Annotated in this window: 45 protein-coding genes and 1 pseudogene (1 of these 46 running past the window's edge); 18 read left to right on the forward strand and 28 right to left on the reverse strand. The window is 59.1% G+C overall.

Annotated features, from left to right (window positions below):
* Window positions 1-767 carry the 3' portion of an ABC transporter substrate-binding protein gene (locus tag MFP24_RS05955; RefSeq protein WP_249229658.1) on the forward strand. It extends 424 nt beyond the left edge of the window, so 767 of the gene's 1191 nt are visible here — the last part of the coding sequence; its start codon lies beyond the left edge, outside the window; the stop codon is at window positions 765-767.
* Window positions 764-1513 carry an ABC transporter permease gene (locus tag MFP24_RS05960; RefSeq protein ID WP_249229659.1) on the forward strand — a complete coding sequence of 250 codons (750 nt, stop codon included), beginning with the start codon at window positions 764-766 and terminating at the stop codon, window positions 1511-1513. The genes MFP24_RS05955 and MFP24_RS05960 overlap by 4 nt, the downstream gene beginning before the upstream one ends.
* Before the next feature lie 55 nt (window positions 1514-1568).
* On the opposite strand, the gene MFP24_RS05965 is transcribed toward MFP24_RS05960, so the two are convergent.
* Both MFP24_RS05965 and betC read right to left on the reverse strand, forming a co-directional pair.
* Window positions 1569-2519 carry a choline ABC transporter substrate-binding protein gene (locus tag MFP24_RS05965; RefSeq protein ID WP_249229660.1) on the reverse strand — a complete coding sequence of 317 codons (951 nt, stop codon included), beginning with the start codon at window positions 2517-2519 and terminating at the stop codon, window positions 1569-1571.
* A gap of 14 nt (window positions 2520-2533) precedes the next feature.
* Entirely contained in the window at window positions 2534-4069 is a 1536-nt protein-coding gene (gene betC, locus MFP24_RS05970; RefSeq protein ID WP_249229661.1) for a choline-sulfatase, read from the reverse strand.
* Between the two features lie 108 nt (window positions 4070-4177).
* Here betC and MFP24_RS05975 point away from each other — a divergent pair, with 108 nt between their 5' ends.
* The 4 genes from MFP24_RS05975 (at window position 4178) to MFP24_RS05990 (ending at window position 8375) form a co-directional block, all read left to right on the forward strand.
* Entirely contained in the window at window positions 4178-5122 is a 945-nt protein-coding gene (locus MFP24_RS05975) for a choline sulfate utilization transcriptional regulator (RefSeq protein ID WP_249229662.1), read from the forward strand.
* 141 nt (window positions 5123-5263) lie between these two features.
* Window positions 5264-6154, forward strand: a complete 891-nt coding sequence (locus MFP24_RS05980; protein ID WP_249229663.1) for a quaternary amine ABC transporter ATP-binding protein — start codon at window positions 5264-5266, stop codon at window positions 6152-6154.
* Entirely contained in the window at window positions 6147-6983 is an 837-nt protein-coding gene (locus MFP24_RS05985; RefSeq protein WP_249229664.1) for an ABC transporter permease, read from the forward strand. The genes MFP24_RS05980 and MFP24_RS05985 overlap by 8 nt, the downstream gene beginning before the upstream one ends.
* A 132-nt stretch (window positions 6984-7115) precedes the next feature.
* A complete protein-coding gene (locus MFP24_RS05990) occupies window positions 7116-8375 on the forward strand; it encodes an OmpP1/FadL family transporter (protein ID WP_249229665.1) in 1260 nt (419 codons plus the stop codon).
* Window positions 8376-8398: 23 nt separating this feature from the next.
* Here MFP24_RS05990 and MFP24_RS05995 read toward each other — a convergent pair whose 3' ends face one another.
* Both MFP24_RS05995 and MFP24_RS06000 read right to left on the reverse strand, forming a co-directional pair.
* The gene (locus MFP24_RS05995) at window positions 8399-9640 is read right to left on the reverse strand and encodes an anaerobic sulfatase maturase (protein ID WP_249229666.1); all 1242 of its coding nucleotides are present in this window, start codon (window positions 9638-9640) and stop codon (window positions 8399-8401) included.
* A gap of 42 nt (window positions 9641-9682) precedes the next feature.
* Window positions 9683-10444 (reverse strand): SDR family oxidoreductase, encoded by a 762-nt coding sequence (locus MFP24_RS06000; protein WP_249229667.1) that lies wholly within the window; start codon window positions 10442-10444, stop codon window positions 9683-9685.
* A gap of 117 nt (window positions 10445-10561) precedes the next feature.
* Here MFP24_RS06000 and MFP24_RS06005 point away from each other — a divergent pair, with 117 nt between their 5' ends.
* The gene (locus tag MFP24_RS06005; protein WP_318011322.1) at window positions 10562-11143 is read left to right on the forward strand and encodes a TetR/AcrR family transcriptional regulator; all 582 of its coding nucleotides are present in this window, start codon (window positions 10562-10564) and stop codon (window positions 11141-11143) included.
* Between the two features lie 10 nt (window positions 11144-11153).
* Here MFP24_RS06005 and MFP24_RS06010 read toward each other — a convergent pair whose 3' ends face one another.
* From MFP24_RS06010 to MFP24_RS06020, 3 genes are all read right to left on the reverse strand, one after another.
* Window positions 11154-11846 (reverse strand): DsbA family oxidoreductase, encoded by a 693-nt coding sequence (locus MFP24_RS06010; protein WP_249229668.1) that lies wholly within the window; start codon window positions 11844-11846, stop codon window positions 11154-11156.
* Between the two features lie 2 nt (window positions 11847-11848).
* Window positions 11849-12958, reverse strand: coding sequence for an alkene reductase (locus MFP24_RS06015; protein WP_249229669.1), 1110 nt, complete (start codon window positions 12956-12958; stop codon window positions 11849-11851).
* A gap of 139 nt (window positions 12959-13097) precedes the next feature.
* On the reverse strand, window positions 13098-14015 hold the full coding sequence (locus MFP24_RS06020) for an SDR family oxidoreductase (RefSeq protein ID WP_249229670.1): 918 nt from the start codon (window positions 14013-14015) through the stop codon (window positions 13098-13100).
* A 79-nt stretch (window positions 14016-14094) separates the two neighbouring features.
* Between MFP24_RS06020 and MFP24_RS06025 the strand changes: the two genes are divergently transcribed.
* Window positions 14095-14562, forward strand: coding sequence for a winged helix-turn-helix transcriptional regulator (locus tag MFP24_RS06025; RefSeq protein WP_318011323.1), 468 nt, complete (start codon window positions 14095-14097; stop codon window positions 14560-14562).
* Window positions 14563-14598: 36 nt separating this feature from the next.
* On the opposite strand, the gene MFP24_RS06030 is transcribed toward MFP24_RS06025, so the two are convergent.
* From MFP24_RS06030 to MFP24_RS06045, 4 genes are all read right to left on the reverse strand, one after another.
* The gene (locus MFP24_RS06030) at window positions 14599-16323 is read right to left on the reverse strand and encodes a dipeptide ABC transporter ATP-binding protein (protein ID WP_249229671.1); all 1725 of its coding nucleotides are present in this window, start codon (window positions 16321-16323) and stop codon (window positions 14599-14601) included.
* A gap of 20 nt (window positions 16324-16343) precedes the next feature.
* Entirely contained in the window at window positions 16344-17261 is a 918-nt protein-coding gene (locus tag MFP24_RS06035) for an ABC transporter permease (RefSeq protein ID WP_249229672.1), read from the reverse strand.
* Window position 17262: 1 nt separating this feature from the next.
* Window positions 17263-18246 (reverse strand): ABC transporter permease, encoded by a 984-nt coding sequence (locus tag MFP24_RS06040; protein ID WP_249229673.1) that lies wholly within the window; start codon window positions 18244-18246, stop codon window positions 17263-17265.
* 64 nt (window positions 18247-18310) lie between these two features.
* Window positions 18311-19939, reverse strand: coding sequence for an ABC transporter substrate-binding protein (locus tag MFP24_RS06045; RefSeq protein ID WP_249229674.1), 1629 nt, complete (start codon window positions 19937-19939; stop codon window positions 18311-18313).
* Between the two features lie 200 nt (window positions 19940-20139).
* Between MFP24_RS06045 and MFP24_RS06050 the strand changes: the two genes are divergently transcribed.
* The 3 genes from MFP24_RS06050 to MFP24_RS06060 are packed head-to-tail and all read left to right on the forward strand — an operon-like array spanning window position 20140 to window position 23763.
* The gene (locus MFP24_RS06050; RefSeq protein ID WP_249229675.1) at window positions 20140-21039 is read left to right on the forward strand and encodes a MurR/RpiR family transcriptional regulator; all 900 of its coding nucleotides are present in this window, start codon (window positions 20140-20142) and stop codon (window positions 21037-21039) included.
* On the forward strand, window positions 21023-22306 hold the full coding sequence (locus MFP24_RS06055; protein ID WP_249229676.1) for an NAD(P)/FAD-dependent oxidoreductase: 1284 nt from the start codon (window positions 21023-21025) through the stop codon (window positions 22304-22306). Before MFP24_RS06050 ends, MFP24_RS06055 begins: the two co-directional genes overlap by 17 nt.
* Window positions 22307-22332: 26 nt before the next feature.
* Window positions 22333-23763 (forward strand): aldehyde dehydrogenase family protein, encoded by a 1431-nt coding sequence (locus MFP24_RS06060; RefSeq protein WP_249229677.1) that lies wholly within the window; start codon window positions 22333-22335, stop codon window positions 23761-23763.
* 100 nt (window positions 23764-23863) lie between these two features.
* Here the strand turns inward: MFP24_RS06060 and MFP24_RS06065 are convergent, their stop codons facing one another.
* The 10 genes from MFP24_RS06065 to nac form a co-directional block, all read right to left on the reverse strand.
* Entirely contained in the window at window positions 23864-24706 is an 843-nt protein-coding gene (locus tag MFP24_RS06065) for an ABC transporter substrate-binding protein (RefSeq protein ID WP_407061976.1), read from the reverse strand.
* Between the two features lie 36 nt (window positions 24707-24742).
* On the reverse strand, window positions 24743-25480 hold the full coding sequence (locus MFP24_RS06070) for an amino acid ABC transporter ATP-binding protein (RefSeq protein ID WP_283163645.1): 738 nt from the start codon (window positions 25478-25480) through the stop codon (window positions 24743-24745).
* A gap of 18 nt (window positions 25481-25498) precedes the next feature.
* Window positions 25499-26242 carry an amino acid ABC transporter permease gene (locus MFP24_RS06075; protein WP_249229678.1) on the reverse strand — a complete coding sequence of 248 codons (744 nt, stop codon included), beginning with the start codon at window positions 26240-26242 and terminating at the stop codon, window positions 25499-25501.
* 4 nt (window positions 26243-26246) lie between these two features.
* On the reverse strand, window positions 26247-26948 hold the full coding sequence (locus tag MFP24_RS06080) for an amino acid ABC transporter permease (protein ID WP_249229679.1): 702 nt from the start codon (window positions 26946-26948) through the stop codon (window positions 26247-26249).
* A gap of 33 nt (window positions 26949-26981) precedes the next feature.
* The gene (locus tag MFP24_RS06085; RefSeq protein ID WP_249229680.1) at window positions 26982-27734 is read right to left on the reverse strand and encodes an SDR family oxidoreductase; all 753 of its coding nucleotides are present in this window, start codon (window positions 27732-27734) and stop codon (window positions 26982-26984) included.
* A gap of 141 nt (window positions 27735-27875) precedes the next feature.
* Window positions 27876-28640: a LamB/YcsF family protein gene (locus tag MFP24_RS06090; protein WP_249229681.1), complete on the reverse strand. Its 765-nt coding sequence runs from the start codon at window positions 28638-28640 to the stop codon at window positions 27876-27878.
* Window positions 28641-28651: 11 nt separating this feature from the next.
* Window positions 28652-29050 carry an acetyl-CoA carboxylase biotin carboxyl carrier protein gene (locus MFP24_RS06095; RefSeq protein WP_249229682.1) on the reverse strand — a complete coding sequence of 133 codons (399 nt, stop codon included), beginning with the start codon at window positions 29048-29050 and terminating at the stop codon, window positions 28652-28654.
* A 24-nt stretch (window positions 29051-29074) separates the two neighbouring features.
* Window positions 29075-30043, reverse strand: a complete 969-nt coding sequence (locus MFP24_RS06100) for a 5-oxoprolinase subunit C family protein (protein WP_249229683.1) — start codon at window positions 30041-30043, stop codon at window positions 29075-29077.
* Window positions 30040-30711 carry a 5-oxoprolinase subunit PxpB gene (gene pxpB / locus MFP24_RS06105; RefSeq protein ID WP_249229684.1) on the reverse strand — a complete coding sequence of 224 codons (672 nt, stop codon included), beginning with the start codon at window positions 30709-30711 and terminating at the stop codon, window positions 30040-30042. Before pxpB ends, MFP24_RS06100 begins: the two co-directional genes overlap by 4 nt.
* Window positions 30712-30842: 131 nt before the next feature.
* Window positions 30843-31763: a nitrogen assimilation transcriptional regulator NAC gene (gene nac / locus MFP24_RS06110; RefSeq protein WP_136167409.1), complete on the reverse strand. Its 921-nt coding sequence runs from the start codon at window positions 31761-31763 to the stop codon at window positions 30843-30845.
* Window positions 31764-32068: 305 nt separating this feature from the next.
* On the opposite strand from nac, the gene MFP24_RS06115 reads away from it, so the two are divergent.
* Together MFP24_RS06115 and MFP24_RS06120 are read left to right on the forward strand one after the other, a co-directional pair.
* Window positions 32069-33277, forward strand: a complete 1209-nt coding sequence (locus MFP24_RS06115; RefSeq protein WP_249229685.1) for an aspartate transaminase — start codon at window positions 32069-32071, stop codon at window positions 33275-33277.
* Window positions 33278-33306: 29 nt separating this feature from the next.
* A complete protein-coding gene (locus MFP24_RS06120) occupies window positions 33307-34833 on the forward strand; it encodes an MFS transporter (protein WP_249229686.1) in 1527 nt (508 codons plus the stop codon).
* Between the two features lie 20 nt (window positions 34834-34853).
* Here the strand turns inward: MFP24_RS06120 and MFP24_RS06125 are convergent, their stop codons facing one another.
* Complete coding sequence (locus MFP24_RS06125; RefSeq protein ID WP_249229687.1) at window positions 34854-36179, reverse strand: MmgE/PrpD family protein; 1326 nt, start codon at window positions 36177-36179, stop codon at window positions 34854-34856.
* A gap of 486 nt (window positions 36180-36665) precedes the next feature.
* Here MFP24_RS06125 and MFP24_RS06130 point away from each other — a divergent pair, with 486 nt between their 5' ends.
* Genes MFP24_RS06130 through MFP24_RS06140 form a run of 3 tightly spaced genes read left to right on the forward strand, consistent with a single transcriptional unit; the run spans window position 36666 to window position 39645 of the window.
* A complete protein-coding gene (locus MFP24_RS06130; protein WP_249229688.1) occupies window positions 36666-37670 on the forward strand; it encodes a tripartite tricarboxylate transporter substrate binding protein in 1005 nt (334 codons plus the stop codon).
* A gap of 20 nt (window positions 37671-37690) precedes the next feature.
* Complete coding sequence (locus MFP24_RS06135; RefSeq protein ID WP_249229689.1) at window positions 37691-38128, forward strand: tripartite tricarboxylate transporter TctB family protein; 438 nt, start codon at window positions 37691-37693, stop codon at window positions 38126-38128.
* A gap of 11 nt (window positions 38129-38139) precedes the next feature.
* Window positions 38140-39645 (forward strand): tripartite tricarboxylate transporter permease, encoded by a 1506-nt coding sequence (locus MFP24_RS06140; protein WP_249229690.1) that lies wholly within the window; start codon window positions 38140-38142, stop codon window positions 39643-39645.
* A 15-nt stretch (window positions 39646-39660) separates the two neighbouring features.
* Here the strand turns inward: MFP24_RS06140 and MFP24_RS06145 are convergent, their stop codons facing one another.
* From MFP24_RS06145 to MFP24_RS06160, 4 genes are all read right to left on the reverse strand, one after another.
* Window positions 39661-41451 (reverse strand): purple acid phosphatase family protein, encoded by a 1791-nt coding sequence (locus MFP24_RS06145; protein WP_249229691.1) that lies wholly within the window; start codon window positions 41449-41451, stop codon window positions 39661-39663.
* A gap of 287 nt (window positions 41452-41738) precedes the next feature.
* Window positions 41739-43931: a ferric-rhodotorulic acid/ferric-coprogen receptor FhuE gene (gene fhuE, locus MFP24_RS06150; protein ID WP_249229692.1), complete on the reverse strand. Its 2193-nt coding sequence runs from the start codon at window positions 43929-43931 to the stop codon at window positions 41739-41741.
* Between the two features lie 230 nt (window positions 43932-44161).
* On the reverse strand, window positions 44162-44716 hold the full coding sequence (locus MFP24_RS06155) for a YbaK/EbsC family protein (RefSeq protein ID WP_249229693.1): 555 nt from the start codon (window positions 44714-44716) through the stop codon (window positions 44162-44164).
* Between the two features lie 11 nt (window positions 44717-44727).
* Window positions 44728-46026 (reverse strand): O-acetylhomoserine aminocarboxypropyltransferase/cysteine synthase family protein, encoded by a 1299-nt coding sequence (locus MFP24_RS06160; RefSeq protein ID WP_249229694.1) that lies wholly within the window; start codon window positions 46024-46026, stop codon window positions 44728-44730.
* Between the two features lie 554 nt (window positions 46027-46580).
* Here MFP24_RS06160 and MFP24_RS06165 point away from each other — a divergent pair.
* Window positions 46581-47630, forward strand: a complete 1050-nt coding sequence (locus tag MFP24_RS06165; protein ID WP_249229705.1) for an ABC transporter substrate-binding protein — start codon at window positions 46581-46583, stop codon at window positions 47628-47630.
* Window positions 47631-47829: 199 nt separating this feature from the next.
* Entirely contained in the window at window positions 47830-48057 is a 228-nt protein-coding gene (locus tag MFP24_RS06170) for a SymE family type I addiction module toxin (RefSeq protein WP_249229706.1), read from the forward strand.
* A gap of 50 nt (window positions 48058-48107) precedes the next feature.
* On the opposite strand, the gene MFP24_RS06175 is transcribed toward MFP24_RS06170, so the two are convergent.
* Together MFP24_RS06175 and MFP24_RS24375 are read right to left on the reverse strand one after the other, a co-directional pair.
* On the reverse strand, window positions 48108-48494 hold the full coding sequence (locus MFP24_RS06175) for a hypothetical protein (RefSeq protein ID WP_249229695.1): 387 nt from the start codon (window positions 48492-48494) through the stop codon (window positions 48108-48110).
* Window positions 48491-49483: pseudogene (locus MFP24_RS24375) on the reverse strand (RHS repeat-associated core domain-containing protein); the annotation flags it as partial. The pseudogene MFP24_RS24375 and the gene MFP24_RS06175, both read right to left, overlap by 4 nt.
* Window positions 49484-49609: the final 126 nt, after the last annotated feature.

Here is a 49609-nt window from a genome sequence, read left to right on the forward strand (position 1 = left end):
GGAAAACCGTGGCGGTGCCGTTCTGGTACTCGATCCATAACGTGGTGCTGCAGCAGATGCTGCGTCAGGCGGGGCTACAGGCGACGACCGGCAAACCCGGCGACCGTCAGGTACAGCTGATCGTTATGCCGCCTTCCGATATGGTGCCCGCGCTGGCCGCCGGGCAAATTCAGGGTTTTATCGTCGCCGAGCCGTTTAACGCGCTGGCGGAGGCGCGCAAGGTGGGGCGGGTGCTGCGTTTTACCGGCGACGTGTGGCAGAGCCACGCCTGCTGCGTGGTGTTTATGCACGAAAGCGATCTGGCGCAGCGCCCGGCATGGAGCCAGAATGTGGTCAATGCCGTCGTTGACGCGCAAAAGTGGATTCGGCATAACCGCGCGGAAACCGCGGCGCTGCTTTCGCGCAGCGACGATCGCCGCTATACGCCGCACGAGCGCGAGGTATTGCAGCAGGTGCTGGATCCCGCGGCGGACAATCTCGCGCGCTGGCGGGCGGACGGCGCGATTTCCCACCCGGAGTGGCGTCAGCAGCGGATTGATTTTCAGCCTTACCCCTACGAGGATTATTTCCTTAAGCTTATCGAACAGCTGAAAATCACGGTGATGGAAGGCAACGCCGACTTTCTGGCCGAGCTGGATCCGCAGGCGGCCACCGCGCAGCTGGTGGACGATCGCTTTGTGCGCAACAGTATTGCGCGGGCAGGCGGGCAGAGCGCGTTTGGCCTGACGGACGGCGTGTTTGCGCGTAAGGAAGTCATCGCGCCATGAAGCTTTTTTTCCTGCGCCTCGCCTGGGGCGTGCCTGGCCTGTTTATCGCGTTGATTGTCTGGTGGCTGGCGACCCGTTCTCTGGACGGCATCGCCGCCCTGTTTGCGCCCGCGGCCGCCTTCGCCAGCCTGTGGGAGATGCTGTGGCACGGCAATCTGCTGGCGCACAGCGCGGTCAGCCTGCAACGCGTCGCCATCGGGCTGCTGCTGGCTCTGCTTATCGGCATTCCCATCGGCCTGCTGATCGGCTGTTTCGCCGCGTTGGAACGGCTGTCGATGCCGGTGATGCAGTTGCTGAGGATGATCTCGCCGCTCTCCTGGATGCCGGTGGCGGTGATGGCGCTGGGGATCGGCGATCGTCCGGTGTGGTTTTTGCTGACCTTTGCGGCGGTGTGGCCGATGATCATCAATACCGCCAGCGGGGTAAAGCACCTGCATGCCGGCTGGCTGATGCTGGCGCGCTCCCTGAGCGCCACGCCGCTGGAAACCCTGTGGCACATTATTCTGCCGGGGATTTTAAGCCATCTGCTCACCGGCATCCGGCTGGCGATCGGCATTCTGTGGATTGTGCTGGTGCCCTGCGAAATGCTTGGCGTCTCGTCGGGGCTGGGATACGCCATTCTTGACGCCCGCGACCGTCTGGCTTACTCGGAGCTGATGGCGGTGATCGTCACCATCGGCGTGATTGGGTTTGCCATGGATGGTCTGGCGCGGCTGCTTATCCAGCGCTATGCGATAAAACCCTGAGCGCCGCGGCAAATCCCCCGCTCGGCGCTAAACGGGGGATTTCTCGCCTGTCCGATTAGCGGGACAGGGAGTTCCGCACGGCTTCCAGCCCCGGTTTGCCGTCCAGCGTGGTGACGTTGCTCAGCCACTGCTCCAGCTGTTGCGGGTTGGCGCTGATTTCGGCGCGCGCGGCGTCACGCGGCGTTTGCTTATCGTCCAGCAGGCGTTTGATCACCTTGTTTTCCAGGTCGACGTTGAATTGCAGATTGCTGAACAGCCGGGCGACGTTGGGGCAAGCCTGCGCATAGCCTTTGCGAACCACGGTATTGACCGTCGCGCTGCCGTAATTCGGGCCGAACCACTCATCGCCGCCGCCAAGGTAGACCAGGGAATGACGGGTGTTCATGGCGTGTGGCTCCCAGCCGAGGAACACGATCCACTCTTTTTTGTTCACCGCCCGCTCAACCTGCGCCAGCATGCCGCTTTCGCTGGATTCCACCAGCGACCAGTCGTCAAGGCCGAGCTCTTTCTGGTCGATCATGCGTTTGATATTCTGGTTGGCCGGCGCGCCCGGCGCGATGCCGTAAATTTTATGCTGGAAGCGATCGCCGTATTTCGCCAGATCGGCAAAGTCTTTTACCCCGGCCTGGGCGACGTAATCCGGCACCGCCAGGGTGAATTTGGCGCTGGCCAGGTTGGCGGTCAAAACTTCAACCGAACCGTCGCGGGTAAATTTTTCAATGACCGGCTGCTGGGCGGGCATCCAGTTGCCCAGAAAAACGTCCAGCTGGGAGGATTTCAGTCCCTGAAAGCCCAGCGCGACCGACAGGTTTTGCACCTGCTGCCGATAGCCCAGCCCTTCCAGCAACACGCCGGCCAGCGCATTGGTGGCGTTGATGTCGGTCCAGCCCGGATCGGACATTCTCACTAACCGGCAGCTGGCGTCGTCGACGGCGGCCTGGGCCGAAAAAGCGCTGCCGAGCAGTAAGGGGATAAGCAGTGTGACGGCGGAATGGCGAAAGCGCATGATAAATTCCCGTGTTATTGGTTAGGGGAGGAAGAGTGAGGTCGTGGAAAACGCGCCACCGCCTCTTGTTCATCCAGCGTCTGGTTGTTGCGAATATAGCGGCGGCTGGCGTCCTGCACCGGCTGATAGTCCCACGCCGGCGCCGTGCCGTGCGTCAGCGCCCGGTTGAGGAACAGGCGGTTTTGCTGACTTTGCAATACGCGCTGGTGCAGCGCCGGCAGATCCCAGCGCGACGCCACCTCGTCCCGCAGCGCCGACAGCACCGGCAGGCAAGCGGCGTCCGCGGCCAGATTGTTCAGTTCATGCGGATCTTCGCGCAGGTTAAACAACAGTTCGGGATCGCTGAGCGAATGCACGTATTTCCAGTCGCCGCGCCGGATCATCACGATGGGCGCCAGCGCGCCTTCCGCCAGATACTCGGCGTAAACGCCGTCGTGTCCGGCTTCCCGGCGCAGATGGGGCAGCAGACTGTGCCCGGCCAGCGTCGCCGGCAGCGACGACGGCTCGCCGCCCGCCAGCTCCACCAGCGTGGGCAGCAGGTCGGCCAGCGAGACGCTGGCGTCGACGCGATGCGCGGCAAAGCGGTCCGGCGCATGGACGATAAACGGGATGCGCGCCGCGCCCTCAAAGAAGCCCATTTTATACCACAGCCCGCGTTCGCCGAGCATTTCGCCATGATCGGAGATCACCAGCACGATGGTATCCTCGGCCAATCCGGTCTCTTCCAGGGTAGCGAGAACGGCGCCGAACTGATCGTCGACATAAGAGACCGCGCCATAGTAAGCATGGCGCGCGCGGCGAACCTGTTCATCGCTCAGCAGGTCGTCGGTCAGTTGGTATATCTTGCGCAGCCGCCGGGAGTGCGGATCCGACGGAACCTGCGCGGCGTTCACCTGCGGTAAATCAATATCCTGCGGCGAATAACGGTCGAGATAAGGTTGCGGTATGGCGAAAGGATCGTGCGGGTGGGTCAGGGACATCAGCAGCATGAACGGCTGCTGATTGCCCTGGCGGGCGATATCAAACAGCTTCTGCCGGGTCAGAAATACCGCTTCGTCGTCGAAATCCAGCTGATTGGTGCGAATACAGGTACCGGCGTCGATCACCGAGCTCATATTGTGATACCAGTCGAGCCGCACCTCAGGATTTCGCCAGTCTGGCGTCCAGCCAAAATCGGCGGGGTAGATATCGGTGGTCAGACGTTCATTAAAACCGTGTAGCTGATCGGGGCCGCAAAAATGCATTTTACCCGCCAGAATGGTGTGATAACCCTGCACGCGCAGATAATGACAAAAGGTGGGCTGCTCCGCGCTGAATTCGGCGGCGTTATCAAAAACGTTATTGGCGGAATTCAACAGTCCGGTCATTAATGTCGCACGGGACGGCGCGCATAACGGGCTATTGCAATAGGCCGACTCAAACACCACGCCCTGCCGGGATAATTTATCAATATTGGGCGTCTTGGTTATTTTATTACCGTAGGCGGAGAGCGCGCCCGCGGTTAATTGATCCGCCATTAAAATAACGATATTCGGTTTTCTGCTAAGCATATATCTTAAATCACCTTAAGAATGCCACTTCATTAATATAATTTTTTATCTCATAATCTCCACAGGCTGTGAACGGGTTAAAAACTTATACCTTGATAAGAGGGGATTATGTCAGCAATTAATCGATTACCGTCGCTCCCGGCGTTAATATTTTTCGAGGCGGCGGCCCGTCATCTTAATTTCACCGCGGCGGCCGAAGAACTGGGAACCTCGCAGCCGGCGGTCAGCCAGCGTATTAATCAACTGGAACGCGAACTTGGCGTGGCGTTGTTCGAGCGGCGCCATCGCGGCGTATTATTAACGCCGGAAGGCGATCGGCTTTACCATATTGTTTACAGCAGCCTGACGGATATCAGCCAACAGATTGAAAAAATAAAGAAAAAGAAAACCAGAGACACCCTGCGCATCGATACCGACATGGGCTTCGCCAGCTACTGGCTGCTGCCCCGGCTGGATAAGCTACAGCGCCTGATGCCGGACGTGGACGTGCAGATTTCCACGTCCCCCAATGACTTCAGCCTGCGCGACAGCCACGCCAATCTCTCCATTACCTTCGGCAACGGCCACTGGCCGGGATGCCACAGCGAAAAGCTGTTTCCCGAGCTGGTGGTCCCGGTTTGCACCCCTGAATTTATCCGCCGGCATGGTCCGCTGGATACGCCGCAGTCCTTGCTCAAGGTGCCGTTGCTCAATCTGCCGGAGACCAACCCGAGCCGCTGGCTGACCTGGTATGACTGGTTCGGCGCGCAGCGGATTATCCTTGATAATTCAGTGGCTTCGTTAACCTTTAACGCCTATTCCCTGCTGATCGAGGCCACGCTGAAAGGCAAGGGCGTGGCATTGGGCTGGATGCCGCTGGTGGGGCAGCTGCTGGATGACGGCGAACTGGTCATCCCCTGCGGGCCGGAGGTGAAAACCGAGCGCGGCTATTACCTGATCCAGTCGCAGCGCGAAAGCGAATCCCCGCTGTACCACCGGGTCAAAGAGTGGCTGATTAACGAATCATTTTCCTTCAAAAGCCGGCATGAGAGTTATTTTCAGTCGCAGGGATGAGTTAAATTATTTTGTTATAACTCAGACGATAAAGTTTTATTGGCGCGGTATTATTTCTTATACAGTGGGCTCCGTTACGCGGATTACTCACTTCTGTATGTATATGCTCGACGTATGGCGAGTATAAGTGTCAGGTGGTCAATGACTGAAAAATTGATTCGAATCGAAGGGCTATATAAAGTTTTTGGCTCCGGCGCGCATAAAGCGATTCCTTATTTACAGGCGGGAACGGGCGCCGCAGAATTATTATCCGCGCACGGTTGGTCGGTGGCGTTAAATAATGTTTCGCTGCATATCCGGCAGGGGGAAATATTCGTTATCGTCGGATTGTCAGGATCGGGTAAATCAACTTTATTGCGTACGCTCAATCGGTTAATTGAACCGACGGCGGGCGAGATATTTTTTAAAAATAGCGCGCTTTCCGCTTTATCGGCGACGGAATTAATCGATCTTCGCCGTCGTTCCATGAGTATGGTCTTTCAGTCATTCGCCTTATTGCCGCGGCGCAACGTACTGGATAACGTGGCGTTCGGCCTGGAACTGTCGGGGGTCAAGGCCGCCGCCAGATATCAGGCGGCCCTGACGGCGCTGGAGCAGGTGGGGCTGGCGCAGGTCGCCCGCCATATGCCGCACCAGCTCTCCGGCGGCATGCAGCAGCGCGTCGGGCTGGCGCGGGCGCTGCTGGTTAATCCGACCCTATTGCTGATGGATGAAGCCTTTTCCGCGCTGGACCCGATTAACCGCCGGGAAATGCAGGGCCTGCTGCTGCGGCTACAGGCGGAGCAGCAGCGCACCATCGTTTTCGTCACCCACGATATCGAAGAAGCGCTGCGCATCGGCAACCGGATTGCGATTATGGAACACGGACGTCTGGTGCAGACAGGCACCGCCGAACAGCTGGTGAATGCCCCGGCCAACGCCTATGTGCAACGCTTCTTTTCCGGGATTGATACCTCCCGCTATGTGCTGGCTGAAAGCTACGCCGATATTTACCCCGCAACATCCGCGCCGGGAGGATCTACTCATGGCTGAACCGCTAAATTTCAGCAGCCAGATTGACGACGCGGTGCGCTATCTGCTGAGCCAGCACGGCGAGATATTCGAATTTATCGCCGCGCTGCTCGACGGCGTCTCCGGCGGACTGGAACAGGGGCTGCTGCTGCTTTCCCCCTGGGGGCTGGTGCTGCTGGCGGTGGCGCTGAGTTGGTGGCGGCTGGGCTGGGGGTTCGCGCTGTTCAGCGCGGCCGCGACGCTGTATATCGTCTACAGCGGCTATGCGCAGCACGCGGCGATAACCCTGGGCCTGACCCTGTCGGCGACGTTTTTTAGCCTGTTGCTTGGTATTCCGCTGGGCATTCTGATTGCCCGACATCGACGCATCGGTATGGCGGTGCGGCCGCTGCTGGATTTTATGCAGACCATGCCGGCGTTTGTTTACCTGATCCCGGCGACCATTCTGTTCGGCCTCGGCAGGCCGCCGGGCATTTTCGCCACGGTACTGTTTTCGATGCCGCCGGTGGTGCGCTTAACCGACCTGGGGATCCGCCAGGTGGATAAAATGCTGATAGAGGCCGGGCTGGCGTTCGGCTGTACCCCGCGTCAGCTGCTGCTGAAAGTGCAGTTGCCTAATGCCTTGCCGTCGATTATGGCGGGGGTGAACCAGACCATCATGATGGCGATGTCGATGGTGATTATCGCCTCGATGGTCGGCGCCGGCGGGCTGGGCAACGATATTCTGACCAGCATTCAGCAACTGGACGTCGGGCAGGGGTTGCAGAGCGGTTTTGTGGTGGTGCTGATGGCGATTCTGCTGGATCGCCTGTCCGCCAGCCTGTGCCGTCAGCCGCCGACCAGGGAGTAAGCGCCGCGCGGATCGGTTATTTCCTTCCGATATAAAAATAGCATTCAATATTATTATTAAACGATATGCATTTGGTTTAATAGTTGACGCCAAGGCGGCCGGATCCGGCGCTATTTTCAGGGAGAAACTATAGTGAGATCCAAAATACGACTGGCTGCGCTGGCGGTGCTGGGCGGCGGCGTCAGCACCGAGGCCGGCGCCACCAACGGCTATTTTATGCACGGCTACGGCATCAAGGCTCAGGGGCAGGCGGGGGTCAGCATCGCTCAGCCGCAGGATGCCCTGGCGGCGGCCAATAACCCGGCCGGCACGGTATGGATCGGCGATCGTCTGGATATCGGCGCGACCCTGTTCGCCCCGGATCGCAGCGCCGAGATCGAAGGGAATGCGGCGGGCGCCAACGGCCGCTACGACGGCAGCGAGAGAAAGTATTTTCTGCTGCCGGAAATCGGCTATAGCAAGCAGCTGAACGATCGCCTGGGCGTCGGCGTCGCCGTGTACGGCAACGGCGGCATGAATACCGACTATAAAGAGAATCCCTACGCCGCCTTTGGCGGCAACGGCAGCGCGGGCGTCAATCTGAGCCAGCTGTTTATTACCCCCGCGCTGGCCTATAAGTTTACCGAACGGCAGTCTTTCGGCGTCGGCCTGAATTTCGTCTATCAGCGCTTCTCCGCCAAGGGATTGAACGCGTTTTCCGGTTTTTCCAGCGATGGCGGCAATTTCAACGATCGCGGCAACGACACCTCCACCGGCTGGGGCCTGCGTCTGGGCTGGCAGGGCCGGTTGACCGACGACCTGACGCTGGGATTGACCTGGTCTTCGAAGATCAAGGCCGGGGAGTTCGACCGCTATGCCGGGCTGTTTGCCGACGGCGGCAGTTTCGATATTCCGGAAAACTACGGCGTCGGGCTGGCGTACAAGGTGACGCCGGCGCTGACGGTGTCCGCCGACGTGCAGGAGATCAAATACGGCAGCGTGCGTTCCATCGCCAATGCGTTCGACGTGCAGTCGGTATTCGCGGGCGATAATTTCGGCTCGAAGAACGGCCCCGGTTTCGGCTGGCGGGATGTGACGGTGTATAAGCTGGCCGTCAGCTATGCGCTGAGTCCGCAACTGACGCTGCGCGGCGGTTTCAGCCACGCCGACCAGCCGGTGCAAAAGAGCCAGACCTTCCTCAATGTTCTTGCCCCGGGGGTGATTCGCAACCACCTGAGCGTCGGCCTGACGTGGGCGCCTTCGCCTGACGGCGAGTTGAGCCTGGCCTATACCCACGGCTTCAAGGAGACCGTCAACGGCAATGGCTCCATTCCGGCGGCCTTTGGCGGCGGTGAAGCCAACGTGAAGATGAGCCAGGATATTCTCGGCATCGCCTACGCCTGGAAGTTCTAGCGGCGGCGGTAAAGCTTAAGCCATCACCCCGCCTGGCTGGCTACCTGGTTCGCGGCGATAAATGCGGCGACATTCATCACGTTTGCCGGGGAACGGCGCTGCGCGATTTGTTCGGCCATGTAGGTCATATAGGGCGCGACGTGTTGGAAAAAGGCCTTGTAGCCGCTGCACAGATAATTTTGCCGCTGGTTGCCGAGAGGGATGATTCGGTGCTTCGGACATCCTCCCTGACATACGAAACGATAGTCGCAGTGCTGGCACTCCGGCGATGACGGCGTTTTCCGGCGGCTGAAATTTTTTTGCTGTTTACCGTAGGCCAGCGTCGATAACGGCGTGGTCATAATGTTGCCCAGACGATGTTCCGGGGTGACGAAATGATCGCAGCTATAAATATCGCCGTTTTGTTCAATGATTAATGCTCTGCCGCAGGTGGGCTGCATTACGCAGAGGCTGGGCGTTTCACCGGCCCATGCCGCCAGTGTGTTATCGAACAGCTGTACGAACACCCGGCCGACATCTTGACGCACCCATTGGTCAAACACGCTAATCATAAACTTGCCGTAGGCGTCCCCGCTCACCGACCAGGGCGTGACGGTTTCACCCTGGACGTTTTGCCGGCATATCAGTTCGCCGAATTGCTGCCCGGCGCCGGCCGCCGCCGCGGGTTCGACGATGGGAATAAACTGCACGTGCGGGCATGCCAGTTCGCGGGTCAGAAAGTGGTATACCTCGCGGGGATATTTGGCGGTCTCGCTGTTTACCACGGCGAGCAAATTGAACTCGACCTCATATTTCCTTAAACGCTCGATACCGTCAATCACGTGCCGGAAAACGGACCGGCCGCTGTTGCTCTTGCGGAAGCGGTCGTGCAATGACCGGGGACCATCCACGGATATCCCCACCAGAAAGCGATTTTCGGCGAGAAAAGCCGCCCATGCGTCATTAAGCAGCACGCCGTTGGTTTGCAGACTGTTATGGATACGTTTGCCCTTGCCATACTGGCTCTGCAAAGCCAGCACCCGGCGGTAAAAGTCCAATCCCGCCAGGGTGGGCTCGCCGCCCTGCCAGGCGAACATAACCTCTTCGGTCGGCCAGTTCTCAATATATTGTTTGATATATTGACGCAACACCGCGTCATCCATATGCCGTTTGGGGGACGGGCTTTGCAGGACATCCTTTCCTTTGGGCAGATAAAAGCAGTACTCGCAGGACAGATTGCACTGAAAGCTGGTCGGTTTGGCCATCAGGTGAAAAGGTTTCTTCATGTTAGCGCCGTTCTGGGGAAAGCGGGCATCTTCCGCCCGCTATCAGCTATCGCTCGGCGCTTTTACCGCGGAGAGCAGGTTCAGAACCTCATCGTAGCTGCCGTTGGCTTCGGCGTCACGCAGGAATCTGGCTGACTCCACAATGACTTCCCGCGGCTCGGGGTCGCGATACAGCAGATCCAGGGTTTCGGTGAGGAAATCGTCCAGCGGCATGGAGCGTTCGCTGTTCTGCTGACCGAACAGCGTGGTGCGCACGCCCGGCGGCGCTATTTCTATTACGCTGACCGCGGTGTCGGCAAGCTGAACGCGCAGGCTCTCGCTGAATGAGTGAACCGCCGCCTTGGTGGCGTTGTAGGTGGGGACGGCCGGTAGCGGGACGAACGCCAGTGCCGAGCTGACGTTGAGGATCGCGGCGTCGTCTTTGCTCACTAACTGCGGCAAAAAGGCATACACCATGCGGATGGTGCCGAGCAGGTTGATGGCGACGGTCTCTTCGGCGATTTGCAGATCGCCGGGATTGCGCAGGTCTTCCCCCAGCATGATACCGGCATTATTGACTAATACGTTCAGCTCAGGATAGCGGGCCGCCACCGTTTCGCCGGCGCGGGTAATCGATGCCGGGTCGGTCACATCAAGTTCGAGCGCTTCAATGCCCGGATGAGCGGCGGCGATCTGGTCGAGCAGCGCCTTACGCCGCCCGGCGACGATCACTTTGTTGCCGGCCTGGTGAAAGCGCAATGCCAGACCAAGCCCGATGCCCGAGGTGCCGCCGGTGATCAGAATCGTATTGCCTGTAGTTTTCATCAAATATTTCCTATAATTGGCTACAATAACCTAAACGGACGATTGTCCGTTTGTCGAAAATCAGCATAGCGGACAGCTGTCCGCTTGACAAGATATCCTTTGCGGAGAGGAAAACCAGTGGCCCAGCAGATGGAGACACCGTTACGTTCAGACGCGCTTCAGAATCGCCAACGCATTCTGGAGGTGGCTGTTGCCGAATTGACGCGTTCGGCGGAGGTGTCGTTAAGCGCCATCGCCCGAAAGGCGGGGGTCGGGCAGGGGACGTTCTACCGTAATTTCCCCAACCGGGAAGCGCTGGTGATGGAGGTCTACCGTTATGAAATGGAGCAGGTCGCCGACTTCGCCGACCGCCTGCTTGAGACCAGCCCGCCGGACCAGGCCCTGCGGGCATGGATGGATCGTCTGGCCCGCTATGCCATGACCAAGGCCGGTCTGGCCGACGCCATCCGCCAGGTGGCGCACGCCCGCGACTGCCCGGGAAAAGCGGGTTATGCGCCGGTGGCCGCGGCGGCCCAGCGTCTGCTCGACGCCAACCAGGAGGCCGGCACCATTCGCCCGGGGATCACCGTGGACGACTTCTTTCTGGCCATCGCCGGTATCTGGCAGATCGATGCCGGCGAGGACTGGCAAAGCCGTCTCACCCGGCTGATGGACCTGGTGATGGACGGACTGCGCGCCGGCGCGCCGGCCGGCGGCTAGTTTCCGCCTTTCAACGGCACCCGTCGGGACCGCAGACCGCGCCCGTCGATCCTTGCTCGCTATGGGACAGCTGCACCTGCCATGCCTGTTCCAGCGCGGCAAGAAACGTCGGGGCCGGCTGCGCGCCGGAGATCGCCTGCCGTCCGTCGATCAGGAAGAACGGCACGCCGCCGCCGCCGCGGGCCTGCACGGCGCGCTGGTCTTCATCAACGGCCGCCGCATAGGCGGTTCCATCAAGCACTGCCGCGCAGGCCTCCCGATCGAGGCCGATATCGGCCATAAGTTGCAGCTGGGTCTGGCGCTCGAATAGCGCGGCGTTCTCGGTGAAACCGGCCCGATAGAGCCGCTCGACGGCCTGCTCCTGCAAACCCTTTTCCGCGGCGAACTTTACCAGGCGATGAATATCGCGCGTATCGCCGACAAACGACGCGGCGAGGTGGTACTCCAGATTTTCGCCGGCCGCTTCATTTTCTACGTGCGCCAACGTGGCGGCCACCCGCTCTGCGGAGCCAAGCCGCTGGACAAGTACCTCCTGCGCGCGTTGCGGCGCGAGGCCGGGCATCAGTCGAAACGCGCGCTGTACCACCTTTACGCGATCGCGCTGGGGAAAGTCGGCCAGCGCGCGCTCGAAGCGGCGTTTGCCGATCCAGCACCAGGGACAGATGATGTCCGACCAGATTTCAACGGTGATAGTCTGGGTCATGGTTATTCCTCGGTTTCCGCCAGCGTCGGATAGTCAATATAGCCGTTTTCGTCTTTTTCCGCGGCGTAAAACGTCGCATAGTCGGGCGCATTGAGCGCGGCACGGAGGCGGAATCTTTCCGTCAGATCCGGGTTGGTCAGGAAAGGCACGCCGTAGGCCACCAGTTCGGCCTCTCCCGCGGCCAGCGCGTTCTCGCCGGACTCGGCATCGTAGCCGCCGTTGACGATCAGCGTGCCGCCAAAGGCTTTACGCAGGTGCGGCGCGATCCGTTCGGCGGAAGCCGGCGCCGCCATTGGGCCGGCGATCGCTTCGCTGACGTGCAGATAGGCGATGCCCAGGGCGTCCAACCGGCCGGCGAGATAGCCGAAGGTCGCCGCCGGGTTGCTATCCGACATGGAGTGCAGCGGCAGGCTCGGCGTAATCTTGTAGCCCACGCGCTGCGCGCCGAATACCTCGACGGCGGCGGCGACGACTTCCAGCGGGAAGCGGGCGCGGTTCTCAATGCTGCCGCCATAGCGGTCGGTGCGGATATTCGAACCGTCGCGCAGGAACTGGTCGAGCAGATAGCCGGTCGCGCCATGAATCTCCACGCCGTCGAAACCGGCGTTTTTGGCGTTGAGCGCCGCCTGACGGTACTGTTCCACAATGGCGGGGATCTCATCCGTTTCCAGCGCCCGCGGCGCCACCATCGGCGTCTTGCCGTTGGGCGTGAAGACTTCGCCCTCGGCCAGCAGCGCGGACGGCGCGACGGGAAGCTCGCCGCCGTGAAAATCGGGGTGGGAAACGCGGCCCACATGCCATAGCTGAGCGAAGATCAGGCCGCCCGCGTCGTGCACCGCGTCGGTAACGCGCCGCCAGCCGGCGACCTGTTCGGGGGAGTGAATGCCCGGCGTGCGGATATAGCCGACGCCCTGCGGACTTATCTGCGTGGCCTCGGAGACGATCAGCCCGGCGGTGGCGCGCTGGGCGTAGTAGGTCGCCGCCAGCGGGTTGGGAACATTATTCTGTACGGCGCGGCTGCGCGTCATCGGCGCCATGACCAGCCGGTTCTTAAGGGTCAGATCGCCGAGACGATAAGGTGAAAACAGCGTGCTGAAATGGGATTGCGACATAGGTAAAGCTCCCTTGAAACGTTAAGAAAGAACGCAAACATCAGTGGAACGGCAGCCCTGGTTGCGGCCGCCGCCTCGGTAAAAATCGCCATAAAGCCGGCCGGGCGCCGGACAGACAAACCTTCCGCCCCCGGCGAATTCAGGGATTAAGCGCGTCTCTGGCCGCCAGCAGGGCGGCGCGGTTGTCGACCAGAAAGTCGTGCAGACTGCGCGGCGGCTCTCCGGTCAGACGTTGCACGGCATCGCCGACCACATCGACGCCGCCCTGGCGCGTATTGATATCGATCGCCGCCAGCAGTTCGACCAGTCCCGCGGGCAATTTGGCCGCCGTCAGCCCATTACGTAAATCCGTGTCGCTGACGGGAATAAGCTCAACGCGGGTATCGAATACGCGGTTGACGACGTCGACGATCTCCGCCGGCGTCAGCGCCTGCGGCCCGGTGACCGCAAGGCGGCTGCTTTCTTCCGTCGCGGAAACCAGCGCCGCGGCGGCGGTTTTCGCCAGATCGTCGCGCCAGACGTGAGCGGTTCGCCCGTCGCCGGCGGCCGAGTACCACTGCCCGGCGGCCAGCACCGGCGGCAGCCACAGAAATACGCTGTCGGCATACCAGCTGGGGCGCAGGATGGTGAACGGAATGCCGCTTTTCTCGATGGCCTGCTCGGTGCCGTAATGGTCGGGTGCAAAAGGAATAGGCGAGCCGGGCTCGGGATTCAGCATCGAGGTGTAGACGATGTGCCGCACCCCGGCTTTGTGCGCGGCATCCACCGCGGCCAGATGCTGGCGCAGGCGGCGGGACGGATCGTCCGGCGTATCCGGCGCCGAGACGATAAGCAGGCGATCGACGCCGGCGAAGGCCGACTCCAGCGTGGCCGGATCGTCGAAGTCCGCCTTACGCACCTCGGCGCCGCGTGCCGCCAGGTCGGCGAGGCCGTCGGGGGTGCGGGTCGCGGCGACGACGTTCGCCGCGCCGCCGTCCAGCAGGTATTCAACCACGCGGCGGCCCAGGTGGCCGCTTGCGCCGGTGACCAGCAGGGGGAGTGGCGTCAATGAGGGCATTGGCTTTTCCTTTTCGAGGTGTATTATTGTTTCCAGGTCTACTTTAGAGACCTGTTATAAGACTGTAAAGGAGGCAGGTTTGACAGACCAGGTAACAAAAAAGGAACCTAGTGCGGCGCAGCGCCCGAAGATAGCCGAGGCTTTTCAGGCGCTGGAGTCATGGGGCGAGCATAAAGTGGAGTGCCCGGTGCGCGACGTGCTGGACCGCATCGGCGACAAGTGGAGCACGCTGCTGATCGTGGCGCTGGCCGCGGGGCCGCGGCGTTTCAACAATCTGCGGCGGCTGGTGCCCGATATTTCCAAGCGCATGCTGACCCAGACATTGCGCGATCTGGAACGGGACGGATTGATAACCCGCCACGTTTTCGCCACCAAACCGCCCAGCGTCGAGTACCGTTTATCCGAGTTGGGGCGGTCGTTGCTCGATCCGCTGGATGTATTGATCGCCTGGGCGGACGAACGCCATGAGGACATTCGCCTGGCGCGCCGGCGGTTCGACGCGCTTGCGTCGCAGCCCGGCGGCGAAGTCTCCGCCGCGGTGGAGTGAATTGTCTGCCCGGACCGGCTCCCTCCAAAAACCGCCTTACAGACGGGGTATCAGTCGTAACAGCTTCTGCGTATAGGGATGCTGCGGATGGTTAAACAGCGTATCCGTCGCCGCGACTTCGCAGAGCTCTCCATGATGCATAACGGCGATGCGATCGCACATCTGCCTCACCACCGGAAGGTCGTGGCTGATAAATAACATGGTCAGCCCGAGTAATTCCTGCAAATCCTTGAGCAGGTTGAGGACCTGTGCCTGGATGGATACGTCGAGCGCCGAGGTCGGCTCGTCGCAGATTAGGAAGCGCGGCCGCGTGGCCAGCGCTCGCGCTATTGAGATACGCTGGCGCTGACCGCCGGAAAACTCATGGGGAAATTTATGCCCCGCCTCCTGCCCGAGTCCGACGAGCTCAAGCAGATCGGCGACCACCGCCGCGCGCTCCCGCGGGGTTGCCGTCAGACCGTAATGGGCGATGGGCTCGGCGATGATGGCGTCGACGCGCATGCGCGGATTGAGCGAAGAGTAGGGATCCTGAAAGATCATCTGGATTGGCTGATCCATACTTCTGCGGCGGGCGCGGCCTTCGGCGCCGTCCAGGGCGATGCCGTCATAGGATAATGTTCCGTCCGACGCCTGGTAAAGGCCGGCCAGAATACGCGCCACCGTCGATTTTCCGCTGCCGGATTCGCCGACCAGTCCCAGTATCTCTCCCTCTTTCACCTCAAGGTCAAGGTCGCGCACGGCGTCGAAATAACGCCGCCGCCCGGGGAAGATAGAGCGCCGCGTCAGGAAGCGCATTCCTATCCCTTTCATTGCCACCAGCGGCCGGGCGCGTTCATCCGCCGCGCGCGGCGGCGGCGTGCCGCTTTGTCCGAGCCAGTGGGTGCGCGCGTCGAAACGCGGCGCGGGTTGCTGCGAGCCTTCGATAAAATCGACCCGCGGAAAGCGGGCGAATTTCACATCGGCGCTCGGCACCGCGCCGAGCAGGCTGCGGGTATAGCGGTGAAGCGGCGCGCGGACAATCTGAGCGGTTTCTCCGCATTCCACGATATGGCCGCGATACATGACGGCGACCCTGGCGGCGGTTTCGGCAATCACCCCCATGTCGTGGGTGATAAGCAGCACCCCGACGCCGCGCTCGACCGCCAGTTTTTTAATCAGCGCGAGGATCTGCGCCTGGACGGAAACATCAAGGGCGCTGGTCGGTTCGTCGGCAATGATAAGGTCGGGATTGCTGCAGAGTACCAGGGCAATCACCACGCGCTGGCGCATGCCGCCGGAAAACTGGTGCGGATATTGGTTCAGCCGCCGCGGCGCATCGCTAATGCCCACCTGTTCCAGCAGCGCGGCCGCATCGCGCCGCGCCTGGCGGCGTCCGACCCGGCGGTGGGTACGGATGGTTTCCGTCAGCTGCTGCCCGATGGTATAGAGCGGATTGAGACTGGTCAGCGGGTCCTGAAAGATCATCGAGATGCGCCTGCCGCGCACGGCGCGCATCGCGCCGGCGTCGAGATTGTCGATGCGCCGGCCTTCGAGTTCGATCGTTCCGGCCGAGATCCGGCCCGGGGCATCAAGCAAGCCCATAATGGCGCTGCCGATAGTGGACTTGCCCGCGCCCGACTCCCCGACCAGGCCGAGGATTTCGCCGTGGCGGATATCCAGATCGATGTCCTCCACCGCGGTGAAGGTATTTTGCCGTCCGGGATACTCGACCTTCAGCCCCCTGATGGCGAGCAGCGGCGTTTTTCTGGCCGTAGTTTGCATGGAAAAGCGTGCTCCTGCGTTTATCTCAGTTTCGGATCCAGCGCATCGCGCAGCCGGTCGCCGAGAAGGTTGACGGACATCACCAGCAGTGCCAGCACCAGACCGGGGAACATCACGATCCAACGCTCGCCGGAGAAAAGGAAACTATTACCGATGCGGATCAGCGTGCCAAGCGAGGGTTCGGTGGCTGGCATGCCGACGCCGAGGAAGCTGAGCGTCGCCTCGCCGAGAATGGCGCTCCCCAGGTTAATCGTGGCGATAACCAGAACCGGTCCGAGCACGTTCGGCATGATGTGTTTGAACAAAATCGCCCCGGCCGGCCGGCCGATGATGCGCACCGCCTGTACGTATTCCCGATTCTTCTCGACCATGGTCGAGGCGCGGACGGTACGCGCCACCTGCGGCCAGATGGACAGGGCTAGCGACAGGATGATAACAAAGAGCGCGAGGCTGTCGTGCTCTTCGCGCGGCAACAGGCCGCGGGTGATGCCGTCCGCCAGCAGGGCGACCAGAATGGCGGGAAAGGTCATCTGAATGTCGACGACGCGCATGATGACGGCGTCCGTGAAGCCGCCGGCATAGCCGGCGATCAGGCCGAGCGTGACGCCGATAATGGCGGCGATGCCAACCGCGATGAAACCGACGGCGATCGATGTGCGCGTGCCGTAGAGGATGGCCGACAGCAGATCTCTGCCCTGATCGTCGGTGCCGAGCGGGAAACGCCACTCTCCGTCCTGATGCCAGACTGGCGGCAGGAGCGAGTCCATCAGATCGATGGTTTGCGGGTCGAACGGATCGTGGGGGGCGATAAACGGCGCCAGAAGCGAGCATACCATCAGCAGGGCGGCGATGAGCGCCGCGCAAACGATAAGGGGCGATGAGGTGAACTGATACAGCAGGCCGCTCCCGAACGTATTAGCCCGTCGTTTGTTCGTCATGTTAATTTCTCCGCAGGATATTGTCGCTACGCAGGCGCGGATCAACCAGGTAGTAAAGCAGGTCGACGATAAAGTTGATAATGACGAAGATCGCCGCGACCAGCATCAGGTAGGCGGACATCAGGGGAATATCCGCCGTCGAGATGGCCTGCAGGAACAGAATGCCGATGCCGGGCCATTGGAACACGCTTTCCGTGATGATGCCGAAGGCGATAATGGAGCCCAACTGCAGGCCGGCGATGGTCATCACCGGCACCAGTGTGTTCTTCAGCGCATGGACGAAATGGATCGAGCGATTGCTGAGGCCGCGGGCGCGGGCGAACCTGATATAGTCGGCGCGCATCACTTCGAGCATTTCGGCGCGGATAAGCCGCATGATGAAGGTGAGCTGGAACAGGCCGAGCGTGAAGGCGGGCATCAGGATGGACTGCCAGCCCGAGCGGGTGAGAAGACCGGTCGACCAGCCGTTGAGGCTAACCACGTCTCCCCGTCCGAAGGTCGGCAGCCAGCCGAGTTCGACGCCGAAGACGAGGATCAGGATAATGCCGATGAAGAAGGTCGGCAGGGAGATCCCGGCCAACGAAACGATCATCAAGAGCTGGGTCAGCCGGCTTCTCGGGTGTAGCCCTGCATAGACGCCCATCGGCACGCCGATCAGCACGGCCAGCAGCAACGCGAAGAAGCTTAATTCCAGCGTCGCCGGCAGCCGTTCGGCGAGTAATGACGCGACAGGCTGCCCCATCTGCCAGGAGAGACCGAAATCGCCGTGCAGCATTCGCGCGACGAAACCGGCGAACTGTACGGGAAGCGGATCGTTAAGGCCGAGCTGGGCGCGAAGCTGCGCGCGCTCGGCAAGCGAGGTATCCTGGCCCACCATCTGCGCCACCGGATCGCCGATATAGCGGAACATCACAAAGGCGATCATCGCGACGGCCAGCATAACGATGCTTGCCTGAGCCAGCCGGCGCAGCAGAAAACTGAACATGGGTCGCCCTCATTTGCGCGGCAAAGTCGGCGGGCCGTGCCGCCGGTCTCGCCGCGGATGACAATTACCGGTTAACCCGCACGTAGCGCCAGTCGAAGATGTCGTCCGGACGCTGCTTCAGCTCGATGCCGTCGCGAACGCCCCAGGCGATCCACTGCTGGTGGAGCGGAATATAGGCGATATCGTCGGTGGTAATCCGCCATGCCGCCTTAATTAGCGCATTCCGTTCGGCCCGATCCGTTTCGGACAATATCTGGTTGGCGAGCTTATCGACCTCGGGATTGCAGTAGCCGCCATAGTTGGACTTGCCGTTGCTGACCTTCTCGCGTTGCTCCTCTCCCCAGGCCGCCGCGTCCGGCGAGACGCGCGGGCACATATGCAGCGAGTTGATCGGCGCCCAGCTGTCGAAGCTGGGCGGCGTCGAGCCGATAAGGCCGACGCTGAAGTCGAGCTTCGGCGCGAAGACCTTCTCGAAGAATTTTGTTTTGGTCTGGGCGTTGAGCTTGACCTTGACGCCGACTTTGGACCACATATTGGCGACGGCGACGCAGATGGCTTCGTCATTGACGTAGCGGTCGTTCGGGCAATCGAGGCCCAGTTCGAAACCGTCCGGATAGCCCGCCTGCGCAAGCAGCTCCCTGGCCTGCGTTGCATCGTAGTCGAGGCGCTTGAAGTCCGGGCTGAAGCCGTTGATGCCGGGGGCGATCATCAGCGCCGAAGGGGTGGACATGCCGCGCATCACTTTCTTGTTGATCGTTTCGATGTCGATGGCGCGGTACAGCGCTTCGCGCACGCGGCGGTCCTTGAGCGGATTTTTGCCTTTGACGTTGGAATAGAGCAGTTCGTCGCGGAATTGATCCAGAAACAGGTAAATGGTGCGCAGCTCGGGACCGACAAGCATATGCGTGCCGGCGGTCCGTTCGACGCGCTCGATATCCTGAACGGGAACCGGGAAAATAACGTCCAACTGGCCGGACAGCAGGGCCGCAACGCGCGTCGAGGCGTTGGGGATCGGGGTGAAGACGACCTCGGTGATATTGCCGGGACGCGACGCATTGCCCCACCAGTCGGGATTGGCCTTAAGCGTGGCGCGGATACCCGGCTCGCGCGAGTCGAGCCGGAAGGGACCGGTGCCGTTTTCATGCCGGGTCGCATGGTTTTCCTCGCCGCCGCCCGACTTGTCAGGCGCGCCGATGTTGTTCTTCGCGGCCCAGCTTTTGGACATCATATACCAGTTGCCCCACTGGTAATGGAGGGTCGGATTCGGCGTTGTGGTGACGAAGTCGACCGTGTAATCGTCGACTTTGATAACCCTGGTATCGGGAGCCAGCCTGTTCTTGAAATCCGAAGCGCCGGAACGGACGCGTTCGGCGGAATAGAGCACGTCATCGGCGGTAAAGGGGCTGCCGTCATGAAACTTCACGCCCTGGCGCAGGTGGAAACGCCAGCGTAGCGGCTCGACCATTTCCCAGCTCTCCGCCAGCGCCGGCTCGATAGAGAGGTCCGGCGCCCGCCTAATCAGTCCTTCATAGACATTGCCGAGAAACCCGGTGGTGAATGTTTCGTCGATGGCGTAAGGATCCATCGATGTGATGTCGCCCTGCGAAGCGAACCGCAGCCTCTCCGCGCCGGCATGGAATGTGGCGGCGCACAGGAGAACGGCGGTGATATTGAGTAAAAGCTTGTTGCGCACGTCAAATATCCCCCTTTTATTGTTCTGCCGATAAGCGCGAATCGCCCCGCGGTGAGCGGGCCGACCTGCTGGAAATCGAGGCTTAATAATTTGGGATAACTCGCCCGTGCGTCAATGAACTTATGTAGCATTAGATATCAAAATTGGTTATTTGTTATGAAATTTACAATATTGTACAAGTAATGGCGGAGGAGGACGGCATGGCAATCAAGAATAAACTCACTGAGGGCGGGCGGAAGCTGACATCGGCCGAGAGCAGGGTGGTGCGTACGCTGCTGGCGAATTATCCTTCGGCGGGGCTTTCGAGCGTCGCCGGGTTCGCGCAGCGCGCCGGCGTTAGTGTGCCGACCGTTCTCCGCTTCGTGGCCAAGCTCGGCTTCAACGGCTATACCGCCTTTCAGGACGCGCTGATCGACGAGGTGAGCGAGAAGCTCAATTCGCCGTTATCCATGTTCGATACGCAAAGCGTTGCCGCGCCGGGGGCGGGGGGATATGCCGATTTTATGCGCAATCTTGCTGTGGCTCTGCAACAGGCGGCGGACGATTTTCGCGAGGATGAGTTCGAAGCGGTGCTCGATCTGCTCGGTGACGAGCGTGCGACGGTCTACTGCATCGGGGGGCGCTCCAGCTCTACGCTTGCCCTGCGCCTGTCTTTGCTGCTCGGTCAGGTGCGGCCCGGCGTCTTCTTTATCGAAAATGAGTCGACGCGGCTGTTTGACCGGGTGACGGATTTCACTAGCCAGGTGACCCTGGTGGCGTTTGATTACCGGCGCTATCAGGCCGATATCGTGGAATTCGCCCGTCTCGCCAAAGAGGCGCGGGCGCGTATCGTTCTTTTCACCGATCGCTGGCTTTCGCCGATCGGCAATTTCGCCGACCAGGTTCTGGTTTCTCCGGTTGAAAGTCTTTCGGCCTTCGATTCCCGCGTGGCGGCCTTCGCCCAATGCGAGGCGATTATCGCCGCCCTGAGCAAACGCCATCCCGATCGGGTGCGCGACCGCCTCGCCTCAATCGAGACGCTGCGCAGCAAGGGCGGCAGGCAAATCCACCGGGTCGAATATAACCCTAAGGACGTTCAGACTGATGCTGATTCAGCGTAATCTTTATGAGCAAACCTCGCCCGCCGCGCCGGAAACGGCGCCTTTAGCCGGCGAGCACGAGGCGGATTTCGTCGTTATCGGCGCGGGCTATACCGGCCTGACGGCGGCTATCCATGCGGCCGGGCAGGGCACGAAGACCCTGGTGCTTGAGGCGGAGGAGGCGGGGTTCGGCGGTTCCGGCCGCAATCACGGCCATTGTGTGCCGGTGTTTGGCTTCACCGATCCTCCGGGGTTTATCGAGAAACTGGGGCGGGAACGCGGCGAGCGCTATGCCAGCCTGCTGGTGAATTCGGGCAAGAAGGTTTTTTCGCTGATAGAGAGATACGGCATCGATTGCGAGGCGGCGCGGACCGGCGCGCTCCAGTTGGCTCACCGCCCAGCGGCGATGGAGCGCTTGAAGCGACAGCACGATTTCTATGCTGAGCTGGGCGTCAAACCGCAGCTCCTCGATCGCCAACAGGTTACGGCGATGACCGGGTCGGACGCCTATTACGGCGGCTGGATGCACCCGGATGGCGGCCATCTCAATCCGCTGGCCCTGGCGCGCGGACTGGCGCGCGCGGCCATGCTGGAGGGCGCGGAGATTTACACCCGATCCCCGGCGCTTGCCATCGCGCGGGAAGCCGGCGTTTGGCGCGTGACCTGTCCGGGAGGAAGCGTCCGTGCGAAGCGGATCGGCATCGCCACCAATGCCTATACGGCGCGCCTTTTTCCGCCGCTCGGGCGTTCCTATTTCACCATGTCGGCCTATGCGCTGGCGAGCGAGCCGCTCGATCCGGCGCTGCGCCAATACCTTCTTCCCGGCAACCAGAGCGTCGGCGATACGCGGCCGGACGTGCGCTATCTGCGTTTCGACAGCCAGAATCGGCTGATTGTCGGCGGGCTTATCGAAACCATCCGCGGGCGCAATATCGCATGGAGCGCCAATTTTATGCGCCGCCGTTTCTGCGAGATCTTTCCGGCGCTGCACCAGGAACTGCGATGGAGCGCGTTCTGGTCGGGCAAACTGGCGATCAATCTGGACCGGCAACCGCATCTCTATAACCCGGCGCCGGGGCTGTATGCGCTGGTCGGCTATTCCGGGCGCGGAGTGCCGCTGGCCACCGCGCTGGGCGAAGTGCTGGGAGAAGCCGGCTGCGGCGCGGCGGCAAAGGAGCTGCCGATGGCGATTTCCACGCTCAGGCCGCTGCTCGCCGCGCCGCTGCTGTCCGCCGTCGTGCCGCGTCTGCGCGGTCCGATTAATCGTATTCATTCCCTGTGGGGATAACTATCCCTCTGACGTGAGGCCGAATCATGAAAACGACGGATTTCTACATTAATGGAAAATGGGTGGCGCCGGCGGCCGGCGTTCCTTGCGACATCGTGAACCCGGCGAGCGAGCGGCCGTGCGCCGCGATCAGCCTGGGGAACGCCGAGGATGTCGACCAGGCCGTTCGCGCCGCCCGCCGCGCCTTCGCCGGCTGGAGTGAAACGCCGCACGATCGGCGGATCGCCGCGTTGCAGCGTTTGCAAAAGATTTACGACCGGCGTTTTGAGGAGATGGCCCAGGCGATTTCCAGCGAAATGGGCGCGCCCATCAGCTTTGCCCGACGGGCGCAGGCGGAGGCGGGGCGCAGCCAGATCAACAATTTTCTCATCGCGGCGCGCGATTATCTTTTTGAGCGGCCGATGCATCCGGACGGTTCCGGCGACTATATCCTGCGCGAGCCAATCGGCGTGTGCGGCCTGATCACCCCATGGAACTGGCCGATTAACCAGATCTGCCTCAAGGTGTTGCCCGCGCTCGCCGTCGGCTGCACCGTTATTCTGAAGCCTTCCGAAGCGGCGCCGCTGTCGGCGCTGCTCTTTGCCGAGATGATCGACGAAGTCGGCTTCCCCGCCGGCGTCTTCAATCTGCTCAACGGCAGCGGTCAGACCGTAGGAACGGCGCTGGCCGCGCATGCGGATGTCGATATGATCAGTATTACCGGCTCCACCCTGGCGGGCATATCGGCGATGCGTACCGCGGCGCAGACCGTCAAACGCGTAACGCTCGAACTCGGCGGCAAGGCGCCTAATATCGTCTTTGCCGATGCCGACCTGGAAGACGCCGTTATCCGCGGCGCCAACGCCTGCTTCTCCAATAGCGGCCAGTCCTGCAACGCCCCTACACGCATGCTGGTGGAAAAACGGGTTTACCAGCAAGCGGTGGCCATCGCCGCTCGGGTAGCGGCCGAAACGCTGGTGGACGAGCCGGCGAAAGAGGGCGGACATATCGGTCCGGTGGTCTCCCAGCGGCAATATGACCGTATCCAGGCGTACATTGCGGCGGGGATCGCGGAAGGCGCCCGGCTCGTCGCGGGCGGCCCCGGTCGTCCCGCCGGGTTGGAGCGCGGCTACTATGTGCGGCCCACGGTTTTTGCCGACGTCGACAACGGCATGCGTATCGCCCGCGAGGAGATCTTTGGGCCGGTGCTGTGCCTGATCCCCTTCGACTCCGAGGAAGAGGCGGTGGCGATCGCCAATGACACGCCCTACGGCCTCAACGCGCAGGTTCAGACCGCGAACCGCGAGCGGGCCCGACGCGTTGCCCGCCGGCTGCGCGCCGGCATGGTACAGCTCAATGGCGCGCCACGGGCCTCCGGCACTCCTTTTGGCGGCTATAAACAGTCCGGCAACGGCCGTGAGGGCGGCGTCTGGGGACTGGAGGAATATCTTGAAATAAAATCGGTGAGCGGTTGGTGACGCGAACGGGAATAACGTTCAGACCGCTGACCGAATTCGGCTCCATTCCCGTCTTTAGCCGCAAGCCAGGGCGGGCCGGCGCCGTCTTTAGCCGACCGCTTTATTCCAGCGGCACGAATTGCAGGCTGGACAGCGGCTGCACCTTCTCTTCGCGCACCATCTTGTAATCGGTATCCGGCCCAATCCAGCGGTTCCAGATTTGATCGATTTCTCCGGAATCGTCCATGGTTTTAAGGCTGCCATTGACCTTTGCCAGCAGCGCCGGCTCGCCCAGTTTTAAACCGACGGCTACCGGCTCCAGCGCCATCGGCTCTTTGACGATGGCCAGATCGATCCCGTCTTTTTTCGCCTGCATAACCAGCTTGGTGGCGGTCATATTGTTGGTGACGAAACCGACGGACTTATTCTGTTGCAGGGCCAGATAGGCGGATGCGGTGTCCTGAAAGGTGACCGGCCTGGCGTCCGCCATACGGATGGACTGCTCCGACGTCGAGCCTTTGGTGGCGCTGATGCGTTTGCCTTTAAAGTCCGCCGGGGTTTTTTCCGCGTTGGGGCTTTTTACCACCAGCACCTCTTTGGCGATGTAGTAGGGATCGCTGAACTGAATTTGCGTCGCGCGCGTTTTGGTATACGCCAGATTGGCGATCAGCACGTCGACCCGGCCGGTGGTGAGGACGGCGATGCGGGCTTCGACGGAGACCGGCATCAGGTTGAGCTTCAGCCCCATCTGCTTGGCCAGCGCGCCGCACAGATCCACATCCATGCCCACCAACTGACGGGTTTGCGGATCGGGTGCGGAAAAGGGCGGCACGTCGGAGTAAACCCCGCAGTTCAGCGTGCCGCGGGTTTGAATATCCGCCAGGCTATCGGCGCGCGACGGCAGGGCGGCCAACATCAAGGGTACTGCCAGCATGACCACACTCAGTTTATTGACGTTTTTCATAGCATATTGCTCCGGTAGCTAAAACAGGCGGTAGAGTTAGTGTTGACGCAGGTCGGCCAGAAAACGCTGCGCCCGGGGGTGTTGCGGCCGGGTAAAGAATTGTTCCGGCGGCGCTTTTTCCAGTATTTTGCCGGCATCCATAAACCAGACGGTGTCGGCGACTTCGCGGGCGAAGTGCATTTCATGGGTGACGCACATCATCGTCATGCCGTCTTGCGCCAGATCGCGCATCACGCTCAACACTTCGCCGACCATTTCCGGGTCCAGCGCGCTGGTAGGCTCGTCAAACAGCATCACCGGCGGCTTCATCGCCAGGGCCCTGGCGATGGCCACGCGCTGCTGCTGGCCGCCGGAGAGATGGGCCGGATAGGCGTCGGCTTTATGCTCAAGACCGACGCGCTCCAGCAGTTCCAGCGCCTGCTTGCGTACCTCCGCGCGCTTCAGCCCCAGCACTTTTACCGGCGACAGCATGATGTTCTCCAGCACCGTAATATGCGGAAACAGGTTGAAGCTCTGGAACACGAAGCCGATGCGGGTACGCAGCTGGTTAAGGCGCGTACTGGAGCCGTGGATATCGTGGCCGTCGAACAGGATCTGGCCTTCTTCGATAGGCTCCAGGCGGTTAACGGTGCGAATAAGGGTTGATTTTCCCGAGCCGGACGGCCCGCAAACCACCACCACTTCGCCGCTGTTTATTTCCGCGCTCAGGTCCGTCAATGCCTGATAGTCGCCGTACCATTTATTGACCCGGTTAAACATAATCATCGGAATCATGCGGATACTCCTCTCGAATTAAGATTTTGCGGCCGACAGGGCGGCTTTTGCCGCTCCGGTTGGCGACGGCCCCAGACGTTTGCGGGCAATACGCTGTTCCAGACGATTCGCCAGCAGAGTCAGGCTGTAGCAAATCACGTAGTAGCTGAGCGCGACGATGGCGAACACCTCAAACGGCTTGGTAAGCAGTTGGTTATTGACCTGGTTGGCGGCGAACGTCAGTTCCTGGACGTTGATGACGTACCCCAGGGTACTGTTTTTGATAATCGACACCAGCTGGCTGAGCAGGCTGGGCAGCATGTTGTACAGCGCCTGGGGCAGAAGAATCAGGCGCAAGGCCTTGAGGTAGCTCATGCCCATGGCGCGGGACGCTTCATACTGGCCGGAAGGCAGCGCCTGAATGCCGGCGCGTACGATTTCGGCGATGTAGGCGCTTTCATATACCACCAGGGTGCACAGCATGGTGGTAAACCCGTCTATGTTGCGCCCCAGCAGCAGAGGAACGCAAAAATAGGTCCAAAACACCACCATCACCAGCGGAACGCCGCGCAGTACGTACACCCATACGGTGGCGGGATAGCGCAGCCAGCGGAACGGGGAGATACGCGCCACGCCCAGCACGACGCCGATCGGCAAGGCGAACAGCATCGCCAGCAGCGACAGCAGCAGGGTGCAGACAATGCCGCCCAAAGGTCCGTTGGGATATTGGCCGACCAGGAATAGCATCCAGTTTTGCTGAACGATCGAGAAAAAATCGAGCATGGCGTTACCTCGCTAAGGCGCGTTGATAGCGCTGGGCCAGCACCGCCCCGACGCCCATCAGCAGCAGGGAGCATGCCAGGTAGGCAAGGGAAGAGAGCAGGTACGCCTCAAAAGTACGGAAGGTGTAGTTTTCAATTTCACGGGTGACGTAGGTCAGTTCCGCCACGCCAATCACCATCGCCAGACTGGTGTTCTTAAACAGCAATACCGTGTGGTTGATAAGCGCCGGCAGCGCATTGCGCACGCCCTGCGGCAGGATCACCAGCTGCATGGCGCGCAGATAGCCCATCCCCAGCGCGCGCGAGGCTTCGGTTTGACCGGCGGGAATGGCGCGCAATCCGCTGCGGATGTCCTCGGAGAAATAGGCCGCCTGGCACAGTCCCAGGGCGATAAGCGAAAAGATGAACTCGGTATTGAAATCGCTCAGCCAGATCTGCAACGACTCGGGCAACAGGGTCGGAATGGCGAAATACCACATCATCAGCTGGACCAGCGTCGGCACATTGCGGTGATAAGAGACGTAGGCGGCCACAAATGCCGTCGCCAACCGTTTGTTCGCCAGGCGCAGCACCACCAGCGCCATCGCCAGCGCCATTGCCAGCAGCCAGGAGCCCAGGGCCAGTTGCAGCGTCAGCTTTATGCCCTGTATCAGCATCTCGGCGTATTGCCCGTGCAGGATGACGCCAAAATCAAGCGTGTTATTCATCGCCGTTCCCTCTCCATTCGCTACCGCGCCCCATCAGCAGGCCGCATCGTCCGGGCGCATCGTCGACAGCCCGCCGGGCACCTGTAAGGTCGGGGTCAGTTCAATGTGTCCGATATTGACGGCGACGGGGGCGGCGATGCTGAAGGCGATCGCATCGGCGACATCCCTGGCCTGCGGCAGTTCAAAACCGTCGATAAAGCGTTTACGCGCCTCCTCGGCGTCGCCCAGCACGTTGCCGAAGATGTCGGTGGCCACCCGGCCGGGACAAATTTCGGTGACGCGCACCCGTTTGCCGTAGACGTCGATGCGCAGCTGGCGCGACAGCATGTGCACCGCGGCTTTGGTGGCGTGGTAAATGGTATTGCCGTTGAAGTTATACACGCCGGCGATGGAGGAGATATTGATGACGTGGCCGCGATCGCGTTCGACCATGCCGGGCACCAGCAGGCGGGTTAAATGCAGCACGGCGCGCAGGTTGACGTCCACCTGGCTATCGATGTTGTCCGCTGCGGAATCCAGCAGGGAACCCGAATGGGAAACGCCGGCGTTATTGACCAGAATATCAATTTCCAGCCCCGCGCACAGCCGGGTCAGGGCGGCGGTGTCGGTGATATCCAGCGCGTGCGGAATGCAACCGGTGCGTTCCGCCAGCGCCGCCAGCTGTTCCCGACGTCTGGCGACCGCGTGCACCCTGATGCCTTCGCGGCACAAACGTTCGACAATGGCCTCGCCCAGGCCGGCGGATGCGCCGGTGACCAATGCGGTTTTATAATCTGAAAATGGCATAGCGTGAACTCCCCTGACGTTAACAACCGTTTGCCCGGAGGCAATACGCATAAATGGACTGTAACCAGTAATCGATAGGGCGGATAAGACATAAAGCTTTTGTGGCAATAGGGCTGTCTTATAGTTTCCCCGCGGTAAAAGCTAATGGCGCGAAATCGGTACGATTTTTATCCCCAGCGCCTCTATGTCGCGGCGCAGTTGCCGCGCCAGCGCCAGGGCGCCTGCGGTATCGCCGTGCAGCAGGATAGAGGTGACGGACATGGGCAGGATGTCGCCCTCAATACTTTCCACCGTTCCCTGCGTCAGCAGGCGGATAACCCGTTGGCTAACCTGCGCCACCTCGTGGATCACCGCTCCGGGCAGGCCGCGCCGGACCAGCATGCCGTGGCGGTCGTAGGCGCGATCGGCCAGAAAGGTGGTGGCAACCTTAAAGCCCAGCCGGCGGGCGCTGCGCTCAACGGCGTTGCCGGCGGTGGTGCTGATAATCAGGCCGGCGTCGAAGGCTTTCACCGCCTGCAGCAGCGGCTCGGCAAGCTGCGGATCTTCGGCGGCCATATTGCCCAGCGCGCCGTGAAAGCTCATATGGGTCATGGGGTAATGGGCCGCGCGGGCGAAGCCCGCCAACGCCCCCAGTTGATAGGTGACGTAGTGCGCCAGCGTATCCGTATCAATCTGCATGCGGCGGCGGCCGAAACCGAGCAAATCGGGGAAACCGACGTGCGCGCCCAGATCAACCTGATGCGCCTTGGCCAGGCGAACGCTGTCGGCCATGATGGCGGCGTCGCCGGCGTGAAAGCCGCAGGCCACGTTGGCGGAGGAGATTAACGGCATCAGGGCGCGGTCGTCCGCTATGGTGTAATCGCCAAATCCTTCGCCAAGATCGGCGTTCAGATCGATGATGGTCATCGTGTGCTCCTTTATGGTTCCTGAGACAGGGTCATGAGTTCTGTGCCGTACTCCACAACGCAGCCGTCGGCGACGCAGAGCTGCCTCACCGTCCCGCCGGCGCTGCTGCGCACCGGCAGCAGCAGGTGGCCGACGCCGAGCAGCGCGACCAGCTCGCCGGCGGCGACGGTCGCCCCCGGTTCGGCGATGACCCGCCCGTTAAGCGGATGGCTAAACCAGACGATACCCGGCCTGGGCGCGGCGATCGTGGTGCAAGCGGGCTGCGGCGCCGCCGTTGGCGCGACCTCGGCCGGTCGGGACGCGTCGCAGCGCATGCGTACCCGGCAGCGGCCGTCGACGATTTCAATATCGCGCAGCCCGGACTGATTCATCTTGCTGGCGATCTGGCGTAGTTCAGCAATGGCTAACATCTCGTCACCTCGGTAAATGGGGGATTAATCCGCGTAGCGGCGGTGGCAGTCGATCTGCTCGATCGCTTTTTGCAGATAGGCCTGCTGTTGCCGTTCCGCCTCTCGCGCCTGCTGATGGTCGACCTGAAGAAAGCGTATCCGGCCGCCGACGGGAATTTGCCCCAGCAGCCACATATCGGCGTCAATCACCGTGCCGAATTTGGGATAACCGCCGCTGGGCTGCGCGTCGCGCATTTGAACGATCGGCAGGCCGTTGTGGGGCACCTGGATCACGCCGGGAATAATGCCGTGCGAGCGCATCTCCAGCGGGACTTTCGCCACCAGCGGCTCCCCCGCCAAACGATAGCCGTAGCGATTGCTCTGCGGGGTGATACGCCATGCCTGACGCCAAAACGCCTGACGCGACGCGTCGCTGAACGCGCCGTATTCCGCGGCGGGCAGCACGCGGATCGTCGGCTCCGGCGTATCCGCCACCCCCAGCGCCAGCCACGGCGGGACGATGCCGAAATCCACCGGTCCGCGCTGTTGCGGGGCCGCGGCGCCGAGCCGGTCGCCGTTTTGCAGGCCGCGCCCCTTGAAACCGCCGAATTCGCCGCGTAGCTGCGTGCTGCGCGAACCCAGCACTTCCGGCACGTCGACGCCGCCGGGCAGATGCAGATAGGCGCGGGCGGTATGGCTCGATGCGTGCAGCGTCAGGCGCTGCCCTTTGCGCGCCTGCGCGCTCCACCAGAAAGGGAGCGCCGAGTCGTCCAGCATCACCTGGCCGTCATGGCCGGTGACGGCAAAACGGCAGTCGTCGGTAAAGCGCGCCTGGAAGGGGAACAGCGGAATTTCAATCGCCGCGGCGTTGGCGTCGTTGCCCAGCAGGGCGTTGCCCAACCGCAGGGCCAGAGGATCCATCGCCCCCGCGGCGCCGACGCCGTAGTGCAGGCTGCCGCTGCGCCCCAGATCCTGCACGCTGCTGAGCGGGGTGGTTTTTTCAATCACAATCATGCGCGCACCCTCACGGCTTTAAAGGCGATATTGTCGCCGGGCGACAGGGCGACCGGCGGCTGTGCGTAAGCGTCGAAGAAGGTGAAGTCCGTATGGCCGATGGTGTTCCAGCCGCTGGGGCCCGCCGAGGCGGAAACGCCGGTTTGCAGCCCGCCGATGGACACGGCTCCGCCGGGAATGCTCAGCAACGGCGTCTGGCGCCGCGGCGTGGCGATGGTCGGGTCCATATTGCCGAGATAGCAGTAACCGGGGTGGCTGCCGAGGGCATAGACCGGGTACAGCGGGGCGCAATGGCGGGCGACCACGTCGCTGACGCTCAGCCCGGCGTGCTCGGCGACGTCTTGCAGATGCGGGCCGAATTCCCCCCCGTACGCCACCGGCAGTTCGATGGTTTTTCCCTGCAAGACTTTGCGCTCGTACCGCAGCCACTGAGTGAGAAGCCGGGTAAACAGCGATTCAGGCTCCGCCGGCGAGTGGCGCAGCACCAGCATCAGATTATTCATGCCGGGAACGGACTCCGCGACCTCCGGCAGATCGTCGGCGTAGTCGGCCAGCGCCCAGATGCGCTGCTGGTTTTCCAGCCCTAAAGGGCCCGGCGCTTCAAATAACAGCGTCCTTGTCCCCAATAAGCTCAATTGCGGGTTATCCCACCGTTGTGCGAGATCCATCGTTAACCTCTTACGGCCCTGATAGCGGATGCAGGGCTTTTGCTGAGTGATAGCGGCACTGTAACGTGCCGTTTAACGCTCCACTAAGAGGGTTTCCTTGTGTGGTAATAAGGGAGACTTATTATTCATCGCTAGGCCAGGGCCAGCGGGCGATTATCGGGCGTACGCTGCGCCATCAGCGACAACAGTATGTTTTTCACCGCCTGCGCCGGCTGGGAAAGCGGCAGATGATCGGACGCGCAGAATGACAGCGGCGCCTGAATATCCGGGTTGATGATTTTCGCCATCCAGGCTCCGGCCGGCGCCAGCAGGGCGCGCGCGGCGGATTCCGGCAGCACGGTGGCGCCATGGCCGCTGGCCACCGCCGCCGTCAGGGTGGTGGCGGACTCGATTTCGCACACCACCCGCCCCACCAGGCCGCGCGAAGCAAAGGCCTCATTGACGATTTTGCGCATAAAATTGTAGGACTGGGGCAGAAACAGATCCTGTTTCGCCACCTGTTCCAGTTCGATGGTATGGCCGGCGGGGATTTCCGGGCCGCTGCTGACCAGATAGAGATCTTCTTTCATCAGCGGGATAAACGACAGACCGTGGATATCGCGGTTGCCGTACAGCACCGCCATATCCATACGCCCGCTCATAATCAGTTCGCTCAGCGTGGTGCCGAAGTTTTCGTTGTAATAAAGCAGGATGCCGGGGTGCTGTTGCCTGACCGCCTCAAACAGCGGCAGGGCCAGATTGGTCGCCGCCGTACCGGGCGCCAGCCCCACGGACACCGTGCCGGAGAGCTGCAATGCGGAGCCGTCGATGGCGTTTTGCGCCCGCTCGCACTGACGCAGGATCGCCTGGGCGTGGGTATACAGGATCTTGCCGGCATCGGTGGGCGTGACGCCGCGCTTGGTGCGGATCAGCAACTGCTGCTTCACTTCGCTTTCCAGCGTGGCGAGCTGCTGGCTTAACGCCGGCTGGGCAATATGCAGAATGTCAGCAGCCTGAGTTAAACTGCCGATATCGACAATTTTTACAAAATACTTGAGTCGCCTGAGATTCATGGTGATCGCCCTCGTTATAAAAGACCTTATCCACGCTCAAGCAATCCTTAAGCCAATGTTTGTCACTTCGCAGTCTGTTTTTATTTAACTTATTGTAAATAAAAGGTTATTAATTATTTTCGTCAGCCGGATAAACGGCCGGGCAGCGCCGGCCGACTCTCCTCGTGCACGGTGATGATGCATTTATGCTATCGCTGAGGCCTATCCATAAGCCAACGCGATTGAACCAGAACAAACTCCTCTTGGCGTGGCGGCGAGCCTCTCCATTACCGTATTTTCCATCCATACGGCATCAGGAGCTCGCTATGAGTGCAATCCACATCGCTTCACGCATTACCCGCATAAAAACCTCGCCCAGCAGTACCGCGGCCGATCGCGCCAACGCGTTGCGCCGCGCGGGCAAATCCATCGTCAACCTGGTGACCGGCGAGTCGGATTTCGATACGCCGGAGGTTATCCGCCAGGCGGCCTGCGCGGCGATAGAGCGGGGAGAGACGCGCTATACCCAGAATAACGGCACGCCGGCGCTGCGCCAGGCGATTGCCGACAAGTTCCGGCGGGAAAACCGGCTGCATTTCGCGCCGGACGATATTATCGTCACCTGCGGCGCCAAGAGCGCGATTTTCAACGCGCTGGCCGCGACGCTGGAGCCGGGCGACAAGGTATTGATTCCGGCGCCGTTCTGGGTCTCTTATCCCGATATGGTACTGGCCTGCGACGGCGAACCGCTGATCGTCCCCTGCCAGGAAGAACACGGCTTTAAGCTGACGGCGGAGCAACTGCGCGCCGCCATTACGCCCGACTGCCGCTGGCTGTTGCTGAATTCGCCCAGCAATCCCAGCGGCGCGAGCTATTCCGAGGCCGAGCTGCGGGCGCTGGCGGACGTGTTACTGGATCACCCCACGCTGGCGATCATGACCGATGATATTTACGAGCACATCCGTTTCGACCGCGCCGCGCCCACCCATCTGCTGGCGGTGGAGCCCGCACTGGCCGACCGCACGCTGGTGGTCAACGGCGTGTCGAAAACCTATGCCATGACGGGCTGGCGCATCGGCTACGCCGCGGGACCTCAGGCGCTGATTAGCGCCATGGGAACGCTGCAATCCCAGTCGACCAGCAACGCCTGTTCCGTCAGCCAGGCGGCGGCGCTGGCGGCGCTGGCCAGCGGCAGCGAATTTATTGAGCGCAGCCGGGAAATCTATCGCCAGCGGCGCGACCGGATGGCGGCGGCCGTCAATGATATCCCCGGTCTGAGCTGCCGGTTGCCGGACGGCGCTTTTTATCTCTATGTCAACTGCGCGGGCATTCTGGGACGTCGGACGCCGCAGGGCGAAACCCTGACCAGCGACAACGACGTCGTGCTCTACCTGCTGGAGAGCGAAGGGGTGGCCGTGGTGGCCGGTGCGGCGTACGGCATTTCACCGTACTTCCGCCTGTCCATCGCCACGGATATCGACACGCTGCTTGAAGGCGCCAAACGTATGGCGCGCGCCATCGCGCAGCTGCGGTGAACCAGGCGACGGAAACCACGGGGAGCGCGATGACGGGCAAAACGGCGGCGCCCGCGCCGTTAAGTTTTCGCCGCGCTTTGCTGGCCATGCTGGGACTGTCGCTTACGCTGATGCTCTCGGCGCTCGACCAGACCGTTATCGGCAACACCATGCCCTATATCGTGGCCGATCTTGGCGGCTTCGATCTCTATGCCTGGCTGGCGACCGGCTATTTACTGACGTCGATCGTTACGGTGCCGATTTTCGGCCGGCTGGGGGATTACTTCGGGCGCAAATATTTCGTGGTGGCCGCCACGCTGCTATTTACCCTTTCCTCGCTGCTGTGCGCCCAGGCCGGCAGCATGCTGATGCTGGTGGTCTGGCGGGCCTTGCAGGGCGTCGGCGGCGGCATGCTGATCGGCACGGCGTTTGCCTGCATCCCGGAACTTTTCCCCGATATGCGCCGCCGGCTGCGCTGGCAAATTCTGCTCAGTACCGCGTTCAGCATCGTCAATGCGCTGGGGCCGACGCTGGGCGGGGTGCTGACCGAACACTACGGCTGGCGGGCGGTATTCTATCTGAACGTGCCCTGCGGCCTGGCGGCGTTGGTTATTGCCTGGCGCTATCTGCCTTATTTCAAACCGTCGCAACGGCAGGGGATTCGTCTTGACTGGCTGGGGGCGCTGTTGGTCATGGCGCTGCTCGGCTGTCTGCAACTGGGCGTCACCGGTTTGTCGACGCGGATGAATACGCCGGGGGTCGTCGCCTTGCTGTCGGCCTCGGCCCTTGCTCTGCTGGCGCTGATCGGGCAGCAAAAGCGAGCCGTATCGCCGTTGCTGCCTCCCGTCCTATTTGCCCCGGGTACGCTGCGCCAACTGTTTATCCTGTCGACGCTGGCGGGCGGCGTAATGTTCACCTTGCTCTACTTTACGCCGCTGCTGTTCCAGGGGGGCTATGGCTATTCCGCGCAGCAGGCGGCTTTACTGCTCACCCCGATGGGGGTAAGCATAACCGTCGGCGCCATTATCAACGGACGCATCGTCACCCGGCTGCGCAACCCGGCGCTGTTGCCGACGAGCGGGTTCCTGCTGCTTGCCGCCGCCTGTCTGGGGCTGGCGCTCTGCGGCGCGGAGGGCGGTTTCCGCAGTTTGCTGCTGCTGATGCTGATGGCCGGAGTGGGGCTGGGCTTTATTCTGCTTAACCTGACCATTTTTACCCAAACGCTGGCGCCGGGCGAGCATCTGGGGATCGCCACCGCATTGCTGCAATCATTTCGTCTGGTCGGCGGGCTGCTCGGCACGGCGGCGACCAGTTTGTTGTTCAATACGCTTTACCACGCGCTATTACGGCGTACCACCAGCGAAAGCGCCTGGCTGCGCTGGGCGGACCCCGGCAAACTGCTGGGGATGACGGCGCAGGAGAGCGCGGGGGAGATGATGGCGGCCCGCCATGCGTTGATCAATGCCGTTGACGTCGGCCTGGCGGCGTGCGCGGCCATTGCGCTGATTGCCGCGGGCATTACCTGGCACTTATCCAATATCGTATTGGTTTCGCCGCCGGGAGCGCGGGAGGCCTGACGCGCGCCGCCTGGCGCTTTTCAGGCAAAATCCCCCTGGTTTAACCGGTGATAGAGTGCCAGTGCGGCGCTTTCGCCAAGCGCCGGCGTCGCGCATTGCAGGAATTTTTCCTTATTCAGCGACGGCGGCAGCGGATTGTTATAGGACGATCCCTGGGCGCTGTCGATATAGGTGGTTAAAAGCCGCCCGTCATGGGTTTCTATGCTCACCTCGGCGCCGCCGATATTGTCGCGCTGATACTGAAAGAGCGTTACCCGCTGCATTAACCGCTGTGTGTCAGGCCGGGCGAAGCGGCTTTCATCGATAAAGTCGTCCAACGTCAGCTGGCCGTTTTCCAGAGTACGCGCCACGCAGTAATGCAGGCTGAACTTGGCGGCCAGCGGGCTTGCCGGCGTCGGCACGTTAATATGCGGAAAGCGGATAGGGTGTACGCCTATTATGATGCGGGCAATGCTCGCGGGCGTCAGCTGATGTTCATGGCGCAGGGACAAAACGCCGTCCAGCGGCGGCAGAATGGCGTAACAGCAGGGGAAGCGTTTCTGCTTGATGCCTTTAACGCGATCCAGCAGCACCGGCTCGCCGACCCAGGGGCTAACCAGGGGCGAAACGTCATAATTTTCCGCGTCGGAGTTAAATACCTTGAAGTAGCCATGATGATGCTCGAACGCCTGTTCCCCCGCGCTGAAATCCTGCTGCGCCAGCTTGACGGCCAGCAGCGCGTTGCGATTGGCGTGGCCCACTCCGAGGGGTTTGGTCTCGCTGCCAAAATTTGATTTGATGCCGCAGGCCAGCGCGGTGGCGATTGACAACGCGGTTGCCGTTTGCGACTCGTCGAGTTCCAGCAGCGCCGAACAAGCCGCCACGGCGGCGAACAGGCCTATGGTCGTGGTGGGGTGCCAGCCGTGGGTATATTGATGGCGGCCAACGGCGTCGCCCAGGCGCGATGCGGCTTCAAACCCGGTAATATAGGCTTGCGTCACCGCGGCGGAGGGCGCTTGCCGCTCATCCGCCAGCGCCAGCAACGCCGGCAGTATGGCTACCGATGTATGGCCGTGCAGCCGGGAATTGGAGTCGTCGAAATCCAGCATATGCGCGGCAATGCCGTTCAGTAATGCGGCGTCCAGGGCATTCAGGCGCGAATCGGTGCCGAAAACCCGGCTATTGCCGGCGGCGGCGGTGGGTTCGATAACCGCGCGTAATTTACGCGCGCCCGGTTGCAGGCTGCCGGCCAGCGTGACGCCAAGGGTATCGATTATGGCGTAGCGCGCCCGTTCGAAGGTTTCAGCGGGTAATGCTCGCCGATAAAATTGCTGGATATTGCGGGCGAATTGCATAGCGACGCTCATAACGTTTCCTTTATCGATTGCTGGCCTGAGGCGCAGTACACCACCGTAATTACCGCTGCGGTAAATCGCATATTCAGATAACGGCAGAATTATGAAATATTATGATATTACGTCAGATTAATATGAATAGTATTAATGATAATATCAGCTAAGTTAAGCTGTTTGCTTAATAAACGCTGATTTTATCGTCGGCTAAAGCTAATATCCGGCAGGAAATGCGAGTCGTAATATCGCCATATTAATATTTAACTTATTAATAAAACTGTTTTTAATGACAAGTTGAACGGCCGTTTTTCCCTCAGCCCGTATAAGTCTTAACGTCGCAGCGCTTGCCAAAGGCTTATTATTTTCTTTTTGCATATTAACTTATAAATATAATGCATTTTATTTAACTTGTGGCGGGTGTTAGGGTCCGCTGGCTTGCCGTTTTATTGCAATAGCCGTCCAGATCCATTTGCGAAAATAATTTATTAAAAGGGATAGGCAATGAAAGCGATACCTTTATACGGGGCGGTTTTATACCTGCCTATAACCATGCTGTTATTTTTTTCAACGCTGGCGCGCGGCGCTGAAAACGATGACTGGCGGCCGACGCATAGCGTTCAGGTGCTTGTGGGCGTCGGCCCAGGCGGCTCTATGGATCGTACCGCCAGGATGGTGAATGACGGCCTGAAGAGCGCCGGATTGGCGCCCGCCGGCAGCGAGGTGGTGAATCGTCCGGGCGGCGGACACGCGCTGGCGTTGAACGCCCTGTTGAATCAGCCCGGCAGAGGGGAGAGCATCCAGGTAGTTAATACTCCCTTTATCACCAATAAATTACTGGGCCGCAGCCCCATCGATTATAAAAAGTTTACCCCGCTGGCGCTGCTGTTCAGCGAGCGTTTCCTGTTTGCCGTACGCAGCGACTCGCCCATCAAGGATGGCAAGGATCTGATCGCCAGGCTGCGGCAGGATCCCTCCAGCGTCTCTTTTTCCGTTTCCAGCGGCGTGGGCACCGTTAACTTTGCCGCCGCGATGGAACTGGCCGCCGCCGCCGGCGCCGATATCCATAAAATCAAGGCGGTCAGCTTCAATTCTGCGGCGGAAGGGGTGACCGCCACGCTGGGGGGCCATATCGACGTGGTTATCACTACCCCTTCCAGTATCGTTCCTTTTGTCCAGGCCCAGCGGCTGCGCGTGCTGGCGTCGGCGACCGAAGCGCGGCTGGGCGGGGTTCTGGCTGATGTTCCCACCTGGAGGGAGCAGGGGGCGGATGTGGTGGTAAGCGGCTGGCGCATCGTCATCGGGCCGCCGGGGCTGACTCCCGCACAGGTGCGATTCTGGGACGCGGCGCTGCGGCAAATCACCTCGGCCCCGGCCTGGCACGCCCAATTGCAGCAGGAATATATCGATGCGGGTTATGGCGATCATCGGGTGGCGACCCGGCTGCTGGATGACGAAGCGCAACGCCTGACGGCGCTGTACTCAACGCTGGGTCTGGCGGCTCAATAAAAGCATGATTCGGTATATTTATGATTAGCACCCTGCTCGCGGCAATCGCCGCCATTATCGTCGCCGTCTATTATTGGGGGATCCGGCAGATCCCCCTGCTGGGAATAGGCGACCCTATCGGCCCCAGGTTTTTTCCCGGCCTGTTGTGCATCGCCATGCTGCTTTGCGCGCTGCTTTTGCTGCTGGAGGGGCGTAAAAAGAGCGCGGCGCGGCGCCCGGCCGCCGACTCGCTGAAGCCGGTGCTGGCGGCGGTGGCGGTCATCGCGCTGTACTTTCTGGCGTTTGAACCTCTTGGCTATCTTCTCGATACCCTGCTGTTTTTAGCGATTACCATGGGATGGTGTCACTCGAAACGTCTTCCCGCGATGCTGGCGGCGCTGCTCTTTTCGGTGGCGAGCTGGTATTTGTTCAAATATGCCCTTAACGTGCCGTTGCCCGCCGGGCGGCTCTTTTCCTGAATGAGGCGGCTATGGATACCTACCTGCAAATTCTGCATGGCTTTAGCGTGGCTTTTCAACCCGAAAACCTGTTGTATGTCCTGATCGGCTGCCTATTGGGCACCGCCGTCGGCGTACTGCCGGGGCTGGGGCCGAGCGCGGGCATCGCCCTGATGCTGCCGATCACCTTCGGACTGGAGCCCACCGGAGCGCTGATTATGCTCTGCGGCCTCTATTATGGCGCGATGTATGGCGGATCGACCGCTTCTATTCTTATCAATACCCCCGGCGAGTCGTCCTCGGTAATGACCGCGCTGGACGGGCACCAAATGGCGCGGCAGGGACGCGGGGGCGCGGCGCTGGCCGTATCGGCCATCGGTTCCTGCATCGCCGGCACTATCGCCGTGGTTCTATTGAGTTTTTTCGCCGTGCCGTTTTCCGCGTTCGCCCTGCGGATCGGGCCGGCGGAGTTTTTTACGCTGCTGCTGTTTTCCCTGAGCGCGGTGGCGTCGCTAAGCGGAAAATCGCTGGCGCGCGGGCTGTTTGCCATGGTGCTGGGGCTGATTATCGCCACGGTCGGCATTGATTTACAAAGCGGGATGCCGCGTTTTACCGGGGGCGTAGCGGAATTACAGGAGGGGGTTCCTTTTCTGGTGGCGTCGGTCGGCCTGTTCGCCTTGTCGGAAGTGCTGATAAATTTCGAACGTCATTTGAAAGGCGAAGCGCAAATCCAGCCCATCCGCGGCAGCCTGTGGCTGACCAGAGAGGAGTGGCGACGTTCCCGCATGCCGATCCTGCGCGGCACCTTGCTCGGTTTTGCCAAGGGGCTGTTGCCGGGAGGCGGCGCGACCATTGCCACGGTATTGTCCTATAGCCTGGAACGTTCGCTGAGTAAAACGCCGGAGCGGTTCGGCCAGGGGATGATCGAAGGGGTGGCGGGGCCGGAGGCCGCCAATAACGCCGCGGTAGGCGGGCACCTGGTGCCGTTGCCCCTGGGGGTGCCGAGCAGCAGTTCATCGGCGCTGTTGCTTGGGGCGTTCGTTATGTTCGGCATCCAGCCGGGACCGCTGCTGATGCAATCGCATCCGCAGCTGGTCTGGGGCCTGGTGGACAGTATGTACCTCGGCAACCTGGTACTGCTGTTGCTCAATCTGCCGCTGGTATTTTTGTTCGTCCGGCTGCTGTACATTCCGACGGGCCTGTTGCTGCCCGGCATCGTTACCGTGGCGAGCATCGGCATCTACGCCATCAAATCCAGCGTGTTTGATCTCTATCTGATCCTTGGATTCGGCATTTTGGGCTATGCGTTGCGCAAGATTGACGTGCCCCTGGCGCCGATGATCCTGGCCCTGGTGCTGGGAAGCAATCTGGAGCAGTCGTTTCGTCAGGCCCTGACCATCTCCGCCGGCGATATGCATGTCTTTATCGCCAGCCCCATCGCCCTCGGATTCCTGATCATGACGCTATTGTCATTGATCCTGAGCCTGACGATGCCGTTTTGGCGCGCCCGGCGGTTATCCGCGGGCGGACAGGCCTGACGGCGCGCGCTGAATTTATTCCTTCACAATACTGAATTTATCCACCAGAAATACCCGTCTGGCCTCGCCCTTCGATAAATCGCCGGAGACCTGGTAGACCGCGCCCGTCAGCTTATTTCCCTCTATGGTATAGGTGGCGAAATTCTGCTCGGAGCTGTCGCGATAATTTTCATGTTTATTTTTGAATCTTGCGGAGCGCTGCGGCTGATAGCCGATTTCAAACAGATTGTTGTAATGCTCGACTTGTTGTTGCGTCAGCCAATTAAGTTTGGGACGCACTTTATGGATATGCTCCAGGGATTCATTGAATAGCGAATCATACGCTTTGGTTCCGCCGGTATTGGGAATAACAAAAGTGGTTCCCTTGGGCGATTGCAATATTTTGTGATTGTTTTCATCGTAACTGAAATCGGCGTGATCGATTTTGGCGTTGACAAAACTGTCCGTTTTGGGCGCATATTGCAAGGATTTGGTTCTGGAGAAAACATGGTCGTGTCCCTGCAAGGCAAGATCGATATCCAGGTCATCGATGGCCTGCATAAAGTCATCGCGTACATTTTGCACGTCTTCATCTTCCAGGGAGTGATAAGACTTGGAGAAAAGCGGCTTATGGTAACTGAGAATAATCCATTTGGCGCCGTTCTTTCTGGCTTTTTGTACATCTTCTCTTAACCAGGCTAGCTGCTGCTCGCCTAATGCTTTCTTGTCCTTGTTTTTGTAATCATTGGTGTTCAGCACAATAAAGTGCGCATTATTGTAGTCGAAGGAATAATACGATCCCCCGTCGATTTTTCCGGCGCTATCCAGATTGAAATGCTCGTTGAATTTTTTGGGGAACAGCTCTTTCTCGTCCAGAGCGTATTCGTCATGATTGCCGGGAACCACGGCCAGGCTCATTTGTAAAAAGCCTTTTTGCGAGCGGGTCATAAGATCAAGCCACTCATCTTCTGCTTCGGCAATTTCAACGAAATCGCCCGTATGCAAGACGAAATCGGCACGCGGCGCGATTTTTTGCGCCTGAAAGAGCGTATCGGCGCCGAATTGCGCTTCATTTCTCTTGTGCTCATTCCAGTAGGCGTTCTGTGTGTCGGTATACTGAATAAATGTTATTGCTTTATCGGCACCGCCGGAGGTTTTAAATTTTCCGATATCGCTTAATGCGCCATTTTTCGCCCCGACCTGATAATAATAAAGCGTACCGGGTTGTAAACCGGAAGCGTCGGCGTCATAAATCGTTTCCTTTACCGCGGTAATATCGATGCCTACGCTTTCATCCGGGTTTTTTGCTTCGTCTTCCGGTTCCCATTTTACGTCCGTTTTATTTTTATCGGTAAAGTAACCGATGACTTCATTGTTATTATTTATCTTTTTTGTCTTCTTATAAATAAAATAGCCTTCCGCGTCTCTTTGCAGATAATGGCTGTTGACCTCACGCGCGGTGGCCAGAAACGCCAACGGCTGGCTCATATCGGCCTTTGTCGATACCAGAACCAGCGGATTATCCGCGGGGTCGGAAGTGAACCAGTGAAACGCTCTGCCGGTTTGCGTATTACTTTTTAACGTTGACGTAATGCGATTCGGATGATTGTTTTTTTTGATTTCAGCCACTTTGGGTTTTGCAATATTGCCGTTGTCGGATTCCACTTTCTGTATGGCGTCTGTTCTGTGCAAAATGGTATTTTCTACCAGCGTATTTTTCACCACATCGCCTGACGCGTCGGCGGCCTGAGCTATATTGATATTTATCCCGCTCAATAATAGTGAAAAGATAAATGCCTTTGGTAAGGCGTTTGCTAATTTATGCATATTTCCCATAAGAGTTAACCCTATATTATCGGTAATCCCCAGACTATGGCTCGTGCCGTTTTTCAGCCGACCAGATAAATGGTTGGCGCCATCCCACGGCTATTCCGCAGCCATTTGTGTGATGTTATAACAGTCGTTTGTGACATAATCATGATAGGACCGAACGGCGCGGTATCTTATCCGCTGGATGCGCTTGTTTGGCACTCCCGTGGGCGCTGGGTGGGGCGATAGCGGCGTTGGGGAAATAAGGAGGCCGGCGGCCTCCTTGAGTGGCGTTATCAGCTAAATCAGAAGTTATATGACGCGCTTAGCGAGAAGTTGCGTGGTTCGCCGTAAACATAGGTACTGGAAAGGCTATCATCGTAGGTCTTGTCGAACAGGTTGTGAATGTTCGCCTGTACCGACAGGTTTTTGGTTACCTGGTAGCGGCTGAACAGGTCAACCACGGCATAACTGCCTTGTTCCGCACGCCAGGTGCCATTGGCGGTAGAGACATCCGTATACACGCGGTTCTGCCAGCTCACTCCGCCTCCGACGGTCAGATCCGGCATCGTCGGCAGACGATAACTGGTGAACAATTTTACCGTCGTGCGCGGCAGCTGCGGGTTCACAGCTTTGTTGTCGCTATCCCTGGCGACATAACGCGTGGCGCCGAAAGTCATTTGCCAATTATCCGTCAATGCGCCGTTGACCTCGAATTCCACGCCTTTGCTCACGGTGCCGTCGACGCCCCGGTAGGCGGTATCGGTGCTGCCGGGGATGGGTATACCGGTGCTCTCTGCGACGTTATCCTGTTCAATGCGGAATACGCTCAACGAGGTGGTCAGACGGCTGTTCATCCAATCGGACTTCAGCCCTGCCTCATAGTTGTCGCCGGTGATCGGCGCGAGGTATCTGCCCGAGATATCGCGGTAATTCTGCGGCTGGAAGATAGAGGTATAGCTGGCGTATGCCGACCAGTTTTCATCAATGTCGTACACCAATCCGGCGTATGGCGAGGTGTGGTTTTTCTCCATGCTGTACGTCATGGTATCGGTACGCCAGTTAGTGTACCGGGCGCCGATAATCAGGTTCAGGGGATCGGCCAGTGAAATGCGGGTCGCTACGTAGAGCGATTTTATGACCGTTCTATCATCCTGGGCGACGTCCTGTTGACCCCAATTGGTTTCCGGGAAATTACCGTTGTAGTCGGGGAAACTCGCCAATTCGTCAGGGTAAATGTTCGCCCAGTTGCTCAGGTAACGGTTGGTTTGTCTGCTGTAACTTCCTCCCAGCATCAGGGTGTGCTGGCGACCAAACAGCTCATAACTTCCGTCAGTAAAAAGATCTACCGCATCCACCTTACGCTTGCCGCTATTCCAACCTGTGCCCCCGACATAATCATAGCCGGGGCCATAACTGGCATACGGTCCCACCAAGGTCCCGTTATCCTGGTCGACTATCGCATCCAGATACATCATCTTGCTGTCGAACTTGGCTTCTGAATGGGAGGCGTTCAGGGTGGCTTGCCAGTTATCGGCAAATTGCTGTTTCAGTGTGACGAAGAATTTATTGAATTCTTTATCGTTGTAAGCCCAGTCCGGCGCAGTGCTGCGCGCCCGGTTATAATGTCTCAGGCTGCCATCGCTATTCCAGCGCGGCAGGCCGCCCCAGGTCGGGCTATTCACATCAATACGCTGATATTCGTACCCCGCAGAGAGACTGGTGGTGTCGCCCAGGTCGGCATCGATAATGCCGGAGAAGAAGGTTTTCTTGCTGTTGTAGCGGTCAAGCCAGGAGTCGTTATCCTGATACCCTGCCACGATACGGGCGCGGACATTGCCATCTTCCGTTAGCGGACTTTGCAGATCGGCCACATAGCGTTGTTTGCTCCAGCTACCGTATTCCGCGGAGAGATTGCCTTTAAACTCACGACTGGTGGCATGTTTCCGTACCATATTGATGGCCGCGGAGGGGTTACCCGTTCCCGTCATCAAGCCATTAGCGCCTCGAACTACTTCCACCCGATCATACAGTGCGGTATCTGAGAGGGCGTCACCCAGATTCCAGCGGGATTCAAAATAGGTGGGAATGCCGTCAATCATGTAGTTATCAATTAGAAAACCACGCGAATAATAGAGGCTGCGTTCGGAGTCAGAGGTGTTTTTGCTAATCCCTGTGGTGTATTCCATCACCTCTCCCAGCGTCTGGAGTTTCTGATCATCCATGCGCTGCTGGCTGACGATGCTGACAGACTGGGGAATATCGCGCTGAACCAACGTCATCTTGGTGCCGGCTGAAGTGGTTTTTACGCTGTAGCCCTGCTCCTGACTGTCAGCGGCATCATCCGTTGTCCCTTCAACAACCAGGGTGTCATCGGCGTTATTGGTTGCGGCGAAGCCGGCGGCAGGCAGCAGTGCCAGAAGAACGCAGGAGGCCAGCAATGACGGCGCTGCGGCAGGCTGGCGTAGCCTGTCCTTAATACGTTTGGTGAAAGACATCATTTACCCTTTATCAAAAGCTTGAGGAGATTTCAGTACCGATGCGATGCCGATACTGAAATGATGAGATTTGGTTATCTGGCTTATAATTGCTTTTGCAAGTGCAAATGAGAAATATACGTATTAAGTTTACGCCTGTAAACCGCTGTTTCGGGTGGTGTTGAAATCGTGTTTTAGATTGAAAGAACAAAGGGGGGGGCGGGGCGGGAGATGGCGCGTCAAGTCGTGGCCTAGAGCGATAAATTACCGGTTAACGCATTCGGGAGCGCGGCCAGCACGGGTGAGGGAACCAGTAGTTTGACCTCGCGAATGCCCCCGCCCATAACGACGACGGGCTGCTGTAAAACGGCGTTGTCAATCAGTACGGGCCAGTCGCTGGGCAGGCCGAAGACGGTAATCCCGCCGGGAACCATCCCGGTAAGCTCCGTCGTTTGCTCCGTGCGGGCAAAGGTGATGCGTTGCGCGGCAAGCAGCTGTTTGATGGCGCCGTTGATGTCCAGACGTCGGGCGCCGGTGCAGATAGCAGAAGCATACGCCACAACGCCCTGTTTTTTATATTTCAGTACCAGCGTATTGACGCACAGTTCCAGGGGATAGCCGTAGCGTTCGCTGAACACCTGCGTATCCGACGCCAGGCTATCGACGATAAACGCCTTGAGCGGTATATGCGCCAGCCGTCGAAAGACATGCGCGGGGATCTGAGCATGCAGCTGTTCTGGGTCGATCCATTCTTCATGGTGGGACTGCGCCAGTTGTTTTATCGCTTCGTTGTGATGTTGCGTCATAAACGGGCCTGCTATTTGCTGGCCTTGAATGCCTGTTCGATGTCCGACTTCAGATCATCGATATGCTCAATGCCTGCGGAGATCCGCAGCCCGGCCGGCGTCACGCCGGCGGATATTTGCTGTTCATCGCTTAACTGTTGATGGGTCGTGGCCGAAGGCTGGATAATCAAGCTTTTGGCGTCGCCCACATTCGCCAGATGGGTAATCAGCCGCAGGCTGTTGATAAAACGGCTGGCGCGCTCTTTGCCGCCGCTGATTTCAAAGGAGAGCACGCCGCCAAACCCCTTCTTCAGGTATTTATGGGCAATATCGTACGCCGGGCTGGAGGGCAATCCCGGATAATTCACGCTTTCCACATCCGGATGTTTTTCCAGCCAGCGGGCCAGTTCCAGAGCGTTATCAACGTGGCGCTCCACACGCAGGGAGAGCGTTTCCAGCCCTTGCAATAGCAGGAAGGCGTTAAAGGGCGACAGGCTGGGGCCGAAATCGCGCAGGCCCTCGACCCTGGCGCGGATAATAAACTGAATATTGCCGAACTCGCTGGCCGGGCCGAAAGCGTCGTTATACACCAGGCCATGATAAGCCTCCGACGGCGTTGAGAATTGCGGGTATTTTCCGTTACCCCAGAGATAATTGCCGCCGTCGACGATCACGCCGCCGATGCTGTTGCCATGCCCTCCGATCCATTTGGTGGCCGACTCCACCACCACGTGCGCGCCATGCTCAAGCGGACGAAAGAGATACCCCCCGGCGGCAAAGGTATTATCAACCACCAAAGGCAAGTCATATTTTTGCGCCAACTCGGCGAACTGGTCGAAATCAGGAAAGCCCAGACGCGGATTGCCTATGGTTTCCAGGTAAAGGGCTTTGGTGTTTTCATCAATCAGGCTGGCGAAACTTTCCACGTCGTCGTCTTTGGCAAAGCGGGCTTCTATACCTAATCGCTTGAATGAATGATTAAATTGAGCATAGGTGCCGCCGTACAATGAAGGCGATGTGACGAAATTATCGCCGGCCTGCAGGATATTGTTCAACGCAATGAATTGCGCGGCCTGACCGGAGGCCACCGCCAGTGCGGCAACGCCGCCTTCCAGGGCGGCTATGCGCTTTTCAAAAACGTCGGTGGTGGGATTTTGGATCCTGGTATAGATATTGCCGAATTCCCGCAGCGCAAACCGGTCCGCGCCCTGCTGGGCATTCTCAAAAGCGTATGACGTCGTCTGGTAGATAGGCACGGCCCGTGCGCCGGTAGTGGGATCCGGCTCTTGCCCGGCGTGAAGTTGCAAGGTTTCAAATTTTAAGGATGCCATATGATGTTCGCTATTAAGAAGAGTGAGGAAATCAGAACAACATAGGCGGCGGTATTTGTTAACTGATTAAAAAGGATATTTATTGTTATTTTCGTACTATGTGTTTTTGTCGGTAAATATTATTACCTGGGTAATTAATTTTGACGTTAAATTAACATGCCCCGATTAATGGTTATCTCCAGCGTTAAGGCTGGTTATAAAATTAAAGTTTATCGCCCTGAAAAACTATTTCAGGGCGATTTTCCATATCATGGCGGCAATGTCTGGGGAATTAAATACGCTAATTTCACAGGTCGTTTAGCGAAGATTTCCCCATGCATCTGCTGTTAAATATATAAATAATAAGGCATTGAGATTAATATAGCCCGTATGCACATTAATATATGATAAAAACGAATTTTAACCGGCGGGTTTTAGCGTATAGGGTATTGATGCCGCGCCGCTTATAGTCAAACAGCTAAAGATATGGCTCGGCGGGCAAAACATATCAAGGCGCCGCGCTAGGAAGTCTTGCTGAGCGTCGTTCAGACATGAGACATGAAAGGATACGAGTTATGACATATTTCGCGCCGTTGTCCCGCCGGAAATTTCTCGGCATGGGGGGAAGTCTGCTGGCCGCTCCGGTGCTGGCGGGCATTTCACCGCATATCTTTGCCCACGATAGTGGCACTCATTCTCAGGCGGACACTAACGCTCTGCGCCTGCCCGAGCCCTATAAGCTCAAGCTGGCCATCAACCAGAATGCGGTATGTATTGCTCCCGTTGCCATAGCCCAACAGCAGAACTTTTTCAGTAAATACAATCTGGACGTTGAGTACGTCAATTTTGGCAACTCGACTGACATGCTTTTAGAATCAATATCGACGGGTAAAGCCGATGCGGCCATCGGCATGGCTTTGCGCTGGTTAAAAGCCCTGGAGCAGGGATTTGACGTTAAACTCACCGCCGGCACCCATGGCGGATGCCTGAATTTGATTACTGCAAAAAATTCCCCGTTTACCAGCCTGGAGAAACTTAAAGGTCAGACGATTGGCGTAACCAATATGGCCGGTCCGGATAAGAATTTCTTTTCCATTTTACTCAAACGACGCGGCATCGATCCGCTGGCCGACGTGCAATGGACGGTTTATCCCCCCGACTTATTAAGTATCGCCTTGGATAGACAGGAAATCGCCGCTATCAGCGGTAGCGAGCCTTTTAGTTATCGCTTACTGGATAGCGGAAAATATCAACTTCTGGCGAGCAATATGACCGGGGAATACGCCAACTTAAGCTGCTGCGTGGTCGGAGTCCGCGGCACGCTCGTTCGTGAAAATAAAGCCGCCGCCGCCGCAGTAACTCAGGCCATTATCGATGCGCACAGCTATGCGGCCGAACATCCTGAAAGCGTCGCCCATGCCTTTATGGCCCATGCGCTGAATTCCAGCGTAAAGGAAGTAACCGGCATTCTCCGCGGCCAGAGCCACGCCCACCATGCAGTGGGTAAGGCCTTTGTCAATGAGATTGCACAGTACGTCAGTGACTTACAGCTGGTGCAGGTGATTCAATCCGGCATAGATCCTCATCAATTTGCGGAGAGTATCTATGCCAACGTCTTTGCCTGATTGCGCAATTGCGGCTGGTGCCCCGCCTGTAGGCGGGGGCTTGTAGAGCTATTTATTGGCAGTTTTTTGGCTACAGCCGGGAAACAGCATGCCAGGAAACACAAAGATAAGGCGCTTTTATTTGTGGCGCTCCCGGTATTTCTCAGCGGCTAAGGCTGCAAACGATAAATGGTCCCCGTTCCCCAGGTTCCGGTCAGCCATTACCATCAGCGGCAAGTGGCTACAGGAAGCCGGGTTCAGCACCGGGCAGCCGCTCAAGCTGCGTGTGATGCCGGGCTGCATTGTCATTACCGTGCAGGATATTCGGGTGCTGTGGCACTGTCTGGAAGGATTAAGCCGGGAACCGTTCGATGAACGCGCCGCCGCCGACTGGCTCAACCGCTTTCCCGGCGGGCTGGATCTGGCGGGGATTACAGGTAGTGACTGATCGATAATAAAAAAGCCGGAAGGATCATTTAGATCGCTTCCGGCTTTAAGTCAAGGATGTTTAATACCTAATTTTTCCCTTTCCCATTTTATTTCTTCTTCACTTTTTGTTCTAAGTTTTATTATTGCAATACCGATAACTCGTGATTTTGATTCATCTAAATATAAATCAAAGCCATACTTTTTATCGTAACCACTTAGAATATGAATGTTTTTATCTGTGCTGTTTTCAAGATTTTTTTTCAGTAAAGGGTAGCCAATAATGTTATCTCCATTTTTTCTAACATTTTCAATATGAATATCCATTTCCTCAATCGATCTATTGCGATCTTTCTTTGTCAAATGCAAACTATTGACATCATCAAATACAATATATTTCCGTAACAGATTTGGTGATAAGGACTGCAGGATTAATTGTTCACGAGTATTTTTTGTCATGGCAAAAACACCTCAATATCTCCGCTTCGAGGTCCTCTAAGCAGGACTTCTTGCTCGTAGTATTTATCTGGTGACCATGCCCATGACCAACTGGCTCCTTCTTTAGGTGCACCAGTCTTGACTCTCAAGATCACGCCGTCCTCCTTAGCAAATTTTCTGGCAATATCAGGATCTCTTGTCCATGACGTAAAGGGACTGTTCGCTGATACTTCACCAGTATTGTGCTCTTCTTCAGAGATTTTTGACTTCGGATTACCGGGAGATACACGTCCTCTGATAGCATTAGCTTCGTCTGGATGGCCGCGATGAATCCCTCTATATAAATATTCACCTTCAACATGTGGCGGCAAACGCTTAGTTGGTCTGGAGCCATCACATTTACTCAACCCCAACGGATCGATCCAAGTCAGCGGATTCGGCGCATAAGCGTAGGTATTTAATCCCCCCGCCAGCCCTATTGGATCCTGCGTCGTAAACCGTCCGCTGTCCGGATCGTAGTAACGGAACAGATTATAGTGCAGTCCGGTTTCGCGGTCCAGATACTGGCCCTGCATGCGCAGGTTCTGGGCGAAGCCCGGTCCCTGAAGCGAGGTTTCTCTCAGCAGTTTTCCCCAGGCGCCGTTCTGACCCTCCCAGCGTAGACGTCCTTCGGCGTCCGTCAGCCGCTCCGGCGTGCCGTTGGGCTGGCAGTGGAACCAGAATATTTCGGGGGAGGCGACGCCGTCGATGCGCGCCAGCGGCTCATAGCTGCCCGGGTCGGTATACACATACGTCAGCGGCACCTGGTCCTGGATTTCCTGCAACAGCCGGAAGCCTTCCCAGATAAAACGGGTGGTGACGGTTTTCCCCTGCGGCTGGCCGTGCAGCGTCTGCCAGCGGGTTTTGCTGATGCGCCGCCCCAGCGGGTCGTAACGGAAACTGACGTGAATCTGCGGCGCGTTGCGCATGCGCGTCTGGCTCACCACGTCGGTCAGTCGGTGCTCGGTATCGGTAGCTGTCAACGAAGTTGACACCCTTATTCGTTTTTATGCTGCCGTTTTCAGCCCAGTTTCTGGCTTATCTGGATTCAACATCACCACCTCGACCCGCTGCCATTGACGGCATGAGGTTGACCA

It is taken from the genome of Brenneria tiliae (assembly GCF_023347575.1).
Lineage (GTDB): Bacteria > Pseudomonadota > Gammaproteobacteria > Enterobacterales > Enterobacteriaceae > Brenneria > Brenneria corticis.

Coding starts and splice junctions, on each gene's coding strand:
- MFP24_RS06035 (WP_249229672.1), bottom strand. CDS start 17,261: ATGACGAACAAACGACGGGCTAATACGTTCGGGAGCGGCCTGCTGTAT.
- MFP24_RS06135 (WP_249229689.1), top strand. CDS start 37,691: ATGATTAGCACCCTGCTCGCGGCAATCGCCGCCATTATCGTCGCCGTC.
- MFP24_RS06015 (WP_249229669.1), bottom strand. CDS start 12,958: ATGTCGCAATCCCATTTCAGCACGCTGTTTTCACCTTATCGTCTCGGC.
- MFP24_RS06140 (WP_249229690.1), top strand. CDS start 38,140: ATGGATACCTACCTGCAAATTCTGCATGGCTTTAGCGTGGCTTTTCAA.
- MFP24_RS06010 (WP_249229668.1), bottom strand. CDS start 11,846: ATGACCCAGACTATCACCGTTGAAATCTGGTCGGACATCATCTGTCCC.
- MFP24_RS06095 (WP_249229682.1), bottom strand. CDS start 29,050: ATGTTAGCCATTGCTGAACTACGCCAGATCGCCAGCAAGATGAATCAG.
- MFP24_RS06020 (WP_249229670.1), bottom strand. CDS start 14,015: ATGCCCTCATTGACGCCACTCCCCCTGCTGGTCACCGGCGCAAGCGGC.
- betC (WP_249229661.1), bottom strand. CDS start 4,069: ATGCTTAGCAGAAAACCGAATATCGTTATTTTAATGGCGGATCAATTA.
- MFP24_RS05995 (WP_249229666.1), bottom strand. CDS start 9,640: ATGAAGAAACCTTTTCACCTGATGGCCAAACCGACCAGCTTTCAGTGC.
- fhuE (WP_249229692.1), bottom strand. CDS start 43,931: ATGTCTTTCACCAAACGTATTAAGGACAGGCTACGCCAGCCTGCCGCA.
- MFP24_RS05965 (WP_249229660.1), bottom strand. CDS start 2,519: ATGCGCTTTCGCCATTCCGCCGTCACACTGCTTATCCCCTTACTGCTC.
- MFP24_RS06090 (WP_249229681.1), bottom strand. CDS start 28,640: ATGACCATCATCGATCTGAACGCCGATCTTGGCGAAGGATTTGGCGAT.
- MFP24_RS06145 (WP_249229691.1), bottom strand. CDS start 41,451: ATGCATAAATTAGCAAACGCCTTACCAAAGGCATTTATCTTTTCACTA.
- MFP24_RS06050 (WP_249229675.1), top strand. CDS start 20,140: ATGGCAATCAAGAATAAACTCACTGAGGGCGGGCGGAAGCTGACATCG.
- MFP24_RS06085 (WP_249229680.1), bottom strand. CDS start 27,734: ATGCCATTTTCAGATTATAAAACCGCATTGGTCACCGGCGCATCCGCC.
- MFP24_RS06055 (WP_249229676.1), top strand. CDS start 21,023: ATGCTGATTCAGCGTAATCTTTATGAGCAAACCTCGCCCGCCGCGCCG.
- MFP24_RS06100 (WP_249229683.1), bottom strand. CDS start 30,043: ATGATTGTGATTGAAAAAACCACCCCGCTCAGCAGCGTGCAGGATCTG.
- MFP24_RS06175 (WP_249229695.1), bottom strand. CDS start 48,494: ATGACAAAAAATACTCGTGAACAATTAATCCTGCAGTCCTTATCACCA.
- MFP24_RS06065 (WP_407061976.1), bottom strand. CDS start 24,706: ATGAAAAACGTCAATAAACTGAGTGTGGTCATGCTGGCAGTACCCTTG.
- MFP24_RS06120 (WP_249229686.1), top strand. CDS start 33,307: ATGACGGGCAAAACGGCGGCGCCCGCGCCGTTAAGTTTTCGCCGCGCT.
- MFP24_RS06160 (WP_249229694.1), bottom strand. CDS start 46,026: ATGGCATCCTTAAAATTTGAAACCTTGCAACTTCACGCCGGGCAAGAG.
- MFP24_RS05975 (WP_249229662.1), top strand. CDS start 4,178: ATGTCAGCAATTAATCGATTACCGTCGCTCCCGGCGTTAATATTTTTC.
- MFP24_RS05985 (WP_249229664.1), top strand. CDS start 6,147: ATGGCTGAACCGCTAAATTTCAGCAGCCAGATTGACGACGCGGTGCGC.
- nac (WP_136167409.1), bottom strand. CDS start 31,763: ATGAATCTCAGGCGACTCAAGTATTTTGTAAAAATTGTCGATATCGGC.
- MFP24_RS06080 (WP_249229679.1), bottom strand. CDS start 26,948: ATGAATAACACGCTTGATTTTGGCGTCATCCTGCACGGGCAATACGCC.
- MFP24_RS05960 (WP_249229659.1), top strand. CDS start 764: ATGAAGCTTTTTTTCCTGCGCCTCGCCTGGGGCGTGCCTGGCCTGTTT.
- MFP24_RS06070 (WP_283163645.1), bottom strand. CDS start 25,480: ATGATTCCGATGATTATGTTTAACCGGGTCAATAAATGGTACGGCGAC.
- MFP24_RS06165 (WP_249229705.1), top strand. CDS start 46,581: ATGACATATTTCGCGCCGTTGTCCCGCCGGAAATTTCTCGGCATGGGG.
- MFP24_RS06155 (WP_249229693.1), bottom strand. CDS start 44,716: ATGACGCAACATCACAACGAAGCGATAAAACAACTGGCGCAGTCCCAC.
- MFP24_RS06060 (WP_249229677.1), top strand. CDS start 22,333: ATGAAAACGACGGATTTCTACATTAATGGAAAATGGGTGGCGCCGGCG.
- MFP24_RS06075 (WP_249229678.1), bottom strand. CDS start 26,242: ATGCTCGATTTTTTCTCGATCGTTCAGCAAAACTGGATGCTATTCCTG.
- MFP24_RS06030 (WP_249229671.1), bottom strand. CDS start 16,323: ATGCAAACTACGGCCAGAAAAACGCCGCTGCTCGCCATCAGGGGGCTG.
- pxpB (WP_249229684.1), bottom strand. CDS start 30,711: ATGGATCTCGCACAACGGTGGGATAACCCGCAATTGAGCTTATTGGGG.
- MFP24_RS06115 (WP_249229685.1), top strand. CDS start 32,069: ATGAGTGCAATCCACATCGCTTCACGCATTACCCGCATAAAAACCTCG.
- MFP24_RS06000 (WP_249229667.1), bottom strand. CDS start 10,444: ATGAAAACTACAGGCAATACGATTCTGATCACCGGCGGCACCTCGGGC.
- MFP24_RS06130 (WP_249229688.1), top strand. CDS start 36,666: ATGAAAGCGATACCTTTATACGGGGCGGTTTTATACCTGCCTATAACC.
- MFP24_RS06125 (WP_249229687.1), bottom strand. CDS start 36,179: ATGAGCGTCGCTATGCAATTCGCCCGCAATATCCAGCAATTTTATCGG.
- MFP24_RS05980 (WP_249229663.1), top strand. CDS start 5,264: ATGACTGAAAAATTGATTCGAATCGAAGGGCTATATAAAGTTTTTGGC.
- MFP24_RS06040 (WP_249229673.1), bottom strand. CDS start 18,246: ATGTTCAGTTTTCTGCTGCGCCGGCTGGCTCAGGCAAGCATCGTTATG.